General features: G+C 71.3%; 60 protein-coding genes, 1 tRNA gene and 3 pseudogenes (1 of these 64 running past the window's edge). 38 read left to right on the top strand and 26 right to left on the bottom strand.

The window, feature by feature from the left end; all coding sequences use genetic code 11:
• Positions 1-451: the start of an accessory Sec system translocase SecA2 gene (gene secA2 / locus AB0G50_RS16280; protein ID WP_360108303.1), read on the bottom strand. 1,868 nt of this gene lie to the left of the window's left edge; the window shows 451 of its 2,319 coding nt (coding positions 1-451); it begins with the start codon at positions 449-451; its stop codon lies beyond the left edge, outside the window.
• 252 nt (positions 452-703) lie between these two features.
• Between secA2 and AB0G50_RS16275 the strand changes: the two genes are divergently transcribed.
• The 3 genes from AB0G50_RS16275 (at position 704) to AB0G50_RS16265 (ending at position 3,656) form a co-directional block, all read left to right on the top strand.
• Positions 704-1,669, top strand: a complete 966-nt coding sequence (locus AB0G50_RS16275; RefSeq protein ID WP_360108362.1) for a sporulation protein — start codon at positions 704-706, stop codon at positions 1,667-1,669.
• Between the two features lie 14 nt (positions 1,670-1,683).
• Positions 1,684-1,956: a GlsB/YeaQ/YmgE family stress response membrane protein gene (locus AB0G50_RS16270; RefSeq protein WP_360108300.1), complete on the top strand. Its 273-nt coding sequence runs from the start codon at positions 1,684-1,686 to the stop codon at positions 1,954-1,956.
• A 413-nt stretch (positions 1,957-2,369) separates the two neighbouring features.
• Positions 2,370-3,656: a cytochrome P450 gene (locus AB0G50_RS16265; protein ID WP_360108297.1), complete on the top strand. Its 1,287-nt coding sequence runs from the start codon at positions 2,370-2,372 to the stop codon at positions 3,654-3,656.
• A gap of 7 nt (positions 3,657-3,663) precedes the next feature.
• Here the strand turns inward: AB0G50_RS16265 and AB0G50_RS16260 are convergent, their stop codons facing one another.
• Positions 3,664-5,952 (bottom strand): LuxR C-terminal-related transcriptional regulator, encoded by a 2,289-nt coding sequence (locus AB0G50_RS16260; protein WP_360108294.1) that lies wholly within the window; start codon positions 5,950-5,952, stop codon positions 3,664-3,666.
• A 21-nt stretch (positions 5,953-5,973) separates the two neighbouring features.
• Positions 5,974-6,603, bottom strand: coding sequence for a TetR/AcrR family transcriptional regulator (locus AB0G50_RS16255; protein WP_360108291.1), 630 nt, complete (start codon positions 6,601-6,603; stop codon positions 5,974-5,976).
• 85 nt (positions 6,604-6,688) lie between these two features.
• Here AB0G50_RS16255 and AB0G50_RS16250 point away from each other — a divergent pair, with 85 nt between their 5' ends.
• The 6 genes from AB0G50_RS16250 (at position 6,689) to AB0G50_RS16225 (ending at position 12,654) form a co-directional block, all read left to right on the top strand.
• Complete coding sequence (locus tag AB0G50_RS16250; protein ID WP_360108288.1) at positions 6,689-7,834, top strand: acyl-CoA dehydrogenase family protein; 1,146 nt, start codon at positions 6,689-6,691, stop codon at positions 7,832-7,834.
• Between the two features lie 27 nt (positions 7,835-7,861).
• The gene (locus tag AB0G50_RS16245; protein WP_360108285.1) at positions 7,862-8,623 is read left to right on the top strand and encodes an SDR family oxidoreductase; all 762 of its coding nucleotides are present in this window, start codon (positions 7,862-7,864) and stop codon (positions 8,621-8,623) included.
• Between the two features lie 72 nt (positions 8,624-8,695).
• Positions 8,696-9,904 (top strand): hypothetical protein, encoded by a 1,209-nt coding sequence (locus tag AB0G50_RS16240; RefSeq protein ID WP_360108282.1) that lies wholly within the window; start codon positions 8,696-8,698, stop codon positions 9,902-9,904.
• Positions 9,901-11,313 (top strand): VWA domain-containing protein, encoded by a 1,413-nt coding sequence (locus AB0G50_RS16235; RefSeq protein ID WP_360108279.1) that lies wholly within the window; start codon positions 9,901-9,903, stop codon positions 11,311-11,313. The genes AB0G50_RS16240 and AB0G50_RS16235 overlap by 4 nt, the downstream gene beginning before the upstream one ends.
• Positions 11,300-12,055, top strand: coding sequence for a hypothetical protein (locus AB0G50_RS16230; protein WP_360108276.1), 756 nt, complete (start codon positions 11,300-11,302; stop codon positions 12,053-12,055). Before AB0G50_RS16235 ends, AB0G50_RS16230 begins: the two co-directional genes overlap by 14 nt.
• A 29-nt stretch (positions 12,056-12,084) precedes the next feature.
• A complete protein-coding gene (locus AB0G50_RS16225; protein WP_360108273.1) occupies positions 12,085-12,654 on the top strand; it encodes a TetR/AcrR family transcriptional regulator in 570 nt (189 codons plus the stop codon).
• Here the strand turns inward: AB0G50_RS16225 and AB0G50_RS16220 are convergent.
• Positions 12,651-13,103 carry a MaoC family dehydratase gene (locus tag AB0G50_RS16220; RefSeq protein WP_360108270.1) on the bottom strand — a complete coding sequence of 151 codons (453 nt, stop codon included), beginning with the start codon at positions 13,101-13,103 and terminating at the stop codon, positions 12,651-12,653. The genes AB0G50_RS16225 and AB0G50_RS16220 overlap by 4 nt on opposite strands.
• Before the next feature lie 2 nt (positions 13,104-13,105).
• A complete protein-coding gene (locus AB0G50_RS16215; protein ID WP_360108267.1) occupies positions 13,106-13,867 on the bottom strand; it encodes an SDR family oxidoreductase in 762 nt (253 codons plus the stop codon).
• Positions 13,868-13,995: 128 nt separating this feature from the next.
• Here AB0G50_RS16215 and AB0G50_RS16210 point away from each other — a divergent pair, with 128 nt between their 5' ends.
• Both AB0G50_RS16210 and AB0G50_RS16205 read left to right on the top strand, forming a co-directional pair.
• Positions 13,996-14,769 (top strand): SDR family NAD(P)-dependent oxidoreductase, encoded by a 774-nt coding sequence (locus AB0G50_RS16210; protein WP_360108264.1) that lies wholly within the window; start codon positions 13,996-13,998, stop codon positions 14,767-14,769.
• A gap of 175 nt (positions 14,770-14,944) precedes the next feature.
• On the top strand, positions 14,945-15,907 hold the full coding sequence (locus tag AB0G50_RS16205; RefSeq protein ID WP_360108261.1) for an NADPH:quinone oxidoreductase family protein: 963 nt from the start codon (positions 14,945-14,947) through the stop codon (positions 15,905-15,907).
• 56 nt (positions 15,908-15,963) lie between these two features.
• Here AB0G50_RS16205 and AB0G50_RS16200 read toward each other — a convergent pair whose 3' ends face one another.
• From AB0G50_RS16200 to AB0G50_RS16180, 5 genes are all read right to left on the bottom strand, one after another.
• Positions 15,964-16,392 (bottom strand): DUF6319 family protein, encoded by a 429-nt coding sequence (locus AB0G50_RS16200; protein WP_360108258.1) that lies wholly within the window; start codon positions 16,390-16,392, stop codon positions 15,964-15,966.
• A 113-nt stretch (positions 16,393-16,505) separates the two neighbouring features.
• The gene (locus AB0G50_RS16195; RefSeq protein ID WP_360108255.1) at positions 16,506-16,712 is read right to left on the bottom strand and encodes a hypothetical protein; all 207 of its coding nucleotides are present in this window, start codon (positions 16,710-16,712) and stop codon (positions 16,506-16,508) included.
• Positions 16,713-16,726: 14 nt separating this feature from the next.
• Positions 16,727-17,902, bottom strand: coding sequence for a S8 family serine peptidase (locus AB0G50_RS16190; RefSeq protein WP_360108252.1), 1,176 nt, complete (start codon positions 17,900-17,902; stop codon positions 16,727-16,729).
• Between the two features lie 79 nt (positions 17,903-17,981).
• The gene (locus AB0G50_RS16185) at positions 17,982-19,163 is read right to left on the bottom strand and encodes a cation:proton antiporter (RefSeq protein WP_360108249.1); all 1,182 of its coding nucleotides are present in this window, start codon (positions 19,161-19,163) and stop codon (positions 17,982-17,984) included.
• A 5-nt stretch (positions 19,164-19,168) separates the two neighbouring features.
• Positions 19,169-19,651, bottom strand: a complete 483-nt coding sequence (locus AB0G50_RS16180; RefSeq protein WP_360108246.1) for a cation:proton antiporter regulatory subunit — start codon at positions 19,649-19,651, stop codon at positions 19,169-19,171.
• 19 nt (positions 19,652-19,670) lie between these two features.
• On the opposite strand from AB0G50_RS16180, the gene AB0G50_RS16175 reads away from it, so the two are divergent.
• The 9 genes from AB0G50_RS16175 (at position 19,671) to AB0G50_RS16135 (ending at position 27,293) form a co-directional block, all read left to right on the top strand.
• Positions 19,671-20,798, top strand: coding sequence for a DUF1015 family protein (locus tag AB0G50_RS16175; RefSeq protein WP_360108242.1), 1,128 nt, complete (start codon positions 19,671-19,673; stop codon positions 20,796-20,798).
• Positions 20,799-20,813: 15 nt separating this feature from the next.
• Positions 20,814-21,176 carry a chorismate mutase gene (gene aroH, locus AB0G50_RS16170; protein WP_360108239.1) on the top strand — a complete coding sequence of 121 codons (363 nt, stop codon included), beginning with the start codon at positions 20,814-20,816 and terminating at the stop codon, positions 21,174-21,176.
• Between the two features lie 87 nt (positions 21,177-21,263).
• On the top strand, positions 21,264-21,989 hold the full coding sequence (gene cmk, locus AB0G50_RS16165) for a (d)CMP kinase (protein ID WP_360108236.1): 726 nt from the start codon (positions 21,264-21,266) through the stop codon (positions 21,987-21,989).
• Positions 21,986-22,639 (top strand): lysophospholipid acyltransferase family protein, encoded by a 654-nt coding sequence (locus AB0G50_RS16160; protein WP_360108233.1) that lies wholly within the window; start codon positions 21,986-21,988, stop codon positions 22,637-22,639. Before cmk ends, AB0G50_RS16160 begins: the two co-directional genes overlap by 4 nt.
• Positions 22,636-24,045, top strand: coding sequence for a ribosome biogenesis GTPase Der (gene der, locus AB0G50_RS16155; RefSeq protein ID WP_360108230.1), 1,410 nt, complete (start codon positions 22,636-22,638; stop codon positions 24,043-24,045). The genes AB0G50_RS16160 and der overlap by 4 nt, the downstream gene beginning before the upstream one ends.
• Before the next feature lie 42 nt (positions 24,046-24,087).
• The gene (locus tag AB0G50_RS16150) at positions 24,088-24,729 is read left to right on the top strand and encodes a response regulator transcription factor (RefSeq protein WP_360108227.1); all 642 of its coding nucleotides are present in this window, start codon (positions 24,088-24,090) and stop codon (positions 24,727-24,729) included.
• A complete protein-coding gene (locus tag AB0G50_RS16145; protein WP_360108224.1) occupies positions 24,723-25,790 on the top strand; it encodes a histidine kinase in 1,068 nt (355 codons plus the stop codon). Before AB0G50_RS16150 ends, AB0G50_RS16145 begins: the two co-directional genes overlap by 7 nt.
• Positions 25,791-25,976: 186 nt before the next feature.
• A tRNA-Pro gene (locus AB0G50_RS16140) sits at positions 25,977-26,050 on the top strand.
• A gap of 295 nt (positions 26,051-26,345) precedes the next feature.
• Positions 26,346-27,293 carry a hypothetical protein gene (locus AB0G50_RS16135; protein ID WP_360108221.1) on the top strand — a complete coding sequence of 316 codons (948 nt, stop codon included), beginning with the start codon at positions 26,346-26,348 and terminating at the stop codon, positions 27,291-27,293.
• Positions 27,294-27,643: 350 nt separating this feature from the next.
• Here AB0G50_RS16135 and AB0G50_RS16130 read toward each other — a convergent pair whose 3' ends face one another.
• Positions 27,644-28,456: a transposase gene (locus AB0G50_RS16130; RefSeq protein WP_360108218.1), complete on the bottom strand. Its 813-nt coding sequence runs from the start codon at positions 28,454-28,456 to the stop codon at positions 27,644-27,646.
• A gap of 653 nt (positions 28,457-29,109) precedes the next feature.
• Between AB0G50_RS16130 and AB0G50_RS16125 the strand changes: the two genes are divergently transcribed.
• From AB0G50_RS16125 to AB0G50_RS16105, 5 genes are all read left to right on the top strand, one after another.
• The gene (locus AB0G50_RS16125; RefSeq protein WP_360108215.1) at positions 29,110-29,694 is read left to right on the top strand and encodes a hypothetical protein; all 585 of its coding nucleotides are present in this window, start codon (positions 29,110-29,112) and stop codon (positions 29,692-29,694) included.
• Positions 29,695-29,701: 7 nt separating this feature from the next.
• On the top strand, positions 29,702-30,262 hold the full coding sequence (locus AB0G50_RS16120; protein WP_360108212.1) for a hypothetical protein: 561 nt from the start codon (positions 29,702-29,704) through the stop codon (positions 30,260-30,262).
• A gap of 238 nt (positions 30,263-30,500) precedes the next feature.
• Positions 30,501-30,974, top strand: coding sequence for a hypothetical protein (locus AB0G50_RS16115; protein ID WP_360108209.1), 474 nt, complete (start codon positions 30,501-30,503; stop codon positions 30,972-30,974).
• Between the two features lie 382 nt (positions 30,975-31,356).
• A complete protein-coding gene (locus AB0G50_RS16110; protein WP_360108206.1) occupies positions 31,357-33,405 on the top strand; it encodes an IPT/TIG domain-containing protein in 2,049 nt (682 codons plus the stop codon).
• Between the two features lie 511 nt (positions 33,406-33,916).
• On the top strand, positions 33,917-34,396 hold the full coding sequence (locus AB0G50_RS16105; RefSeq protein ID WP_360108204.1) for a hypothetical protein: 480 nt from the start codon (positions 33,917-33,919) through the stop codon (positions 34,394-34,396).
• Between the two features lie 337 nt (positions 34,397-34,733).
• On the opposite strand, the gene AB0G50_RS16100 is transcribed toward AB0G50_RS16105, so the two are convergent.
• On the bottom strand, positions 34,734-35,102 hold the full coding sequence (locus tag AB0G50_RS16100; protein WP_360108202.1) for a replication initiator: 369 nt from the start codon (positions 35,100-35,102) through the stop codon (positions 34,734-34,736).
• A gap of 385 nt (positions 35,103-35,487) precedes the next feature.
• Complete coding sequence (locus AB0G50_RS16095) at positions 35,488-35,790, bottom strand: hypothetical protein (protein ID WP_360108199.1); 303 nt, start codon at positions 35,788-35,790, stop codon at positions 35,488-35,490.
• Positions 35,791-35,903: 113 nt separating this feature from the next.
• Between AB0G50_RS16095 and AB0G50_RS16090 the strand changes: the two genes are divergently transcribed.
• The 3 genes from AB0G50_RS16090 to AB0G50_RS16080 all read left to right on the top strand — a co-directional run bounded on the left by AB0G50_RS16090 (position 35,904) and on the right by AB0G50_RS16080 (position 37,437).
• Positions 35,904-36,302 (top strand): hypothetical protein, encoded by a 399-nt coding sequence (locus AB0G50_RS16090; RefSeq protein ID WP_360108196.1) that lies wholly within the window; start codon positions 35,904-35,906, stop codon positions 36,300-36,302.
• 27 nt (positions 36,303-36,329) lie between these two features.
• Positions 36,330-36,563 carry a hypothetical protein gene (locus AB0G50_RS16085; RefSeq protein ID WP_360108193.1) on the top strand — a complete coding sequence of 78 codons (234 nt, stop codon included), beginning with the start codon at positions 36,330-36,332 and terminating at the stop codon, positions 36,561-36,563.
• 571 nt (positions 36,564-37,134) lie between these two features.
• Positions 37,135-37,437, top strand: a complete 303-nt coding sequence (locus AB0G50_RS16080; RefSeq protein ID WP_360108368.1) for an SH3 domain-containing protein — start codon at positions 37,135-37,137, stop codon at positions 37,435-37,437.
• 333 nt (positions 37,438-37,770) lie between these two features.
• On the opposite strand, the pseudogene AB0G50_RS16075 reads toward AB0G50_RS16080, so the two are convergent.
• Positions 37,771-38,101: pseudogene (locus AB0G50_RS16075) on the bottom strand (replication-relaxation family protein); the annotation flags it as partial.
• A gap of 180 nt (positions 38,102-38,281) precedes the next feature.
• Positions 38,282-38,753 (bottom strand): annotated as a pseudogene (locus tag AB0G50_RS16070) (type VI secretion protein); the annotation flags it as partial.
• Between the two features lie 75 nt (positions 38,754-38,828).
• Between AB0G50_RS16070 and AB0G50_RS16065 the strand changes: the two are divergent.
• From AB0G50_RS16065 to AB0G50_RS16055, 3 genes are all read left to right on the top strand, one after another.
• Positions 38,829-39,158, top strand: coding sequence for a hypothetical protein (locus tag AB0G50_RS16065; protein WP_360108365.1), 330 nt, complete (start codon positions 38,829-38,831; stop codon positions 39,156-39,158).
• Between the two features lie 22 nt (positions 39,159-39,180).
• Positions 39,181-39,579, top strand: coding sequence for a hypothetical protein (locus AB0G50_RS16060; protein ID WP_360108190.1), 399 nt, complete (start codon positions 39,181-39,183; stop codon positions 39,577-39,579).
• A gap of 91 nt (positions 39,580-39,670) precedes the next feature.
• Positions 39,671-39,811 (top strand): hypothetical protein, encoded by a 141-nt coding sequence (locus AB0G50_RS16055; protein WP_360108187.1) that lies wholly within the window; start codon positions 39,671-39,673, stop codon positions 39,809-39,811.
• Between the two features lie 71 nt (positions 39,812-39,882).
• Here AB0G50_RS16055 and AB0G50_RS16050 read toward each other — a convergent pair whose 3' ends face one another.
• Positions 39,883-40,338 (bottom strand): hypothetical protein, encoded by a 456-nt coding sequence (locus tag AB0G50_RS16050; protein ID WP_360108184.1) that lies wholly within the window; start codon positions 40,336-40,338, stop codon positions 39,883-39,885.
• A gap of 232 nt (positions 40,339-40,570) precedes the next feature.
• Here AB0G50_RS16050 and AB0G50_RS16045 point away from each other — a divergent pair, with 232 nt between their 5' ends.
• Positions 40,571-41,530 carry an alpha/beta hydrolase gene (locus AB0G50_RS16045; RefSeq protein ID WP_360108181.1) on the top strand — a complete coding sequence of 320 codons (960 nt, stop codon included), beginning with the start codon at positions 40,571-40,573 and terminating at the stop codon, positions 41,528-41,530.
• Positions 41,531-41,664: 134 nt separating this feature from the next.
• Here the strand turns inward: AB0G50_RS16045 and AB0G50_RS16040 are convergent, their stop codons facing one another.
• The gene (locus AB0G50_RS16040) at positions 41,665-41,937 is read right to left on the bottom strand and encodes a GlsB/YeaQ/YmgE family stress response membrane protein (RefSeq protein ID WP_360108178.1); all 273 of its coding nucleotides are present in this window, start codon (positions 41,935-41,937) and stop codon (positions 41,665-41,667) included.
• Between the two features lie 417 nt (positions 41,938-42,354).
• Here AB0G50_RS16040 and AB0G50_RS16035 point away from each other — a divergent pair, with 417 nt between their 5' ends.
• From AB0G50_RS16035 to AB0G50_RS16015, 5 genes are all read left to right on the top strand, one after another.
• Entirely contained in the window at positions 42,355-43,416 is a 1,062-nt protein-coding gene (locus AB0G50_RS16035) for a glycosyltransferase family 4 protein (RefSeq protein WP_360108175.1), read from the top strand.
• 189 nt (positions 43,417-43,605) lie between these two features.
• Positions 43,606-44,046 carry an ATP-binding protein gene (locus AB0G50_RS16030; protein ID WP_360108172.1) on the top strand — a complete coding sequence of 147 codons (441 nt, stop codon included), beginning with the start codon at positions 43,606-43,608 and terminating at the stop codon, positions 44,044-44,046.
• A 114-nt stretch (positions 44,047-44,160) separates the two neighbouring features.
• Positions 44,161-44,535, top strand: coding sequence for an STAS domain-containing protein (locus tag AB0G50_RS16025; protein WP_360108170.1), 375 nt, complete (start codon positions 44,161-44,163; stop codon positions 44,533-44,535).
• 109 nt (positions 44,536-44,644) lie between these two features.
• The gene (locus AB0G50_RS16020; protein ID WP_360108167.1) at positions 44,645-46,222 is read left to right on the top strand and encodes an ATP-binding protein; all 1,578 of its coding nucleotides are present in this window, start codon (positions 44,645-44,647) and stop codon (positions 46,220-46,222) included.
• A complete protein-coding gene (locus tag AB0G50_RS16015) occupies positions 46,222-46,659 on the top strand; it encodes a response regulator (RefSeq protein ID WP_360108359.1) in 438 nt (145 codons plus the stop codon). The genes AB0G50_RS16020 and AB0G50_RS16015 overlap by 1 nt, the downstream gene beginning before the upstream one ends.
• A gap of 14 nt (positions 46,660-46,673) precedes the next feature.
• On the opposite strand, the gene AB0G50_RS16010 is transcribed toward AB0G50_RS16015, so the two are convergent.
• Genes AB0G50_RS16010 through AB0G50_RS16000 form a run of 3 tightly spaced genes read right to left on the bottom strand, consistent with a single transcriptional unit; the run spans position 46,674 to position 48,628 of the window.
• Positions 46,674-47,027: a plastocyanin/azurin family copper-binding protein gene (locus AB0G50_RS16010; protein WP_360108164.1), complete on the bottom strand. Its 354-nt coding sequence runs from the start codon at positions 47,025-47,027 to the stop codon at positions 46,674-46,676.
• Positions 47,028-47,822, bottom strand: coding sequence for a ferritin-like domain-containing protein (locus tag AB0G50_RS16005; RefSeq protein WP_360108161.1), 795 nt, complete (start codon positions 47,820-47,822; stop codon positions 47,028-47,030).
• Positions 47,819-48,628: a ferritin-like domain-containing protein gene (locus AB0G50_RS16000; protein WP_360108158.1), complete on the bottom strand. Its 810-nt coding sequence runs from the start codon at positions 48,626-48,628 to the stop codon at positions 47,819-47,821. Before AB0G50_RS16000 ends, AB0G50_RS16005 begins: the two co-directional genes overlap by 4 nt.
• A 486-nt stretch (positions 48,629-49,114) precedes the next feature.
• Between AB0G50_RS16000 and AB0G50_RS15995 the strand changes: the two genes are divergently transcribed.
• A complete protein-coding gene (locus tag AB0G50_RS15995; RefSeq protein ID WP_360108155.1) occupies positions 49,115-49,564 on the top strand; it encodes an ATP-binding protein in 450 nt (149 codons plus the stop codon).
• A 261-nt stretch (positions 49,565-49,825) separates the two neighbouring features.
• Here the strand turns inward: AB0G50_RS15995 and AB0G50_RS15990 are convergent, their stop codons facing one another.
• The 6 genes and pseudogenes from AB0G50_RS15990 to AB0G50_RS15965 form a co-directional block, all read right to left on the bottom strand.
• Positions 49,826-50,248 carry a hypothetical protein gene (locus AB0G50_RS15990; RefSeq protein ID WP_360108152.1) on the bottom strand — a complete coding sequence of 141 codons (423 nt, stop codon included), beginning with the start codon at positions 50,246-50,248 and terminating at the stop codon, positions 49,826-49,828.
• Positions 50,249-50,306: 58 nt separating this feature from the next.
• Complete coding sequence (locus AB0G50_RS15985; protein WP_360108357.1) at positions 50,307-50,969, bottom strand: RHS domain-containing protein; 663 nt, start codon at positions 50,967-50,969, stop codon at positions 50,307-50,309.
• Positions 50,960-53,131 (bottom strand): annotated as a pseudogene (locus AB0G50_RS15980) (DUF6531 domain-containing protein); the annotation flags it as partial. The pseudogene AB0G50_RS15980 and the gene AB0G50_RS15985, both read right to left, overlap by 10 nt.
• A gap of 1,028 nt (positions 53,132-54,159) precedes the next feature.
• Positions 54,160-54,465 (bottom strand): type VII secretion target, encoded by a 306-nt coding sequence (locus tag AB0G50_RS15975; protein WP_360108149.1) that lies wholly within the window; start codon positions 54,463-54,465, stop codon positions 54,160-54,162.
• Complete coding sequence (locus AB0G50_RS15970) at positions 54,462-54,884, bottom strand: YbaB/EbfC family nucleoid-associated protein (RefSeq protein ID WP_360108146.1); 423 nt, start codon at positions 54,882-54,884, stop codon at positions 54,462-54,464. Before AB0G50_RS15970 ends, AB0G50_RS15975 begins: the two co-directional genes overlap by 4 nt.
• A gap of 1,109 nt (positions 54,885-55,993) precedes the next feature.
• Positions 55,994-56,284 carry a DUF4342 domain-containing protein gene (locus AB0G50_RS15965; protein ID WP_360108143.1) on the bottom strand — a complete coding sequence of 97 codons (291 nt, stop codon included), beginning with the start codon at positions 56,282-56,284 and terminating at the stop codon, positions 55,994-55,996.
• Positions 56,285-56,446: the final 162 nt, after the last annotated feature.

Here is a 56,446-nt window from a genome sequence, read left to right as displayed (position 1 = left end):
TGTACAGCGGACCCATCCAGTCCGCGTCGCGCTGGGCGAGGTAGTCGTTGACCGAGACCACGTGCACCCGGTCGCCGCGCAGCGCGAAACCGGCGGCGGCGATCGCGCCGGAGAGCGTCTTGCCCTCACCGGTGGCCATTTCGACCACGTGGCCCTCCAGGAGGCCGAGCGCGCCGAGGACCTGCACGTCGAACGGGCGCAGGCCGAGGGCGCGGTCCGCGGCCTCGCGGCCCAGCGCGCACACCTCCACCAGCTGCTCGCGGCCGAAGTCGGATTTCTCGCGCAGCCTCGCCGCCGCTTCGGTCAGCTCCTCGTCGGTGAGCGCGCCGATCCGCTCGGCGCGTTCGTTCACCTCGGTGAGCAGCCTGCGGTACGGCGTGAGGTCCGCGGAGCCCGGCTTCTGCGCGAACCGCCGGAGCCGCTGCTTGAACCGTCCCAGGAGAGTGGTCACGGTCGGGCAACGTACGGCACGGCGTCAACGTTCCGCACGTCACCCGGTTGACCGTTCACGCCCGACCGGCCGTTCCGGGCAGACCGGACACCGGTCGCGGACCGCGACCGGGTGGCACCGCCACCGTGCCGAGTGTGACCTGCATCTCATACGCTCGGCGCAGCTTAGCGTTGCGCCGGAGGGAACCGATCCACCCATCGAGGCGTCCTTGGGACAATTCCCGAGGCCAGTCGTCCAGGAGGACCAACCGTGGTGTTCAAGAGGATGTTGCGCGCGTTCGGAGTCGGTGGTCCCTCCGTCGACACCGTGCTGACCAACCCCAACGTCCGCCCAGGCGAGCTGTTGACCGGAGAGGTGCGCATCGCGGGCGGTGACCACCCGGCCGACATCGACCAGGTGAAGCTGTCCCTGGTGACCAGGGTCGAGGTGGAGAGCGGCGACGAGGAGCACAACCGCAACCTCGAGTTCGCGCGGATCGTCGTCGGCCAGCGGATCGGTGTCGGTCCCGGCCAGCACCTCGCGCTGCCGTTCCAGTTCCCGGTGCCGCTGGAGACCCCGCTGACCGTCGTGCACGGCACCCACCTGCACGGCATGACGATGGGCCTGCGCACCGAGCTGGAGGTGCGCGGCGCCGTCGACCCGGGCGACCTCGACCCGTTCGCGGTGCACCCGATCCGCTCGCAGGAGGCCGTGCTCGGCGCGTTCCACGCGCTCGGCTTCCGCTTCCAGCGCGCGGACAACGAGCAGGGCCGCATCCACGGCGTGCCGCAGCAGCTGCCGTTCTACCAGGAGATCGAGTTCCTGCCGCCGCACCAGTTCCTGTCCAAGGTGAGCCAGGTCGAGCTGACCTTCGTGACCGACCCGCACCACCTGTACGTGGTGCTGGAGGCGGACCGCCGCGGCGGGCTGTTCCGGCAGGGCGGCGACACGTTCGGGCACTTCCACCTGTCCCACGACGACGCGTTGCGCACCGACTGGACCTCGCTGCTGCACCAGTGGATGGACCAGGTGGCCGGTCGCCGGGGCGGGCACGGCGGCCACGGCGGTTACGGAGTGCACGGCGGCGGTCACGGTGGCGGGCACTACGGCGACCACCACGGCGGTCACCACGGCGTCGGAATGGGCGGAGTCGTCGCCGGTGCTGCGGCCGGCGTGTTCGGTGGGATGATTATCGGGGAAGCCCTCGACGAGATCGGGGACTTCTTCGAAGGCGACTAGTCGCGGGAGGCATCATGGGCATCGGCGGTGTGATCAGCGCCGTAATCGTGGGTCTCGTCATCGGGTACCTCGGGAAACTCGTGGCACCCGGCAGGCAGAACATCCCCGTGTGGCTGACGCTCGTGGTCGGCATCGTCGCGGCGTTCATCGGCACCTTCGTGGCGCGGGCGATCGGCGTGGCCGACACCAAGGGGATCGACTGGATCGAGATCATCATCCAGGTCGTGATCGCGGCCATCGGCGTGAGCCTGGCCGCCGGTTTCTACGGCAAGAGGTCCGTCCGCTAGAAACGGTGTGGTGAAAGGGGTCCTTCCGCGGGGAGGACCCCTTCCACCTACCCAGCCCGGGTGTCACTGGCCACGCGGGCTGCCCGTCCCCGGCCCTCCACCACGGCCGGTCGAGTCGGGGACGACGTCGGTTCGCGTCGTCACGGTCCACCACCAGGTCCATCCCCTGACCCGTGGTGCCGTGCTGGAGCCCGGCGTTGCGGCCAGGCGGATCCGCGCGCTCACGGGTGACACCTTGTCGTCGGACGGGCACCCCGCGCGTCCGGAGATCCCCGTACATCGCTCCGTATTCCGAGTCCGCCGCGCTCCGTACGGACCGCGCGAACCTACGGAGATCCCCGGACGCGGGGAACCGCTCCCACCGGTCACAGTTGGCGGCGCAGGTCACCCCCTTCGGACACCGGGAGTCAGCAGTGCAGTCAGCCGGGCCGGCCCATGCGGGCGCCTTCGTGCCGGACGCCCAGGTCATGGTCGCGGGCACACCGAGGTACGGGTGGGAGCACCACCGGCACGAGGACGCGCTGGCGGAGGCGGCGCCGGCGCACCGGGCCGTGCTGCCCAACGGGTTGGACGTGTGGGTGACCACGCTCGGGCTCGACCGCACGCGGACCCTGCTGGCCAACCAGCGCGCGCTGGTCAAGGACCACGCGCTGCTCGGCGGCGCGATGCGCGAGCAGTTGGAGCGCAAGGGCCTGGACGCGAACCTGTCCCGGATCGTCGGACCGGGCGTGCTCAACAGCGACGAGCCCGACCACCGGCGCGTGCACCGGCTGATCGCGCCCGCGTTCTCGGCGGAGCGGATCGCGGCGCTGCGGCCGGAGATCGCCCGGCTCATCGACTCGCTGCTGGACGCGCTGCCCACCGACGGCCCGGCCGACCTCCAGGCGTCGTTGGCCGACGCGCTGCCGCTGGCCGTGATCGCGTCCGTGCTCGGCGTGCCGGCGGAGGACGCGGGCCGGCTGCGGGCGTGGACCACGGCGATGATGACCGAACGGCCGGAGGTGATGATCCCGGCGTCCGAGGAGATGGCCGGGTACCTCGCCGGGCACATCCAGGACCACGAGGCGCTGCCGGCGGACTCGGTGCTCCGCGTGCTGGCGACCAGCCGGGACGCCGACGGCCGCGGGTTGGCCTTCGAGGAGTTGGTGGCCAACGCGATCCTGCTCGTCGTCGCGGGTCACGACACCACGTCGGCGTTGCTGGGCAACACGATGGCCGCGCTGCTCGCCACGCCCGGCGCCTGGGGGACGCTCGCGCGGCGACCGGAGGCCGTGCCGAACGCGATCGAGGAGGCGGCCCGCTGGGACGCGCCGGTCGCGCTGACCCCGCACTACCTGGTCCGCTCGCCGCTGGACCTCGGCGACGGCGTCGTGGTGCCCGAGGGCGACATCATCATGGTGGGCCTGGGCGCGGCCGGCCGCGACCGCTCCGTGCACGGCCCCGAGGCCGACGCGTTCCAGCCGTTCCGGCACTCGGACGCCGCCGCCACCAACGCGGCGCGCGACCACGCCGCCTTCGGCCACGGCCCCCACTACTGCCTCGGCAACCTCCTGGCCCGCCTGGAGGCCACCGCGGCGCTGACCGCCATCACCGCCCGCTGGCCCGCCGCGACCCTGGACGTGCCGCCGGACACCCTGCCGCGCAGCGACAAGGTGGTCACCAACTCCCTGACCGCCCTGCCGGTGACCCTGGCACCGTGACCCGCCGTCAGGTCAGGGAGGCCAGCCGGGTGGCCAACTGGTGCCGGCCGTCGATCTGGAGCTTGCGGTAGACGCGGGTCAGGTGGGTGTAGACGGTCTTGGGCGAGACGACCAGGCGGTCGGCGACCTGCTGGTTGGTCAGGCCCTCGGCGACCAGCTTGGCCACCTCCCACTCCGTGGGGGTCAGGTCGGCCGGGCGGCGCGGCGCCTCGTCGGGCACGTCGGTGTCGTCGAGCACGAGTTCGATGGCGTGCTCGACGCTGTCCGTCGCGTTGGCGTAGGCCTTCGCGTACTCGTCGGCGCTCAGGGCCGCCCGCGCCTCGCCCACCGCGATCGTGCGGGCGTCGGCGAACGCGGTCAGCCGGCTGATGTGGATGCCCAGGACACCCTGGAGCGTCTCCGCCAGGCCCAGCATCCGGGCCGCCTGACGCGGGTGCGACGCGCGCGCCCACGCCCAGCCCAGCGCCTCGACGGTCCACACCGGGGTCCAGCGGTCCCGGATCGCCTGCTGGATGCGCAACCCCGCGGTCAGCACCTCGACCGCGCGCTCCGCGTCGCCGAACCGGACCTCCACGACGCCCGAGCACCAGTGCGCCCAGCTCAGACCCCATTGCGCGCCAAGGCGTTCGCAGTGCGCGAAGAACGCGGCCGCCGCCGCGCGGGCCGGGACCTCGTCGTCCAGCAGCACCGCGCCCACGGTCAGCAGGATGTCCGCCAGGTGCCGGTCGACCGCGAAGTCCGGACCCAGCGCGTCGAACCCGTCGCGACCGGCGCGCAGTTCCGGCACGCCCTCCAGGTCGCTCAGCGCCAGCACCCGGAACGCGCCGCGCACGAACGTCACCGCGGGCACCGGTCCGCCGAACGCCTCGGCGATCGCGGACGCCTCCTCGACCCGGCGCGCGACCTCGTCGTGCTCGACGCCCAGGCACATCGCGATCCACGCGTCCAACGCGATCGCGCTGGCCCGCAAGGGATCCGCGGACGCGGGCGCCGCGGCCAGCGCCCGGCGCAGCCACAGCATCTCCTCGGGCAACCGGCCCGCGTAGGTGTACCAGCGGGTCCGGGCCAGGTCGACGGCCGTCTGCAACCCGGTGTGCGGCGCGGACGAGATCAGGTCGGCCAGCACCACCCGGTAGTCGGCCACGTCCGCCTCGACCGCGGCCAGGATCGCCGCCTCGTTGCGGCCCCGGAACGTCGCGGCCAACCGCGCGGCCTCCGACCGGTAGTACTCGCGGTGCAGCTCCCGGACCGCGTCCTCCTCGGTCGATAATCGGAGCCGGGCGGCGCCGTGCTGGCGCAGCGGCTCCAGCAGGTGGTAGCGGCTGCGGTCCTCGGTGGCCAGCACGATGGACTTGTCGATCAACCCCAGCAGCACGTCGGCGACCGGCAGGCCGCCGGCGGCGCACACCGCCTCGGCGGCGGGCAGGCCGAACCCGCCCTCGAACACCGACAGCCGCGCCCACAGCAGCCGTTCGGCGGGCGAGCACAGGTCGTGGTCCCACTCGATCAGCGCCGCCATCGTGCGGTGGTGCTCCAGCGCGACGTTGTCGTTGGCGGTCAGCTCGCGCATCAGGTCGTCCAGCCGGTCCGCGAGCAGCCCGACGGGCATCACCCGCATCCGCACCGCGACCATCTCCACGCCCAGCGGGATGCCCGACACCCGGCGCACGACGCGCACCACGTCCGGCCAGATCTCCTCGGTGACCCGCCACCCCGGGATGCCCGCCTGCGCCCGGTCCACCAGCAGTTGCACGGCCTCGCACCGCTGCTCGGGCCGCGCGTCCTCGGCGGGCACCTCCAGCGGCGGCACGGCCACCAGCACCTCGCCCGGCACCCGCAGCCGCTCCCGGCTGGTCGCCACCACGCGCACGCCCGGCGCCGCGCCCAGCACCTCCTGCACCAGCGTGGCGACCGGCTCCACGAGGTGCTCGCAGTTGTCCAGCACCAGCAGCACCCGGCGCGGGCGCAGGTAGGCCACGAGGGCGTCGAGCGGCGCGGTGGTCGACTGGTCCGGCACGCCGACCGCGCTCAGCACCACCTGCGCGAGCAGTTCGGGGTCACCGCCGCGCGCCGAGGCGAGCTGCGCGACCCGCACGCCGTCCTCGAACGCGCGCGACACCTGCCGGGCCAGCTCCAGGGCCAGCCGGGTCTTGCCGCCGCCGCCCACACCGGTCAGGGTGATCAGCGGCGCCGCGCCCAGCCGCCGGCGCAGGTCGGTCAGCAGGCGTTCCCGGCCGACGAACGAGTTCAGCGCGCGTGGCACGTGGTCGGCGGTGGCTGCGTCCCGCTGGTTCACCCCGCCACCGTACGGCAGTGATCATCGCGCCTGCGGCGTTTCGGCGTGCAGCATCCGAAGCACCAGATCGGCGTAGAGCGCGCCGATGTCCTCCGGCGTGCGCCGACCGCCCGGTTGGTACCAGCGCGCCACGTCGATGCACAGCGACAGCACGGCGAGCGTCGCGCCCGGCACGTCCGGCGCCTCGAACACGCCCGCACGCACGCCGTCGAGCACCATCCGCCGCAGCACGCCCTCGATCCGCCGGCGCAGCACCCGCACCTGCTCCAGGTGCGGCCCGGTGAGCGCGGCCAGTTCGTACTGCACCACCCGCGCGGTGGTGTGGTGCTCGGCGTGCCACCGGGCGAACGCCGCGACCGCGGTCGCGAGCCGGGTCACCGGGTCCGCGTCGGGCACCCCGGTCAGCACCGCCAGCGAGGTGGTGTGGCCGATGCGGCTGATCTGGAACAGCAGGTCTTCCTTGGTGCGGTAGTGGATGTACACCGCGGCCGGCGACATGCCCGCCAGCGCGGCGATGTCGCGGGTCGTCGTGGCGTGGTAGCCCTTGCCCGCGAACGCCGCCGCCGCGGCGATCAGCATCCGGCGCGCGGCCGGCGGCGAGACCTCGGCCCAGGCGCTGTCCAGCAGCTCGAACTCGCGGGTCGTGGTCATGCGCCCTCCTTGACAGGGACCGGACGATACCGCAGGCTAAGCACACGCTTAGTTCTAAGCAACCGCTTAGTATGGAGGCACACCGGTGCGCCGCACGCTGTTCACCGAGGACCACGACGCGTTCCGCGAGTCCGCGCGCGCGTTCGTGGAGCGCACGATCCGGCCGGGTTACGAGAAGTTCGTGGCGCAGCGGCACATCGACCGCGACGTGTGGCTGGAGGCGGGCCGCCAGGGCATGCTCGGCCTGGAGGTGCCCGAGGAGCACGGCGGTGGCGGCGCGAACGACTACCGGTTCAACGCGGTCCTGGGCGAGGAGCTGGCCAAGGTCAGCGCGGGCGTCGCGTCGTGCCTGGGCATCCACGCCGACGTCGTCGCGCCCTACCTGGTCGACCTGTGCACCGAGGAGCAGAAGCGCCGGTGGCTGCCGCGGTTCTGCTCGGGCGAGCTGACCACCGGCATCGCGATGACCGAGCCGTCCGGCGGCTCCGACCTCGCCGCGCTGAGGTCGACCGCCGTGCGGGACGGGTCGGACTGGGTGCTCAACGGCTCGAAGACGTTCATCACCAACGGTTTCTCCGCCGACCTGGTCGTGGTGGCGGCGCGCACCAGTCCGGAGCGCAAGGCCAAGGGCATCACGCTGTTCGCGGTGGAGACCGGGATGCCGGGCTTCGAGCGCGGGCGCAAGCTCGACAAGGTCGGCCAGCCCGAGTCCGACACCGCCGAGCTGTTCTTCACCGACGTGCGGATCCCGGCGGACAACGTGATCGGCGAGGTCGACCGCGGCTTCGTGCACATGATGGAGCGGCTGCCGCAGGAACGGCTCGGCGCGGCGATCTCGAACCTGGCGCACGCGCGGCAGATCCTCACCGAGACGATCGAGTACGCCAAGGAGCGCAAGGCGTTCGGGCAGGCCGTCGGGTCGTTCCAGCACAACAAGTTCGTGCTCGCCGAACTCGTCACCAAGGTCGACGTGACCCAGGCGTTCGTCGACCAGGCCACCGAGGCGCACACCCGGCGCGAGCTGACCGCCGTGGACGCGGCGAAGGCCAAGTACTGGAGCGCGGACGTGCAGAACGAGATCCTCGACGCGTGCGTGCAGCTGCACGGCGGTTACGGCTACATGACCGAGTACCGGGTGGCGCGCGCGTGGATGGACGCCCGGGTGACCCGGATCTGGGCCGGCTCCAACGAGATCATGAAGGAACTCATCGGCCGGGACCTCGGTCTGTGAGCTGAATACCGGAAAGGCTTGGCGCACATGGGAATCCTCGACCGGTTCCGGCTGGACGACCAGGTCGCGATCGTGACCGGCGCGTCGTCCGGGCTGGGTGTCGCGTTCGCGAGGGGGCTGGCCGAGGCCGGCGCCGACGTGGTGCTGGCGGCCCGCCGCGTGGACCGGCTCGCGGAAACCGCCGCGCTGGTCGAGCGGGCCGGTCGACGCGCGCTCGTGGTGCGGGCGGACGTGTCGCGGCCCGAGGACTGCCAGGAGGTGGCCCGGCTCGCGGCCGGGTTCGGCGCCGTGCGGGTGCTGGTGAACAACGCGGGCGTGGCCTCCGCGGTGCCCGCGTCCCGGGAGACGCCCGAGCAGTTCCGCGCCGTGGTGGACGTGAACCTCAACGGCGCGTACTGGATGGCGCAGGCGGCGGCCGCGGTGATGACCGGCGGCGGCTCGATCGTCAACGTCTCCAGCGTGCTCGGCCTGGTCTCCGGCGGGTTGCCCCAGGCGGCCTACTCGGCGTCCAAGGCCGCGCTGATCGGCCTGACCCGCGACCTCGCGCAGCAGTGGACCGGGCGCAAGGGCATCCGGGTCAACGCGGTCGCGCCCGGCTACTTCGCCTCCGAGATGACCGACCAGTACCCCGAGGGCTACCTGGACTCGCACATCGCGCGGCTGCCGATCGGCCGGGTCGGCGACCCCGAGGAACTGGCCGCGGCCGTGGTGTTCCTCGCTTCGGCGGCGGGCGGCTACACCACCGGGGCGACGTTCGTCGTGGACGGCGGAGCAACCGTCGGGGGCTGACGCCGTTGTAACCCGGAACGGGTGACCGTCGACATACCCTGTGTGCACCCGGGCGCACTCAGGGGAGAGTCCGTGACCGCGAACCGCACCGTCGTCGAGGAACCGCGCTTCACCGTCCGGAACCCGCCGCGGACCCCGTTCCGCCGCAAGCGCTTCCTGCTCCCGTTCGGCATCTCCGCCGGTGTCGCGCTGGCGGGCGCGATCGCGCTGTTCGCGGGCGGCGTGGTGACGCTGCCGGCGCAGGGGATCACGGTGGTGCGCGGGATGCTCGCCTCCAAGCGCGACTTCTTCGAGGACGCCGAGGTCAAGCGCGTCCTGATGGCGCACGGGTTCCAGGTCGACCTGACCCCCGTCGGCTCGCGGGAGATCGCGGACAAGGACGACCTCGACAGCTACGACTTCGTGTTCCCGTCCGGCCAGGCCACCGCCGACCGGGTGCGCGACCGGCGCAAGGGCAAGCACCTGGTGTCGAAGAAGCCGTTCTTCAGCCCGCTCGTGCTCGGCACCTACCGCGAGTACGCGGACGCGCTGCTGACGGCGGGCGTGATCAAGCCGCAGGGCGGTGATCCGGCGCTGTACTACAACCTCGACGTGCCGGCCTTCGTGAAGCTGATGGACGGCACCCTGACCGCCGGGCCGGACGAGGAGTACTGGAAGCACTACCCGCCGCTGCGCAACGGGAACCGGATCGTCGCGCAGACCTCCGACCCGTGCCGCACCTACTCGGGGTCCACCTGGCTCGCGCTGGTCGCGTTCGCCGCCAACGGCAACGAGACGCCGCACGACGAGTCCGCCGCGCTGGCCGTCGCCCGGCGGATCAAGCCGCTGTTCGACATCGAGGGTCAGCACGGCGACGACCTGGCGCAGCAGTTCTTCGCGCCCGAGGGCCGCACGTTCGCGCCGATCGTGGCGATCTACGAGCACCAGTTCCTGGCCAACCAGTTCCGCGCCCTGGAGGGCGCCGGGCGGCCGGACACCGAGCACGTGCTGCTCTACCCCGAGGCGCAGCACGAGACGGTGCCGGAGTTCCTGTCGTTCACCGACGCGGGCGACCGGCTCGGCCGGCTCGTGGAGGGCAACCAGGCGCTGCGGGAACGCGCGGTGCGACTGGGTTTCCACGTGTTCGGCGCCGGCGGCACGTACGCGGACAGCGAGTTGGCCGCCGAGCTCACCGCGCGCGGGCTGCCCACGCCGCGCAGCGGGGTCGGCGACACCGAGACGTGGCTGCCCGACCTGCCACTGCTGGAGCGGATGGTCACCGAGGTCGGTGGCTGCCGGTGACCAGGTCCGCGCTGCTCCTGGTGGTGCTGCTGGTGGGCGCGGCGTGCACCGCGACCCCGGCGCCGCGCGAGTCGCTGACCGTGCTGGCGGACGAGGAGTTGCGGGTCCTCGAGCCGCTGTGGGCGGACCTGACCCGGGACACCGGCGTGGAACTGCGGTTCGACTACCGCGGCACGGTCGCCGCGTCCGCCGACGCCTCCGACGGGCACGACCTCGTGTGGCCCTCGACCGACCGGTTCCTGGCGCTGCGCCGGGCGCAGCCGCCGCTGTCGACCAGCATCATGCTGTCCCCGCTCGTGCTGGGCGTGCGACCGGGGGTGGCCGCGCGGTTCGGCGCGCAGCCGTCGTGGGCGGAACTGGCGTCGGCGGCCGGTCGCGGCGAGCTGCGCTACGGCATGACCGACCCGCGCCGCTCCGGGTCCGGGCTCATCGCGCTGGTCGGGGTGGCCACCGCGGCCGCGGGCACCGGCGCCGCGCTGACGCCGGCCGACGTGCGGTGCGACAAGCTCCAGTCCTTCCTGGCCGGACGCGCGTTCACCGCGCCCGACCTCGACGCGCTGCGCGGTCGTCTGTCCGAAGTGGACGGTGTCGCGGTGTCCGAGGCCGTTGCCGCGCAAGCAGGTCTGGACGTGGTGTACCCGCGCGACGGCATCGTGCTGGCCGACTTCCCGCTGATGCTGCGCAAGGCCGAGCGCCGGTCCGGCTACGACCGGGTGGTGGCGTGGTTGCGCGGGCCGGGCCCGCAGCGGCGGATCATGGAGACCGGGCACTACCGGCCGGTGAACCCGGACGTGCCGCGGACCGGCGCGCTGGCGGGCGGCGTGGGCACCGCGCTGTACTTCCCCGGCGCGCAGGAGGTGCTGGACGCGCTGCTCGCCGCCTACGACCGGGCCGGCACGCCGTCGCGCGTGGTGTTCGTGCTGGACCACTCGCGGTCGATGGCGGGGGAGCGGCTCGACGCGCTGCACCGGGCGTTCGACGTGCTGGCGCACTCGGGCGGCTTCGACCAGTTCCACCTCGGCGAGACGATCACCGTGGTGCGGTTCGCGGGGCAGGTGCTCGACGAGCGCAGCACCACGATCACCAGCCGGGCCGACCTGGACGCGGTGACCTCGGGCTCGGCCGACCTGGCCGACCACACGGCCGTCTACTCGGCGCTGGACCACGCCTACCGGACCTACCCGGGCGCGACCGTGGTGCTGCTGACCGACGGCGAGAACAACGCGGGCCTGGACCGGGAGGCGTTCCGCGCCGCGTGGCCGATCCCGCCGCGCACGTACGCGATCCGGCTGGGCGACGCGGACCCGGCGGAGCTCGCCGAGCTGACCCGCGCGTCCGGCGGCCGGGTCGTGGACGCGACGCCGGGTTCCCTCGGTGAGGCGGTGGAGGAGATCCGTGGATGTCGATAGGGCGCTGTGGTGGTCGGTCTGGTGGGTGTGGGCCGTCGTCTGGCTGGTGACCGCGCTCGCGATCGCGGTGTCGGTCGCGCTGGTGGTGCTCGCCTGGCGGCAACGTCGTCGGCGGGGCGCCGCGGACCTGCCCGGGTTGACCATCTACCTGGACGAGAAGGCCGTCATGGACCTCTACCAGGTCGGCGGCTACGGCGACGCCATGACCAAGGAGGTCGTGGACCGGGTCGGCGTGAACAAGGACGGCAAGATCGCCCTGAAGGGTCTCGACGTCGGCCTGGAGGGCGCGCGGTCGTCCGGGCGCGAGGTGGTCAAGACCTACATCGAGAACCACGACGGCATCACGGTCATCGGCGCGGTGCTCGCCGCGCTGGAGTCCGCGCACGGCGTGGTGCACGCCGACCTGCGCGACCTGACGATGGTGCGCAACGTGGCGCTGGACAAGCACCTCGACGGCGACCAGCGCACCGCGCGGCTGCGCAAGGTCGACTCGTACGTGTCGGTGAAGGGCTGGTTCCGGGTGGCCGGTGAAGCGGGCGGCACCACCACGTTCCTCGCGCCGTTCGGCGATCCGGACGACCACGAGGAGGGCGCGCAGGTGCGCGTCGACTGCCACGGCCAGGGTCTGCGCGACGAGGTGGTGCCCGACGGCCGGTTCCAGGCGCGGTGCCTGGGCAAGGTGCAGAGCTGGCGCGCGACGACGGGTGAGCTGGTGATCCGGCCGATCGCCATGTTCCAGTGAGGACCGGGCGCCCGTGCGATGCTGTCCTCATGAGAACGGTTCCCGAGCGGTTGATCGCGGCGGCCACCAGGCTGTTCGCGGAGAAGGGGTACGACCGGGTCGCGGTGCAGGAGATCGTGGACCTCGCCGGGGTCACCAAAGGGGCCATGTACCACTACTTCGGGTCGAAGGACGACCTGCTGCACGAGATCTACGGCAGCCTGCTGCGGGTGCAGACGACGCGGCTGGAGGAGATCGCGGCCGGCGCCGGGCCGATCGCGGAGCGGCTGCACGCGGCGGCGGTGGACGTGATCGTGACGAGCGTGCGGAACTTCGACCAGGCCAAGGTCTACTTCCGCTCGGCCGACCACCTCGCCGACGACAAGCGCGCCGAGATGCGCGGGGAACGCCGCCGCTACCACGAGCGGTTCCGCCGGCTGGTCGAGGAGGGGCAGGCCGACGGCACGTTCGCCGGCACCACGCCCGCCGACCTCGTCGTGCACTTCTTCTTCGGCGGCGTGCACCACCTGGACAGCTGGTACCACCCCGACGGCGAGCTGACCGCCGAGCAGGTCGGCGCGCACTACGCCGACCTGCTGCTCGCGTCGTTGCGCCCCTAGGGCACCAGCAGCACCACGGTTTCCGCCACGCACGCGGGTTTCGGCGCGCCGTCGATCTCCACCACGACCTTGACCACGCCCTGCTTGCCGGGCGGCAGGTCGGTCAGCGACAGCAGTTCCGCGCCCGCCCGCACCGCCGAGCCGACCACGACCGGGTGCGGGAAGCGGACCTTGTTCAACCCGTAGTTCACGCCCATCGACAACCCGTCGACGGCGTAGACCTCCCGCACCAGCAAGGGGATCAGCGACAGCGTCAGGTAGCCGTGCGCGACCGTGGCGCCGAACGGGCCCGCCGCCGCGCGCTCCGGGTCGACGTGGATCCACTGGTGGTCGCCGGTCGCGTCGGCGAACAGGTCGATCTCCCGCTGGGTGATCTCGTGCCACGGCCCGAAACCCAGGTGCGTGCCGACCGCGCCCGCCAGTTCGTCCAGTGAGGCGAAGGTGCGCACGCTCAGTCCTTCGGTCCGCCGGCGACGTAGACCACCTGACCGGACACGAACCCGGCCCCTTCGCTCACCAGGAACGACGCGGTGTGCGCGATGTCCTCGGGCGTGCCGACGCGGTTCACCGGGATCGCCGCGGCCGCGCCCTTCTTGAAGTCCTCGAAGTCGATGCCGACGCGGGCCGCGGTGGCGGCGGTCATGTCGGTGGCGATGAAACCCGGCGCGATCGCGTTGACCGTGACGCCGAACCGCCCGAGTTCGATCGCGAGGGTTTTGGTGAAGCCCTGCAACCCGGCCTTGGCCGCCGCGTAGTTGGCCTGGCCCCGGTTGCCCAGCGCGGACGTGCTCGACAGGTTCACGATCCGGCCCCAGCCCGCCTCGGTCTGGTGCCGCTGCACGGCGCGGCTCATCAGGAACGCGCCGCGCAGGTGCACGGTCATCACCGCGTCCCAGTCGTCGTCGGTCATCTTGAACAGCAGGTTGTCCCGCAGGATCCCCGCGTTGTTCACCAGCACGGTCGGCGCGCCCAGCCCGTCGACCACCCGGGCCACGGCCGCCTCCACCGCGGCGCTGTCGCCCACGTCGACGCCGACCGCGAGCGCCCGCCCGCCGGCCGCCTCGATCTCCGCCACGCCCGGCGCGCAGGACTCCTCGACCAGGTCGAGCAGCGCGACGGCGAGCCCGTCGGCCGCGAGCCGTCGCGCGACGGCGGCCCCGATCCCGCGTGCGGCGCCGGTGACGATGGCGACGCGTGCGTCGTTGTCGGCCACGGTCGGTCCTCCTCGTTGTGCAGGCCTAAGCAACCGCTTAGTAACCTAGTGCGTGCCCGGCCTTGACGCCAGAGCGACGCGGGGGTGACCATACCGACTGGTCGGAATCCTCCGGCGAGGAGGCGCGCGTGGAGTTCGACGGCAAGGTCGTGCTGGTCACCGGCGCCGCGGGCGGCATCGGCGAGGGGCTGGTCCGGCGGTGGGCGGGCCGCGGCGCGCACGTCGTGGTGGCCGACGTCGACGAGCGCGGCGCGGAGGTCGCGGCCGACGTGGACGGTGTGTTCGTCCGGTGTGACGTGCGCGATCCCGCGGCGAGCGAACGGGCCGTCGCCACCGCCGTCGACCGGTTCGGCGGCCTGGACGTCGCGGTGCTCAACGCGGGCATCGCGACCGGGTTCGGCCTCGGCGAGGACTTCGACGTCGACCGCTACCGCGCCGTCATGGGCGTCAACCTGGACGGCGTGGTCTACGGCGTCCACGCGGCGATCCCGGCGCTGCGGGCGCGCGGCGGCGGCCACCTGCTGGCCACCGCGAGCATGGCCGGCCTGATGCCGATGCCGATGGACCCGTTGTACGGCGCGAACAAGGCGGCCGTCGTGGCGCTGGTGCGCGCGCTCGGCCCGGTGCTCGAGGGCGAGCGCATCGCGGTGAACGCGGTGTGCCCCTCGTTCGCCGACACCGGCATCATCACCGGCGTGAAGGACGCGCTCGAGTCGGCCGGCATGCCGATCCTGACCGTGGAGGCGGTGGTCGACGCGTTCGACCGGGCCGTCGACTCCGGCCGCACGGGGGAGTGCTGGTGGGTCCAGTCCGGCCGCCCGAGCGAACCCTTCGCGTTCCGCAACCCTCCCGGACCCCGGTCGCCGGACGGCGGCAGGTTGTCCGTCGAGCCCCTGGACTGAAAGCGTTGCGCGCCAACCGGAATCCCCCGTCCACCGGGCTCTCGGGAGACGATTGCCCGGTGCGCCGACCGGAACCCTCCGCCACCGGACGATCGTCCCTGGGGCGATCGCCGCGCGTCACCCGGAACCACCCGGCGGGTTGTCCCGCCGCACCCCTCGAGGAAGGCTGAAAGCGTTGCGCGCCATCCAGATCACCGAGTTCGGCGGTCCCGAAACCCTGGTCGAGGTCGACCTGCCCGACCCCGAGCCCGGGCCGGGCGAGCTGCTGGTCGAGGTCGACCGCGCCGGGCTCAACTACGCCGACACGCACCAGGTCGAGAACTCCTACCTCGCCCGCATGGAGCTGCCCCTGGTGCCCGGCGGTGAGGTCGTCGGGCGCACGCCGGAGGGGCGACGCGTCGTCGTGCTCACCACCGACGGCGCGGGCGGGTACGCGCAGAAGGCCGTGGGGCCCGAGGCGACCGCGTTCGACGTGCCCGACGGCGTGGACGACCTGACCGCGCTGAGCATGGTCGTGCAGGGCGCGACCGCGTGGTTGTTGTTGCGCCGCAGCACGCACCTGGAGCCGGGGGAGACCGTCGTCGTGCACGCCGCCGCGGGCGGTGTCGGCACGCTCGCCGTGCAGCTGGCCCGGAGGTGGGGCGCGGGTCGGATCATCGCGACCGCGAGCACCGAGGAGAAGCGCGCGCTCGCGGTGGAACTCGGCGCGGACGTCGCGGTCGACTCGGCCGCCGAGGACATCACCGCCGCGCTGCGCGAGGCCAACGGCGGCCGGCGGGTCGACGTGGTGCTGGACATGACCGGCGGCGTGGTGACCGACCAGAGCCTCGCGGCGCTGGCGCCGTTCGGCCGGCTCGCGTTCTACGGCATGGCGAGCCGCGAGCAACCCACCCCGATCGCGCCCGCCGCGCTGCTCTCGCACACCACCACCGTGACCGGGATGTGGCTGCCGCACGCGTTCGGGCTGCCCGGCCGGGTCGTGCACCGGGCGATGGCCGAGCTGTTCGACCTGGTGCTGCGCGGCGAGCTGCGGGCGGTGCCGGGCGGCGAGTACGGCCTGTCCGAGGCCCGGCGCGCGCACGAGGACCTCCGCGCCCGGCGCACCACCGGCAAGCTGCTGCTCGACCCGTCCCGCTGACGGCGGAGGGCCGCACCCCCGGTTCAGGGGTGCGGCCCTCCGCGTCGGACCCGAGGTCAGTCGCTCAGCTCGGCCAGCGCGGCCTTCACCTTGGCGAGCTCGGCCTCCAGCTCCTCCATGCGGGTGCGGTGCTGGGACCGGGCCGCCTCGATGACCTCGTCGATGCCGCCGGCGATGTCCTCGTGCAACTCCTTGGCCGCCCGGGACACCGCGGCGGCCGCGACGGACAGGCCGGTGACGACGCGCTTGGTGCCGTGCACCAGGTCGGCCTGCCACTCGCCGTCGGCGGTGCCGGTGACGGTCAGCGTCAGCTCGACCGTCCGGGTCTTCTTCACCGTGCTCTTGGCCCGCTTGGCGGCGGGCTTGGCCTCCGGCTCGGGCTTCACCGCGGGTTCGGCCGCGACCTCGGGCTTCTCGTCCTGCACGGGTGCGGCGGGCGCCTCGGCGTCCACCTGGTCGTCCTGCTCCACGAGCGTGTCCGCCACGTTGTCGTTTCCTCTCGGCTCAACCTGCTCGACCCGCCGGCATTCTAGAACACCTGTTCGACGGAGGGTCGATTGCCCCGCACAGCGTAGGGCGTCGGCCGATCGGACGCGGATCACACCTCGGGCGGCAGCCGGACCACCCGCTGCGGTTCGACCGCGGCCACCCCGGGCACCGACCGCAGCGCGTCGACCCCGTCCGCCGCGACCGCGCCGGTGACCAGGCCCAGCGGCTCGAGCACCTGCTCCACCACGAGCCCCGCGCCGCGCAGCGCCTCGACCACGCGGGCCAGGTCGCCGAGGCTGCCCCCGGCGACCGACACCACGACCGCGGTGCTCAGGGCGCCTGCACCAACCCGGTGCCCACGTCCGTCGACGGCAGCCCGAGCCGGCGGCCCGACTGCGCCAGCCGCGCCCACAGCTCCCACCCGCGCGCCTGGTGGTGCTGGGCCAGCAGCGCGGCCACGCCCGCCACGTGCGGCGTCGCCATGCTCGTGCCCTGGAGCCGGCGGTGCCAGCTGTCCGGGCTGTTCCACGCCGAGTACACGTCCACGCCCGGCGCCACCACGTCGACCTGGCCGACGGTGTCGACGGTGCCGCAGGAGAACGGCGCGAGCGCGCGCTTCTCGTCGATCGCGCCGACGGAGAGGATCGACGGGCAGTTGGCCGGGTGCCCGACCGGCGCGACGGTGCCCGGCCGGCGGCTCTCGTTGCCCGCCGCGGCGACGATCAGCGTGCCCTTGGCGAGCGCGCGTTGCGCGGCCTGCTCGAAGACCTGCGAGTACGCCGCGCCCGGCCGCACCGCCGCGCCGAGCGACATGGAGATCACCGCGACCCCGTTGGCCACCGCCCACGCGATGCCCGCGAGGATGCCGCCGTCCGAGCCGAAACCCGCGTTGGACAACACCTTCCCGGCGTAGACCTCGGCCTCGTAGGCGACGCCGTAGCCCGGCCCGCCGCTCGCGGGCTTGCGCGGACCGGTGGACGTGCCGATGCAGTGCGTGCCGTGACCGTGCGCGTCCTCCGCCGACTCGCCGGTGATGAACGAGTTCGTGAGCACGGTGCGACCGGCGAAGTCCGGGTGCGCGGTGGTGAAACCGGTGTCCAGCACGGCGACCCGGACTCCCGCGCCGGTGGCCGTGCTGACCGTCGCGCCGACGGCCTGAAGGCCCCAGGTGAAGACGCTCTCGTCGGCGGCCACGGCGTCCTCGGTCGACGCGGTGTAGGCCTGCACGACCCGTTCGGCCTCGACCACGGCGATCGGGCCCGCACCCTCGGCGGCCCGCGTCAACCTGGTGACCTGGTCCGGTTCCGCGGTGACGACGGCGACGCCGAGTTCGTGCAGGATGATCCCGTCGGTGGCGGCCAGCTGCTCGCTGGTGACGGTGTCGGCCGTGGTGGTGGCGGCGATTCCGGCCACCCGGCTCAGCTCGTGCGCGCCCGCGGCGATCGCGCCGTCTTCCAATAACACGAGGTAGCGGCCGGTGGTCTCGGCTCCGGAAGGCTCAGACATGACGGCCCCCTTCCAGGGGTTGGGGAGGCTGTCTTTCCTATGCCCTCCCCGGGGAATCGTCAGTCCGTCCGCACCGGGTTCACGCGGTCGCCGGCTCGGTTCCACGCTTTCGGACTAGTTTGGCCAGCGGTTCCACCACTCGCGCGGCGACCGGGCCCAGCACCGCCATCAACAGGACGTACGCGGTCGCCAGCGCGGCGAGCCTGCCGTCCACCGCGCCGGAGGCCACGGTGAGGCTCGCGATGACGATCGAGAACTCGCCGCGCGCCACCAGCGCGGCGCCCGCGCGGGCCCGGCCGAGCTTGCCGATGTGCTGTCTTTTCGCGGCCCACCAACCGGTTGCGACCTTCGTCGCGGTCGTCACGACGGCCAGCGCGACGGCCAAGCCCAGCACGGGTGGAATCGACGCCGGGTCGGTGTTCAACCCGAACACCACGAAGAACATCGCGGCGAACAGGTCCCGCAACGGCTCCAGCATCCGGGTGGCGTTCTCCGCCGTGGAGCCGGAAATGGCGATGCCCAACAGGAACGCGCCCACCGCCGCCGAGACCTGCAACTGCGAGGCGAGGCCCGCGACGAGCAGCGCCGAGCCCAACACCTTGAGCAGGAACACCTCCGCGTCGGGACTGTCCACCACGGCCGACACGTACTTGCCGTACTTCAGCGCGATCACCAGCACGACGGTGATCGCCAGAAGCGAGATCCCGACCGCGGTCAACCCGCCGAGGAAGCTCACGCCCGCCAGCACGGCGGTGAGGATCGGCAGGTACACGGCCATCGCCAGGTCCTCGAACACCAGCACCGACAGCACCACCGGCGTCTCGCGGTTGCCGAGCCGGCCGAGGTCGCCCAGCACCTTCGCGATGATCCCGGACGACGAGATGTAGGTGACGCCCGCCATCGCGAGCGCGCCCACCGGACCCCAGCCGAGCACCAGCGCGGCCAGCGCGCCCGGCGTCGCGTTCAGCACGATGTCGACCACACCCGCCATCCACGACCGCTTCAACCCGGTCATGAGCTCCGCCGCGGAGTACTCCAACCCCAGCAGCAGGAGCAGCAGGATCACGCCGATCTCGCTGGCGATGTGGGTGAACTCCTCGATGCCGGTCAACGGGATCAGGCCGCCGTGGCCGAACGCGAGACCGCCGAGCAGGTACAGCGGGATGGGCGAGATGCCGATCCGCCAGGCCAACCTGCCGAGCAGGCCGAGCCCGAAGAACACCGCGCCGAGCTGGATGAGGGCGATTGCCGTGGTGTGCAAGGCGCTCAGCCACCACCCAGGATGTCGGCCGCCTGGCCGAGCCCGTCGGCCGTCCCGACCACCACCACGAGGTCACCGCCCGCGAACACGAAGTCCGGTCGCGGCGAGGGCGACACGGCGCCCGCGCGCACCACGGCCACGATCGACGCGCCGGTGCGGGTCCGCAGCTCGGTCTCGCCGAGCGTGCGCCCGTCGAAGTCCGAGCCCGGCACGATCGGGAACTGCTTGGTCGAGATGCCCGTGATGTCCGAGTGCTGGTCCCTCAGGTGCGCCACCAGTTGCGGCGCGCCGAGCAGACCCGCCAACGTGCCGGCCTCGGTCGGGGTGAGCGGTATCGACGCGGAGCAGTCGTCCGGGTCGTCCTTGCTCGAGACGATCAGCTCGAACTTGCCGTCGCGATAGGTGATCACCCCGATCCGGCGACCCGCGCGGATCATGAAGTCCTGGCGGGTGCCGATCCCGGGCAACGGCGTGACCTCGACGTTCATGTCCGCGATCATAGGCGACATGGCTGAACGGGTGCGTGCGCTGCGTAGCGGGTGGGTGGTCAGGGACCGGGTGCCCGGACCGGACGTCGACGAGTTCGCCGAGCCGGAGCGGATCGTCGGCGCGCTGGCCGGCGCCCGGAACGGCACGCTGCTCGCCGTGCAGCACCCGCACCGCACACCGCGGGCGTTAGCCGCCGGGTTGACCCTACGGGAAGCGCTCCCGCAGGCCGTCGCGACCCTCGGCGAACTGCGCGGGTTGCACTACCGCCACGTGCACGACGTGGTCGCGCCCTACCGCGTCGACGGACCGGACGGCACCGCCTACGGCCTGCTGTGCCTGGCCGACCCGGCGGCCGTCGGCCACACCGAGGAGGTCTACCCCGACGTGGTCGCCGAGCGGGCCGGCGTGCTGACCGCCCTGGCCTGCGTGACCAGCGCCGCCCTGCTGGTGCCGGTGCCCGCGGGCCCGCCGGAGACGACCGGGTCGCCGCGGTCCGACCTCACGTCGCTGGTCGCGGCGGTCACCGACGAGCCGGCCGTGTCCATGGTCGACCCCGGCGGGCGCCGGCACTGGCTGTGGCTGGTCGGACCGGGCCACCACCAGGACGCCCTGCTCGCCGCCGCCGGCGCGCACCCGCTGATGGTCGCGGACGGCAACCACCGCGTGGCGGCGGCCGCGGCGGCGGGTCTGTCCGGGTTGTTGGCGCTGGTCACGGCCGGTCCGGACCTGCGCGTCGGACCGATCCACCGGGCCATCACCGGCACCGGGCTGACCTTGGCGGAGGCCGTCGCGGCCTGGCGCGCCGTGGGCCTGGACGTGCGACCGGTCGGCGACGTGCGCCCCTCGCCCGGCCACGTGATCGCGCGGTCCGGCGCGGACGCGGTGCAGGTGACGCTGCCGGCGCACGGCGTCGACCACGCGCTGGTCGAGTCCGTGCTGCTGGAACGGGCGCTCGGGCTCGACCCGGAGAGCCCGCACGTGCGCCCGACCACGACCGCGCTGGACGCGGACGTGATGCTCTACCTCGCGCCGGTCCCGTTGCCCGACGTGCTGCGGGTGCACGCGGAGGGCGGTCGGATGCCGCGCAAGAGCACCTACTTCACGCCCAAGCCGCGCAGCGGTCTCCTGCTGGCCGACCTCGACTGACCTAGGGTCGGACGCATGGCGGTGCGAGCGATTCGAGGCGCGACCCAGGTCGACGCCGACGAGCGGGACCAGGTGTTGGAGGCCACGGCCGAACTCGTGCGCGAGGTGCTGACCCGCAACGACCTGGCCCCGGACGACCTCATCAGCGCGGTGCTCACGGCCACGCCCGACCTGGTGTCGGAGTTCCCGGCGTACGCGGCGCGCATCGCGGGTCTGGCCGACGTGCCGCTGCTGTCCGCCACCGAGATCGCGGTGCCCGGCGCGATGCCGCGGGTGATCCGGTTGCTCGCCCACGTGGAGACCGACCTGCCCCGCGGGTCGGTCCGCCACGTGTACCTGCGCGGCGCGGCCGGTCTGCGCACCGACCTCAACCACTGAAGCACTGACCACCGGATTCGGCGTGACCGGCGGCACCAGGCACAATAGGAGGTTGACGACCGCCGTCGCCTTGAGGAGGAAACACCCGTGGGACACGGTGAGCTGCGTGGCGTGGTGGCCCTGGACGGGCCGTCCGGCACCGGCAAGTCCTCCGCCGCCCGCCGGTTGGCCGCCGCGCTGGGCGCCCGCTACCTGGACACCGGCGCGATGTACCGCGCCGTGACGCTGGCCGTGCTGCGCGCGGGCGTCGACCCGGCCGACGCGGACCGCGTGGCCGAGGTGGTGCACGCGGCGCGCGTCGAGCAGGGCGTCGACCCGGAGCACTCGACCACCGCGCTCGACGGCGAGGACGTCGGCGTGGAGATCCGCGGCCCGGAGGTGACGTCGGCGGTGTCGGCGGTGTCCGCCGAACCGCGGGTGCGCGCGCTCGTCGTGGCGCAGCAGCAGGCGATCATCGCCGACGCGCTCGACGGTGTGGGCGGCGTCGTCGTGGAGGGTCGCGACATCGGCACCGTCGTCGCGCCCGACGCGCCGCTGAAGGTCTACCTGACCGCCGACCCGCAGGCGCGCGCGCAGCGCCGGGCCAAGCAGGACAGCGCTTCCGGCCGGGTGTCCACTGTGGACGCCACCCTCGTCGACGTGCAGCGGCGCGACGCCCTCGACTCGTCGCGCGCGGTGTCGCCGCTGCGGCCGGCCGAGGACGCCGTGCGGCTGGACACCACCGAACTCGACCTGGCCGGCGTGCTGGCCGCGTTGCTGCGCCTGGTGGACGAGCGCGGTCTGGTCGCGGAACCGAGCGGACGGGTGCGGTGACGGCTCAACTACCCGACGGCAACGTGCCCTGGCTGCACGACGTCGGTCGGTGGATCTCGCGCGTGCCGCTGCGGTCGTGCTACCGGTACCGGGTGCACCACGCCGACCGGGTGCCCCTGGAGGGCCCGGTCGTGATCGTGGCCAACCACAGCTCGATGGTGGACGGGCCGCTCCTGCTCGGCACGTTCCGCAGGCGGGTCGCGTTCTGGATCAAGCAGGAGATGTTCAAGGGGCTCGCGGGCAAGGGCCTGCGGGCGATGGGGCAGATCCCGGTGCGCCGGGGCGAGCCGGACCGCACGCCGTTGATCACCGGGCAGCAGGTGCTGCGCGCGGGCGGCGTGGTCGGCGTGTTCCCCGAGGGGACCCGCGGCGCGGGCGACGTGTCGCAGGCCCAGCAGGGCGCGGCCTGGTTGGCGCGGTCGACGGGCGCGCTCGTGGTGCCCGTGGCGTGCCGCGGCACCCGACGCCCGGAGGGCTCCGGCAGGCGGTTCCGCCCCGTCGTGGACGTGCTGGTGGGCGAACCCTTCGCGCTGCCGCCCGACAAGGGCAGGCAGGCGCTGGTCGACGCCACCGAGCGCGTTCGCGACCGCTTGGCCACGCTGGTGGCCGAGCTCGACAGTCAGCGAAGCGTGAGTGGAGAAGCACGATGACGGACCTGGACGGCACCTGGGCGGACGAGTCCGACTGGGCCGCGTTCGACGAAGCCGGGTTCGACGGTGAGGACTCGGGCGCGCCCCCGCAGCCCGTGCTGGCCGTGGTCGGCCGGCCGAACGTGGGCAAGTCGACGTTGGTCAACCGCATCATCGGCCGCCGCGAGGCGGTCGTGCAGGACGTGCCGGGCGTGACCCGGGACCGGGTCGCCTACGACGCGCTGTGGAACGGCCGCAAGTTCACCGTGGTCGACACGGGCGGCTGGGAACCCGACGCCACCGGCATGATGGCGTCGGTCGCGCAGCAGGCCGAGCTGGCCATGAACACCGCGGACGCGATCGTGTTCGTAGTCGACGCCTCGGTCGGCGCGACCACCACCGAGGAGGCCGCGGTGAAGGTGCTGCGGCGCTCGAAGCGGCCCGTGGTGCTGGTGGCGAACAAGGTCGACGACGAGCGGCTGATGGGCGAGGTCGCGTCGCTGTGGTCGCTCGGGCTCGGCGAGCCGGTGCCGGTCAGCGGTCTGCACGGGCGCGGGTCGGGCGACCTGCTCGACAAGATCCTGGACGTGCTGCCGGAGACGCCGCGCGACACGTTCGCCTCCGGCGCGGGCGGTCCGCGGCGGGTCGCGCTCGTCGGCCGGCCGAACGTCGGCAAGTCCTCGCTGCTCAACCGGCTCACCGGCGAGCAGCGCGCGGTGGTCGACTCGGTCGCCGGCACCACCGTCGACCCGGTCGACTCGCTGGTCGAGCTGGACGACGAGGTGTGGCGGTTCGTGGACACCGCCGGGTTGCGCAAGCGGGTGAACTTCGCCTCCGGCGCGGAGTACTACGCGTCGCTGCGCACCAAGGCCGCGATCGAGTCGGCCGAGGTGGCGATCGTGCTGCTGGACGCGTCCGACCCGATCAGCGAGCAGGACCTGCGGGTGCTCAGCATGGTGGTCGACTCGGGTCGGGCGTGCGTGCTGGCGTTCAACAAGTGGGACCTCGTGGACGAGGACCGGCGCCTCGCGATGGTGCGCGAGCTGGAGCGCGGGCTGGTGCGGGTGCCGTGGGCCGAGCGGGTCAACATCTCGGCGCTGACCGGTCGCTCGGTGCGCAAGCTCGCGCCCGCCCTGCGCACCGCGTTGAACTCGTGGGACACCCGCGTGCCGACCGGCAGGCTCAACGCGTGGTTGACCGACCTGATCGCCGCGACCCCGCCGCCGGTGCGCGGCGGCAAGCAGCCCAAGGTGCTGTTCGCCACCCAGGCGGGCACCCGGCCGCCGACGTTCGTGCTGTTCACGAGCGGTTTCCTGGAGGCGGGCTACCGCCGGTTCATCGAGCGCAGGTTGCGCGAGGAGTTCGGCTTCGAGGGCAGCCCGGTGCGCGTCTCGGTGCGGGTGAGGGAGAAGCGCCCGAAGAAGTGACGCGGGTTGCCCCGCCCACCGGGGTGCGGTTGCCTGGGTCGCGTGCCGGTGCGATTGGTCCTGGCGGACGACGAGCCCCTGCTGCGTCGGGGGCTCCGCGTACTGCTGGAGGCGGGCGGCGCGGTCGAGGTCGTGGCCGAGGCGTCGGACGGCGCCGAGCTGCTGGACGTGACGCGGCGGTTCTCGCCCGACGTCGCGCTGGTGGACGTGCAGATGCCGCGGATGGACGGGTTGGCGGCGCTGCGGGCGATGCTGGCGTGGACGTCGCCGCCCGCGGTGGCCGTGCTGACGACGTTCGACCTGGACGACTACGTGGCGACGGCGCTGGACCTGGGCGCCCAGGGCTTCCTGCTGAAGGACGCCGAACCCGACGCGCTGGAGCGCGCGGTGCTCGACCTGGCCGCGGGCGGCGCGGTCCTGGACCCCCGGATCGCCGCCCGCCTGCTGCCCAAGCTCCGCCTCGCGGGCCGGTTCCGGACCCGGCCGCCGGTCACCGGGCTGAGCGCGCGTGAGCAGCAGGTGCTGGAGCTCCTGGCGGCGGGCAACCCGAACAGCGCCATCGCCGCGTCGCTCGGGCTGACCGAGGCCACGGTCAAGAGCTACGTGTCGACGGTGCTGACGAAACTCGGCGTGGAGAACCGCGTGCAGGCCGCGCTCGTCGCCCACCGGGTGCCGCTGTGGTGATCGAGCTGCTGGTGGTCCTGGCACCCGCCGCGATGGTCCTGCTCGCCGACTACGTGCCGTTCGCCTGGTCCCCGTGGGCCGCGCTGGCCGCGTGCGCCCTGCTGCCCGTGCGCCGGCACCGCCCGTGGCTCGCCGCCGTCCTGTGCCTCCCGGGCCTGATCGGCGGCTTGGGCTGGCCCCCGATGGTGGTCGCCCTGTACCGGATCGGCCGAACGTCGTCACGCGTCGTGGTCATGGTCGCCTGGGCCCTGCTGGCCGCCGTGCTGGCGTCGTCGGTGGTGGTGATCGACCTGAGGTGGAACGGCGCGATCCTGACCTACGCCTTCGGCCTGTTCATGTCCGGCGCCCCGACCGCGTTGGGCGCGCTCATCACCACCCGACAACGCCTGACCGCGAGCCTGGCCGAGGAGTCGAGGGCCAGGGGAGCGGAGCTGGAGGCTCGGGAGTCGGCCGCCCGCGCGTCGGAACGAGCCCGCATCGCCCGCGAGATCCACGACGCCGTGGGCCACCACGTGACCCTGATGGCCGTGGAGTCGGCGGCGTTGGCGGCAACATCGGACGACCCCCGAACGAGGCAAACGGCAACCCGCCTGCGATCGTCGGCGAAGGAGGCCCTGGCCGAAATGCGCACCGCCCTGGGCCTGCTCGACTCACCGCCCCCGGTCGAAACCCTGCACACCCTGGTGGACCGCGCTCGGGCCGCCGGCCTGTCGGTAACCCTGGACGACCGTTCCCCCACCCCGCCCCCACCGACGGCCCGCGCGGCGTACCGAGTGGTCCAGGAAGCCCTGACCAACGTGACGAAACACGCCCCCGGCTCAACCGTCCGCGTGCGACTGTCCTCAGTGGACGGCTGCCTGCACGTGACGGTGATCAACACCCCACCCCCATCCGCCCCGTCCCCTTCTTCGGAGGGAGGCACCGGCCTACACGGCCTGCGGGAACGAGTGCGTCAAGCGGGAGGCACCCTGACCACGGGCCGCACCCCGGACGGAGGCTGGACGGTGAAAGCGAACCTACCTTCGGGTCCGTCGAAAGTTGACAAGAACAACTCGACTTAAGGTGGTAGCCCCGGCCCCCGGCCACCCCGCATAGTCGACACCGTCGATCGCGGGGGAGCGCAGGTCGACCGAGGGGATGCAGGGGCTCGCGGGGGCGGGCCCCTGCCACCTCGCGACCCCCGGTTGAACGGGGTTGGATCAGATGCGCTAAGCTATCGCAGCACCCCTTGAGAGAGGGGCTGTGGCCGGGACGTGGCGCAGTTTGGTAGCGCACTTGACTGGGGGTCAAGGGGTCGCAGGTTCAAATCCTGTCGTCCCGACGGTCTGAAGAAGCCCGCTGGATCTGGAGAATAACACCAGGTCAGCGGGCTTTTTCGTGCGTTCGGAACGATCTTGAAACTGGTCACGAGACGGCAACGAAACGATCTTCGTGGGTGCTGTGAAGGAGCGGATCGGGAGCGACTGGCTCCTGATTTTTGACCAGCGCCAAATGGGGTCGCCACCCTAACGGGTGATTCTGTCGAACCTGCCCGGACCTGGCCCGACGTGCGCGGACCGATGTCAACCGACCCGAAGCGGAAGCCTGTCGAGTGGTGCTGGTCGTAGGGTCGTCGGGTGGCCGAGAGTGATGTGGTGCGGCGTCGTTTCAGGGTGACCGTCGAGGTGTTGGTCGAGGTGGTCGACGAGGTGGCGTTGGAGCGGGCCGCGCTGCGGTCGATCGCCGAGTCGGACCATGTGGTCGAGGACGGCTCGGGGCTGAGCGTGGAGCAGGTCCGCGAGGAGGAGTCCGAGGGCGTGCGGGGTGATCCGGTAGTGGCGTTGGAGACCGTGCTCGACCCGTACGCGATCGTCGACTGCGACGGTGTCGAGGTCGACGGCGCGGAGTACTCGGCCGCCGAGACGGACGAGCACTGGCACGCCTTGCCGGAGTGGCCGGATTTCGCGGGTCTGTTCCCGGGGTGCGGGTGCGGGGACGAGTCGTGCGACGTGTGCGCGGCGGCCATGGTGACGCCGCGGACGGCAGCGGTGTTGTGGTCGGCGGCGGAGTTCCTGGCCGATTTGGCCTACGACGACGTGGTCGAGTTCGGCGACGATCCGGTCGACCCGGCCGACGGGGGTTGGTCGGTGTTCGACGAGTTCCCGCGGATCACCTGGCGTCAGGACGCGGTGTGGCGACGCCAGGCCGCCCGCTGTTTCGACGACCTGGCCGCCGACCTGGCGGCGGGGGAGTGGCCCCGGCCGCGGTGCGCGGCGGAGGAGATGGCGCTGCACCTGGTCCTGCGGTACGCGGAGTCGGCGGTGGACGACGGCTGGTCCGGTCTGGACACCCACTTCGCGGGCCTGCCCGAACGGGAGGACGATCTGGACTGGATGCTGCTGTCGGACGTGCTGTTCAAGGACCACGACATCCTGGAACTGTTCGACCCCGGCTCGGACGGCATCGAGGACCCCGACGACGACCACAACCGCCATCTGAACATGGGCGACTACCGGCCCCGGGCCTGGTTCGCCACCTTCGACTACGTGACACCACGCGACCCCAGGCGCCCCTTCCGCCGGTGAAACCCCGGACCGTCCACGACCAAGCTCCGAACGAAACGTGCGCGGGTTCGAGCCCTGGGGAGGGCACCAACCTGCGCGAGACCCGTTCTGCGGAGGGCCGGACCTTGGGGAGGGCGCCAAAGGATGGGAACAGTGCTGACCAGCGGATTCGTGCCGGCAGCCTGGTAGTCGAGGCGCGATTCACGCTGTGACGTGCCATTGCGCGGCCGGGGACGGGTTCCGGGGCTGCGTGAGGGCCCGCCGTGCCCCGAACATCGCTTCTGGCTCCCCTCTATGTCAAGGGGTGGTCGTGGATGCTGCTGTGGCATCGTTGACAAGTTGTTTGTAGACGGTGTCGGAAAGTCGGCGTTTCAGGCAGCGGATCGCTTCCGTGGGTGACTTGCCCGCAGCGAGTTTGCGTCGGTAGTAGGCCCGCCCTGGAATGTCGTTGCGGAGTTGGACGATGGCCATAGAACCCGGTTGATGCGACGGTTGCCCGCACTGGAGAGCCTGTGGCGGTGGTGGTCACCGCTGGAGGCGTCGATCGGTGCGGTCCCGTTCCACGTGGCGAACCTGCCCCGGTTGGGGAAGCGGCGACGTCGCCGGCATCTCCGAGAAGTCGCGCGGCGCCGGAAGGCCCGATGCCGTACAGATCGCGCAACCGGGTGCCGGTCGCGTCGAGCTGCTTGTCCGCGGTCTTCATCCTGCGATCCAGCCTGACGAGTTCGGTGACCGGCGAGCAGGTCGCGGGCCTGGGCGGTCGGGAGGAACTTCTTGGCGCCACCCGGAATCGGCTCGGCCACTAGCTTGTGGAGGCGGTCGACCGTGTCGGTGCGGGCCCGACCGGGTTCGTCCCGACGGTCGACGAGCAGCCGCGGGGCGACGGTGCGGTGGTCCCCGACGACCCGGTTGAGCCCTTCGGTGCGCAGCGCGACCAAGGCGACCGAGCGGGCGTCGGTGGCGTCGGTCCTGCGCCCGTGGCCGGTGGAGAACACCCGTATCCCGGCCGACAGCTTCGCCGGGACGTCCACGACCCTCTCGCCGGCAGCCACCAGCCGCTGCGACAGGTGTTCGCCTACACCGCCGCAGCCCTCGACGGCCCAGACCCGCTGCGGCCAGGCGGCGACGTCGGTGAGCAGGGCCTGGTAGCCGACGTCGTCCGTGTCGAATCGGCCCCGCCGCATCGGACGGTCCGCCGCTCGGCGGTTGGCAGTAGTCGTTCTTCCGTTAGTCCCGTGCGACCCTGCGGGGAACGGCCGACCGGATTGCAGGGTGGACGCCGGGCCGGCGGGAGGCCGTCGCGCACCTGTGTGCCGACCATTGAAGCCAGGATGTGGCAATTGCACGATCGGGTGGTAACAGGTCACGGACTGTCCGCGACTTCTCTGGCGGCTGCGGATTCGATGCATGGTCCGCGGGCCGGGCGGTTTCCGAGCATCGGACACATTGATGTTCATTGACGGGAAATGGAAATCGCCAGCGGCAGTCGGGGTCACCTTATGTTTCCGTTCGGCTTCGACGAATGCAGGAGGTTCGATCATGACGAAGCAGATCCTGGGCGGATGAACGTGTGCTGCCGGCACCAGCGGCAACGGCCTGGTCCACAACCACCGACCGGCCACCCTCACCCTCACCGACGGCACCACCCACTCAGCACACTTCCGGTTCCCCTGACCCGGCGGTCGGGTTCGGGCGATCTGCACGAGGACGGTGCCGTCCCGCGGAGGTCACCCCATGCCCCCACCGGGGTGTGCGCCGTCTTCGACCCGCCGCTGTGCCCGACGACCGGCAACACCACCACGAAGAACCGGGAAGCACCACCTCGGAGAGGACCTTGATGAACACCACCGCCTGCCCCGGCCCGCAGCGGCGCTCCGCCGAGACCCGATCCTGGCGCCGGGCGGGCGCGGTCGTGCTGTCGATCGCGCTGTACGCCCTGCTCCCGGCACCCGCCGCGCACGCCGCGCCCGGCTCGGCCACCTGCACCGGGAGCACCCACGCCACCTACACCCCCGGCCTCACCTTCACCCCGCAGACCACCACGGTGAACGAGACCACCACCGTCCCGTCCTGCACCTCCACCGACACCACCCTCACCGGCGTCATCACCGGACCCACGATCACCTACCCCGTCCCGGACGCCTCCTGCCTCGCCTTCCAGCTCAACCCCGGCGGCGGCAGCCTCGTCGTCCACTGGAACAACGGCCGGACCTCCACCCTCACCGGCCTGGTCGGCGAACTGACCTCCACCGGGAGCCTCCTGCAGAACACCGCCACCGGCACCGTCGCCGCGGGCGAGTTCACCGGAGCCGCGGCCGTCATCACCTGGACCTACCTCACCCCGAACCCGCTGCAATGCCTGCTGCCCGGAGGCGTCTCCACCCAGGACGGCACCATCCTCGTCCAGATCACCGGAGTGTGACCCGACCATGACCACGCCACACCCCCGCACCCGGCCGCGATCCGGACGTGTCCCACGTCTGCACCGGCTCGCCGCCGCGCTGCTGCTCGCCCTCGCCGCCACCGCTTTCCCGACCACCACCGCCTCCGCCGCGGGCGTCGACGTCCACTGCGTCGGCACCTTCACCCGCACGTTCAGCCCCCCGGTCACCTCCACCCCCCAACCGGTCACCGTGACCGGCGCCTACGCCTACGGCACCTGCGCCGTCGGCTCCACCGCGACCGGCCTCGACACCGACACCCTGACCCTGGGCTGCGTCCCCGCCACCGCCGGAACACCCGCCACCGAAACCCTCACCTGGACCGACCCGACCGGCGGCACCAGCACCGTCGCCTGGACCGCCGTCACCGCCGTCGGCCAAACCGTCGTGTTCACCGGAACCGTCACCGCCGGACGGCACGTCGGCGACAACGCCACCAAAGTCACCTCCGGGATCAGCTACCTCGGCAGCGTCCTCGGCTGCCTCCTCGGCACCGCCCCCATCTCCTCCTCCACCGGCCTCGTCGACAGCCTCCTGCTCACCCACTGACGGCCCCACCGCGGACGTCACACCAACGAAGACCGCATGTGACCCACCGCGCCGTCACGCGGTGGGTCACACAGCCCAGGGCGGTCGACGTCCATGACCGTGGCGGCTTTGAGCCTGCGTGCCCAGGTCGGGTCGACCATGAGAACGCGGGTGTCCTTCATGCGGTGGGGCAAGGGAATGCGTCGCCGTCGAGGCGGGCCGTGCCGAAGGAGGTTCAGGTCTTCCGTTCGATCGCGTCGTGGGGCAGTTCCCCGAACCGGGTGATGAGCGGTCGGTCCGGCACCCGGAGTTGCACGTCGACCAGCGGATGCCGGTCGGCACACCTCATCCCGGGACCGGATCGGCGACGAAAACCCTGTGGTGGAACGACAACACAACCAGCAACTGGGCTTGGACCAGTAACCCCGCCCAGGCCGACGGCGCACTGGTCGTGATCACCACCGGTCCGGTCACCGCCGGCACCCTCGCCGGAGCCACCGTCACCCAGCAACTCGTCGTCACCGCCGAAACCCTCGGCGCCTGCACCCGACCCGACGGATCTCACCCACCTCCGGTGCCCGTCCACCTGGCAGTTCACCCGCCTGTGACCACGACCGCAGCGCAGAACACTCTCGTGCTGATCGGTTTCCCGAGTGGGTTGATCACCGGTATCCCGCCGAGACCACCCCGATTGGTGAAAGTGGTGTGGTTTCGACGCGATCGCGGCGGGTGATCGTATTTCCGGACCGGGCACGCGAAGTGCCACCGCTTGCGCCGCCGGACAAGGCGAGGGTGCGACGCTGCGTCAAGGCCGAGGTCCGTCAAGTCGATGGATTCTCGCTTTGGTGTCAAAGTATCCGTCACTCCTCTGCCGCCAGGATCACTCCTTTGCGCTCCCGGGTGCGCCTTGACCCGCGTATCAGGCCTGTTCATGATGAACCGCGCAGAAAACGCGTCACCCGCCGCGCAGTCGGATCGACACGAATATCCGCAGTCGTTTCCCGCTCGTCGTCGATCCGATACCGGGCCGTCGGAAAGGATGCCCGCACGTGACTGTCGAATTCATGCCGAAAACGCGCCGCAGATCCGGGTGGCGGCGAGGACTGGCCGCCGCCGTGAGCGCTCTGGTGACCTCGGCCGGACTGCTCGCCGTCACCGCGCAGCCCGCCGCGGCGGCCGTCACCCACCTGTTCGCCTACGTCGCCAACAGCGGCGGCAACACGGTGACCGTGTACGACGCCGTGACCGGCTCCGCGCTCTCGGACATCGTGGTCGGCGCCTCACCCCTCGAACTCGTCGCGACGCCGGACGGCGCGCGCGTCTACGTGACCAGGTTCGGCGGCGGTGTCGCGGTGATCGACACGGCCACCGCGACCACCGGGTCGGCCATCGCGGTGGGCGCGAACCCCAGCGGGATCGCGATCACGCCGGACGGGACGCGGGTCCTGGTCGCCAACGGCGGGTCGAGCTCGGTCTCGGTGATCGACACCGGCACGAACGCGGTGACCGCGACCGTCGCGGTCGGGTCGAGCCCGCAAACCATTGCCGTCGCCCCGAACGGCGCCACCGCCTACGTGACCAACAACGTCTCGGGAACCGTGTCGGTGATCGACGTCGCCACCGCCGCGGTCACCGCCACGATCACCACCGGCCAGACCCGGCCGACGGGCCAGGCCGTCACCCCGGACGGGACCCGTCTCTACGTCGCGCACCGCGGCGGCGTCGTGACCGTGGTCGACACCGCGACCAACACCGTGACGGGCACCGTCAACCTCGGCACCAACCCCACTTCCTCGGGTGTGGTCGCCTCGCCCGACGGCAGCCGCGTGTACGTGGCCAACCTGGGTCCCGACACGGTCTCGGTGATCTCCACCGCCACCAACACCGTGACCGCGACCATCCCGGTCGGCAGCAACCCCAGCCGCCTCGCGATCACCGCCGACGGCGCCACGGTCTACGCCACGAACAACGGCGCCTCGTCCGTGGCCGCGATCGCCACCGCGACGAACACCGTGACCGCGACCATCCCAGTGGGCTCGGGCCCGTTCGGCGTGATCACGACCCAGACGGTTCAGCCACAGGTCACCGCGATCAGCCCCACGAGCGGCCCGACCACCGGCGGCACGACCGTCACCATCACCGGCTCCGACCTCGCCGCCGCGACCGCCGTCCGGTTCGGCACGACCGCCGCGACCTCGTTCACCGTCGTGAACGCCACCACCGTCACCGCCACCGCGCCGCCGGGCACGGGCACCGTGGACGTCACCGTCACCACGCCGACCGGCACCAGCGCCACCTCCGCCGCCGACCGGTTCACCTACGTCGACGCCGACCTCTCGGTCACGGTCGCGGACTCCGCCGACCCGGTGGCGCTGGGCGGCGACCCGTACACCTACACGATCACCGCGGCCAACGCCGGCCCGACCGGCGCGACCGGGGTGTCGGTGTCCACCACCCTCACCGGACCCGCGACGATCAACTCCGCCACGTCGTCCCAGGGCTCGTGCTCGGTCACCGCGTTGACGGTGTCCTGCGCCCTCGGCGCGATCGCCCCGTCCGGCTCGGCGACCGCCACCATCGCGGTGACCCCGTCGGCCACCGGCACCATCACCGCGACCGCCACCGTCTCGGGCACCGAACCCGACTCCGTGCCGGGCAACAACACCACCGTTCAGTCCACCACCGTGAACAACGCGCTCGGCTGCACCATCACCGGCACCCCCGGCAACGACACCCTCAACGGCACCAACGGTTCCGACGTCATCTGCGGCCTCGGCGGCAACGACACCATCGACGGCGGCAACGGCAACGACGTCATCTACGCCGGCGACGGCGACGACGTCGTGGTCGGCGGCAACGGCAACGACACCATCCACGCGGGCGCGGGCAACGACTCCAGCTTCGGCGAGTGCCTCCTCGACGCCCTCCTGCACCTGTTCGACAACGGCACCGACACGATCTACGGCGGCCCGGGCAACGACACCCTCGACGGCCAGAACGGCAACGACACCCTCGTCGACCACGACGGCACCGACATCATGAGCGGCGGCCTGGGCAACGACACCATCGACGTCAAGGACAACACCGGCGGCGACACCGCCAACGGCGGCCTCGGCTCCGACACCTGCACCACCGACACCGGCGACACCCGGATCGGCTGCTGACCCTCTGCCATACGGCTTCACCGTCCAAGGGGGCGGGCTTCGGTATCGGGCACACGGTCACCGGAGTCCGCCCTGTCGGGCCTCGTAGTGGGACTGTGGCGCCTTCGGGCTCGAAGATTTCCGATCCGGCCGGAAATGCTTCACGGGGCAATTGACCGGCTTCCTGAAGTGGATATGTGTTGATGGTCCTCTGGCGCTGCGCCAGCTCGTCTGTCGCGAGCATCCGGCACATGAAGTCGCAATCCTCGCGAGCCCCGGAGGCTCGCATCCGTGCCGGTGCGTAGACGGTCCACGTGAGTTCCCGAGTCGCGCCGTGTCCGCCTCGCGTCACGAACGGCGCCCCGTTCCCGAGGGTGCGATCAGCGCCTTCTCGATGTCCGATCCACCTGATCGAGGGACTCGGCGCGATCGTCCGGCGATCCGCGGGCTCGTCCGGTAGGAATTCCGTCGAGGGAAAAACCTGTGCCGACCAGCAGCGCCGGCGCTGCGCGATCCACGGAGGTTGATCTCGTTGTCGACGATGTCCGCGAAGGCCCGTGCGGCTTTCCACCCGACCGTCCTGGCTGTGCTCCTGACGGCGGTCGGCGCACCCGCCGCCGTCGCCGCTCCCGCCGATGTGGAGCCGGGGTCCGCTCCGTTCAGCTCCTACGTGCGAAAGGATGACGATCACGACGGAAGGGTCTCCGGAACCGTGTCCTGGGACGGCCGGGGCGGGTACACCATTGATGGCACCGCTTCGGCGAGTTGCGCCCGCTCCTTCGTCGGCGTGAGGTACACCGCGTGGCTGGAGTACGGCGGGACGAGCCAGTCGTGGAAGAAGTCGTCCACCGAAGGAGAGTGCAGCGACACCTACGAAACCGGGACCGCGCCGGTGCACGCGGAAGGGACCTTGGCGAAGGGCGAGAAGCTCGAAATCCGGGTGAGCTCCTGGATCAGCTGGTCCATCAACCCGTACGCCGCCGGTCCGAGGCAGGTCTTCACCATCTCCTGACACTCGCACCGCCTACCGGGACGGCACTGTCACACTCAAGGCATCCGGTCAGGCGGAGATCGAGCCGTCGAGCTGACACCGCTGGGTGGCTATCGCCTGTTGCGGCACCGGATGGACCACCTGATTGACACCGTCGTCGACCTGCTCGGCGCACGGACGGCCGCGTCGGCCACGAGCGCGCTTGCCGCACTGGAGACAGCTCCAGGTTCAACGCCCTGGAAGCCACGATCCTGGGCCGTCTCGCGCTTGACGACCGGGATGGCACCCCGCAAGTGCGCCAGGCGTGGAACCGGTTGCGGTGCGGCCACGGCCGTACCGCGATCGACACCCTGGCCGGTCACGTCGGCTGGTCTCGCGCCCACCTGACGCGCAGGTTCCGCGAACAGATCGAGGTGATCCGGCGTTGCGGCTCCACGGTCCCGAAATGCTGGGCGTCGAAGCCCACGACGCGGCGCAGGTTCTGCCACCACCTGTCGACCAGGGAGGCGAAGTGCACGGCATCGCGGGCAGCCCGCCGGTAGTCGTAGGTGTCGGGGTCGACGGGAGCACCGTCCGACCGGACCCTGCCGGAGGTGGCGAGGGTGAGCGTGACGAACGTCGACGGCCGGTAGCGACCAGCGAACTCCCGGCCCACCGTGCGCTTGTTGACCTTGCGACGAGGCAGGTCCGGTGCGTCCTGACGACGCCGGGTCGACCTCGCGGCCATCTTCAGGTTCGGCCGTTCGACGGCAGGGAGGTCGCCCCGGACCCCTTCGCCGCGCAAGTCGACGTCCGCGTCCCGGATGCCTTCCCTCAGGTCCTCGACCTGATCTTCCGCCCCTTTCGGCCTGCGCGCGCCGGTACTCCGCGGTCAGGTCCGATCGGTAGGTCACCAGGGCAACCTGATCGGCGGTGGGCACGTGCCGTTCCGCCACGGGTTCGTGGTCGAGGTGCCAGCCTTCCCGGCACTGCGCCATCCGCGACCGGCGGTTCCGCCGCTGCCTTGACCACGTCCAGGCTCAACGGCAACCGAGCCCGCTCCGCCGAGGTCATACCCGCCACGTCCAGCGGCACCGCCGGCACCACACCGGAGGGCTCCACAGTGGACTCGTTCACGCCGCAGCACCTCCGGCCGTGTCGTCGGGTCGATGGGGGAAGGTGTGCACGGTGGCGTCGCCCGCGGCCAGGAACGCGCCCAGCTCGACCAAGTCGGCATCGGTGACGTGGAACGCGCGGACCTGTTCGGACTGTCCGCGACCGTCGTCCTTCACCCACGCCACGCCCGACGTCTGCTCGCTGATCTCGTGCGCGGCGGCACCGCGGGCGCGCGCGCCGTCACCCAGGACCATGTCGACCTGCGCGGTCTCGTCCAGCCTCAGCGCCACGCGGGTTCCGAACAGGTGCCGAAATCCCACGACCTCCTTGCGCGGGTCTGGGACCAGTCCGACGACGCAGAACCCCGGAGCAGGTCATCCGAAGACGACGCGCTGCAACTACCTGCCTGCCCCCCGCCCAGTTCGCCCGCTACTTGGCCGAGCACCTTCCCGACCCCGAGTCCGACGAGGCGGCGGAGGACCCGGGCTCGGTCGGCCGGGCGCACGTCGAGCATTTCCAGGCGTGGATGGTCGAAACGCGGTCGGGGGCGACGGCGTTGAACAAGCACAAGGGTTTGCAGCAGTTCTTCCGGTGGCTGCGCGACGACGAGGAGGACATCGGGCACTCGCCGATGGACCGCGTGAAGAAGTCCAGGACGACGAAGAAGCTGATCCCGGTGATCCGTGACGACGACACGGTCGTACCACCCGACTTGGATGCCTGGTTCTCGGCGAAGGGTCTTCTCATGTCGTTCGGCCTGCCCGCGGAAGCTGGCGCCGAGGCTCTCGACTCCTACCTGCGCCAATATCGGGTCAAGGTCCAGCGGGCATAGGAGATGAGGAAGGTCAACGGACGCTTGATGGGTACGATCGTGGAGACCCTCGTCCCACTGGCGGTCAAGCTCGGCGTGGACGACAGGGAAGCGGCGGCGTCCCCACGGGTCAACCGTGGTTGCATCAACTGGGCCGCCACTTCGGTTTCGAGCAGCGTCTCGGTCGAGGTCGGACCGAGGTGTTCCTACATCACCGTCCGTGTGCTGAACGAGGACGCTGAGGCAATCGCTACCGCGCTCGCCTCCGTGGTCGACGGTTGAGCCTCGACCAATCCTCGCCGTGGTCGGAGCACGACCGGAAGCTCCACCGGACGACCGAGGTCGATCTCGAACCCATACCGTGCGACCGTCCACATGACACGAAACTCGTCGTGGTCGACTGTTCGCCATCCGTGCCCAACCCCTGGAACCTCGCCACGCTCGGGGTGACTGCGATGCCATCCCTTGGTGCTCCTGCCCAGGGGTGCAAACGGAGTCGATCACGTCCCGCCGGCAGATGGGTGAGGGCCGGTACCCGAATTTCGGGCCGGTCGCGTTTATGTCCGGCCGCTCTGGAATTTATCGATTTCCCGTAATAATGTGGCCTGCTCTCCAGTGACAGGCTGTGGCGAGCGCGATCCGCGAGTGCTCCGAACGATTAGGGCAGGCGGCCCGTCCGGGTGGCGCGGCCTATATCGCACGCCGGTGGGGGTGTCGTTTGCGTAGTCGGCACTACTCCGTTCTCGGTGATTATCCAACATGGCCTTGAGTCGGTTCGATATTCACCTAGGGTGGAGGCATCGGGTCGGAAATCACCGACTGGATACCGTTTTTTCGACAAGGAGACATTCCTGTGAAGACCGTTCTGCGCGGCGCGATCGTCGCCGCCACCGCAGCATTGTGCCTGGCCGGCGGAGTCTCCGCCGCTTCCGCCGGACCCGCACCGGCCACGGACTCCGGCCCGCACGTGCTGTTCTCGCGCAAGGTTTGCGCCCGGGAGATCACCGTTCGGAACATTCCTACCGAAGGCAGCAGCCCGGTCGCGACCTTGGTCGGGGGAACCACTGTCGAGGTGGACGACACCTACAACGGAGTGTGGTTCCACATCTACTCGCCGGCGAACGGGTGGGTGCTGGCGCAGTACCTCTGTTCCTGATTTTCGTACCACTCCGGGTGGGCGGGGGCGACGGGTCCCGCCCACCCGGTATTCCCTCCCGCCGAGATCGCCACGAGGGACTGAGGACAAGGGTCCCTGGGTTTGAGGGATGGAACCTGGTCCCGTTTCCTTTGCGGGTTTCGAAGGTGATCTCGGCGAGGGCTCATTTCGTATCCTGCGAGCTCGGGCTGTGAGGTGCCGTGGCGGGTGGCATCGGTGAAGGTGGTGCGGGTGTCGGGTGTGGCGAGTCGGGCACCTGCGCGGTGCTTTCGCGGGTGTCGATCGTGAGCGAGACGTGTGACCAGGCGTCGGGTAGCCGGGACAGCGCGCGGCGAGGTCGGCGTAGCCGGTCAGTTTCCGGCGAGTTTGTTCAGGGCCTCGGTGCCGAAGTCGTATTCCAGGAACCACTCGACCTGCGCGGTCGACCAGGGCGGTGAACCACTCGGCCACGTCGACCGTGTGGGCCAGGCGGAGGCTGTGGGCGATGCCGAAGGCGCGGTCGTGCCGGTAGCCCAGCTCCTTGACGTCGAGGCCGTCCTCGGCGGCGAGCACGGTCGCGCCTGCGGGTGCCGGTACGTAGTGCATCGGGGTGGTGTTGAGGGTGATGAAGGGCGGGAAGCGGTCGAGGATCCCCTCAGGTCAGGACCCTGTGCTCCTACAGCATCCGTGCGAGTCACTTGTCGCGCGGGGTCAGCCGCCATGCCGGCGCGGCTTGGTGTTCGGCGGTGTTGGCGGCGCGCGGGTCGGTGCTGCGCCGGCGTGCGCCGGGCGCGGTCCGAGACGAACCCGATGGCGTGCCGGTCGACCCGGACCCGGCGGTGCCGGGTCCGTTGGCGGTGGCGGGTGGGAGGGGTTGGGTGATCATGGTGAACGGTTGGGCCTGTTCGCCGCCCAGCACGAGGCGTGCGACGGCGTGGTAGGAGCCGAGGTGGGCGAGGTCGTGATCGGACAACCGCGACCCGGAACCCGCGGGCCTCGGCGAGCATGTCCTCGAGCGGGTAGGGCAGGTTGAGGAAGTTGTGGCACTCGTCGACGACCAGGCTCGCGTCGCGGCGTTGTCGTTGTGGGGTAAGGGCTCGGCCGGTGGTGGCCTGCCAGGTGCGGGCGACCACCAGTGAGCCGATCAACCGGGTGGTCTCCTCGCCGAGCGAGCCCTTGGGGATGCGCACCAGGCAGATCCCGCCGTCGAGAACCGCGTTCAGGTCTACTGTGGATCTTCCGCCGGCGATCGCGTCGCGGACGAAGGGGCGCAACAGGAACGCGCGGAGCTCGTTCATCAGCGGGCTGATGACCTGGGAGCGGGACGAGTCGGTGACAACAACGATCCGCAGCAGCTCAACGGCTACGCGTACGCGAACAACAACCCGATCACGTTCTCGGATCCGATCGGCATGATCGTGAACTGCGGTCCGGACGGTGTGGCGTGCGGCCTGCACGCGGCGTCGAGTCCGTTGGTTCCGCCGGGGTCGCCGAGTTACGAGGATCCGGCGCAGTGGAACGCGGAGCGTTCCTACTACGTGGCGGTGAACCGTCAGGCGGCGATGCAGTCGATCTACGTGCGCGAGGAGCGTGCGCGGATCCTGGCCGAGGCGGGGATCTCGGAGGCGGATTACGCGCGGGCGCAGGCGGATGCGCACAAGACGAAGTGGGATGTGATCAAGGAGGTCGCCTGGGAGATCCTGAAGGACATCTCGGGCTGGTGCAGTGTCTTGGGCAGGTAAGAAGTTCACTCACTACATCGAGGTGGACGTCACCGAACTGGACGTAGTCAAAGCGTCGGGCAGGTCGGGTGTCTACCTGATGCCGAACAGTGGTCTACTCGATCTTGCGGGCCGGGTCGTCAGCTCCGGGAGGAATTGGCAGGTGAAGTACGTCGAGGTTCGCTGGCTGCACTCATCGGAAGAATACCCCGTTGTGTATCTAAGTGAACTGGGGGACGACGACTACGAAGTCAGGAAGGTGCAGATATTTCGTGACGGTCGATCGGAATGGGCGGACGAATTTCGTGAAACTGAGAGCGTGGGACTCTCGGAGATACCTTTTCCTTCCCTGGGGGAAATCTCTGGTCAGCGTGATTTCACGGCGGAAGAAATAACCGGGGCAGAGTTCGAACGTGCCTGGGTTGCGGCGCGGGAGGGTTGATAGCGGGTTCGGTGTCATCGCGACATGTTCGGTCTGCTGGTGCTAGTGCGGGAGGCGGTGGGCACTTGCGATCAACTCGCAGTGGCGGGTCGTGGAAGTGTTCTCCAGTCACTACCTCGAACCCCGGGTGATGACCGTCGGTGGCGCCGCCTACGTGGCATCGCACTCTGCCCCGGCGTGGGTCGATGAATTCAAGGTCCGGCGCATCGTGAAGGTCCTGGTCGACGGTTGAACCCATGATGCGCGTGGGGTAGGGGTGGAGCTCTGGCCTGGCGTGCGGTCGACGTGCCGCGACCGCTCGGGTCAGGGCTCCACCTCGTGTTCGAGCCTGGTGGGGTGGTCCAGGTAGCGCAGGACGGCGAGGACTCGGCGGTGGTCTTCGTCGGAGTCGGCGAGGCCGGGTTTGGCCAGGATTGAGCCGACGTGGGTTTCGACGGTGCGGGCGGTGAGGCGGAGGCGGCGGGAGATGACGTCGGGGTCCAGGGCCGAGCCGCCGGCGGCTACGCGGTGCGGGGCGTCGAGGAAGTCCTCGACGCCGAACGCGCGGTCCTTGAGGTGGTAGCCGAAGCGGCCGGAGGTGACCAGGTCGACGGAGTGGCTGGTTTCGGTGTGCTGGGAGAGCAGGACGATGCCCAGGCGGGGGTGGTGGCGGATGTGGCGGGCGGCTCGGGCGGCCCTCGTCTGCCTTGCCGTGCCCCAGGCGACGAGTGCGATCAGGCGCCGAACGGCACGACCGTGAGGTTCTACCTGGGCATCCACCAACCGGGCGGTGCGTAGACCGCGCCGGCGCACGGCAGCGGTCGGCAGGCGGCGGTGATCACCTGGGTGCGTCCTCCACGGTGAACGCCTGGAGTCGGGTGCGGACCGTTCGCTACGCTCCGGACGGCCGCCGCACCCGCCCGACTCGGCACGTGATCACCGATGCGCCGGTGGTTCGGCTTCTCGGCACGTCCGGCACGTCGGCGGAACCGGTCACCCGAGATGAGGTCACATGGGCAACGCCGAGGCCGACCCGAACCCGTCGCTTCCGATATCCCGCCGGACCCTGTTACAGGGAACCGGGCTCGCCCTCGGCGGCGCGGCCCTGGTCGACGGGACCGCCGACGCGCACCCGCCGGGCGTCCCGGGCCCCGGCAGCCCGGTGCGCCCTATCCCGGTGCCCGAGCAGGTTCCGGCGACCCAGGGCTTGTTCCAGGTGCCCGGGGCGCGGTTGTGGTACTGGGACACCGGCGGGCGCGGTGAGCCGGTGGTTCTGCTGCACGCCCTGAGTGGCAGTGGTGAGAGCTGGCCGTACCAGCAGGCGTACCTCGCCCATGCGGGGTACCGGGTCATCGGCTACTCGCGTCGGGGGTACGCCAACTCGCCGGTGCAGGACCCGAACGACCCGCGGACCGGCATCGAGGACCTGCACGACCTCGTGGAGTTCCTGGGGATCGGGAAGTTCCACGTCGTCGGCGTCGCCGGTGGCGGCTGGTACGCGATGGACTACGCGCTCAACCACCCGGACCGGCTGCGCAGCCTGGTGATCGGCGCGTGCGTGCTCCAGGTCCGGGAGCAGGACTACCAGGACATGGTGGAGCGGTTGCGGGCGCCCGAGGTCGACGCGCTGCCCATCCACTTCCGGGAGTTGGGCCCGGCCTACCGCGCGATCGACCCGGACGGGGTCGCCAGGTGGTTGGACATCCATCACCGGGCCGGGCCCGACGGGATCATCCAGCCCAGGGCGACCGCGCTGAGCTGGGCCGTGATCGAACGGCTCACCGTGCCCACCCTGCTGCTGTGGGGGGACGCCGACCCGCACACCTCACCGCCGGTGCAGCGTCTGCTGGCCGGGCACTTCCGCAGGGTGAGCACGGTGGTGGCCAACGAGTGCGGGCACAACGTCCACTGGGAGCGGTCGGACGTGGTCAACCCCGTGCTGCTGGACTTCTTCCGGGCCAACCGGCACTGACCACCCGGACCACGGCCGGCTTGCGCCGGTGTGCGCGGGCGCAGAGTGCGGGCGGGTGGTGTCGAGGTAACACCAGGGCGGTGACGACGAGGTGGGCCGGTCCCCTCGGGGACCGGCCCACCGGTGGGTGTGGGTCAGTGGTGCGCCCTGCGGCTGCGGCCGGTGGCGAGGTGGTAGACGCCGAGCACGATGAGCGAGCCGAGGATGGCCAGCAGCCAGGTGCTGAGGTCGAAGAAGCCCTCGACGCCGGTGCCGAACAGGGCGCTGCCGATGAAGCCGCCGATCACGGCGCCGACGATGCCGAGCACCATGGTGATGAGGATGCCGCCCGGGTCGCGGCCGGGCATGATGGCCTTCGCGATGGCGCCGGCGATCAGGCCCAGGACGATCCAACCGAGAATTCCCACTGATTCGACTCCTTGTGTCGACGCCGCGGCTGTCGGGGGTGTTGTGGCGGCGTGCTCGTCTGGTGGGAGGGTGCCCCCGGCGGCAGTGGTCTACACCTATTCGGGGTGACGGGATTTCGTCGTGCGTCCACAGTGGATGTATTGGTGATGGGGTCCACTGAGGACTTCGGGCCGCGTTGTCCGACCGGTGAGGTGGGCGGCCACCAAGTCCGGAAAACGGGACGTGTGCGCTGGTCACGGTGTGGGTACCACTCGTGCGGGCGGCAGGGTGGAAAAGGGGCCTGTCGTCGTCTGGAGCCTGGTTCGTCGGTTCGACGAGCTCACCGGTGAGTCGCCCGGCGACACCCGGCGAGCACCGACCGGTCCTGTTCCGCCCGGCGCGCGCCGGGCGGTTCCTTCTTCGTGGGCGGAGATCTGATGGACAGCGCAGTGCCGACCGGTGGGTGGGATGTGGCCCTGGTTGCGTTCGGGGCTCCGGCGCGGGAGGCGTGGCTGCTCGCGGAGGCGTTGGCCGGTCTGGGGCACCGGGTTCGGCTGTACTCCTCCGGGGAGGCCGAGGAGGCGTGCCGCGGGGTCGAGCACGCCGTCTTCCGGGGTGCGCTCGACGCGGGGTTCGCCCAGTGGTGCGCGGCGGAGTGGGCCGTTCGTCGGCCGGAGGTCGTGCACACCCTTTCGCCCGTGGCGCGCGCGGCGATCGATCCGGTCCTCGGCACGCGGCCCACGCCCCTGGTGCACACCTGGCGCTCCCACGAGGGCACCCGGCTGTGGCCGGCGGACCGGTTCGTCGTCGGTGGGCAGGCCGAAGCGGCCGAACTGGTGTCGAAAGGGGTCGCCCGGTCCGCGGCGCAGGTCGTCGGCGACGGCGTCGACCCGCGGACCTGGACGGTGCACGGGCCCAGTGCGCCCCGCACCGGGCGTGCCCGGCTGGTGCACCGCACGGCCCTGAGACCGGGGGACGGCGTCGACACCGCCATCGCCGCCCTGCCCTGGGTGTCCGACGCCGAACTGCTCGTGCTCCGCGACGGCGATCCGGAACGTCCCGACTCGCCCCGGGAACTGCGCCGGTTGCTCGACGGGGCGAGTGCGCTCGGGGTGGCCGACCGCGTACACGTCGTGGAGGCGGAGGGGCTCGAGCACGTCGCTTCGGTCCTCAGGTCCGCCGACATCGCGTTGCACACACCGTGGTCGCCCGGGTCGGCGCAGCCGGTGGTGCAGGCCATGGCGTGCGGCGTGCCGACGATCGCGAGCGAGGTCGGATCGCTGCCCGAGATCGTGTTGCCCGGCATCACCGGAGACCTGGTTCCACCGCGTGATCCGAAGGCGTTGGGCAAGGTCGTCCGCCGGCTCCTCGGGCAGAAGGCCAGGCTGACCGCCTACTCGGAGGCCGCACTGGACCGGGTGCAGCTGCGGCACGGGTGGGACCAGGTCGCCACCGAGACGGCACGGGTGTACCGCCAGGTGATCAGCGCGCGGAAGTGAGCCGGTGTGGAGGCTCCGCGGCCGAACGCCACCATCGGCCGCGGAGGCGGGGGTTTCAGGTGCTTCCTCACGGGGTACGGGGCAGGACGTGCCATGTCACCGGGACGGGTCGCCGAAGAAGCGACCACAGCGCGGCGCGGTAGGACGTGTCCGCCGGGCTCCGCACCCGACCCGACGGATCCCCGAGGCATGACCCCGGTCGAGGACCCGGGGAGCCTCTCCGAAACCGCGGTGATGGAGGTCGAGGGTGTCGCGCTCGCGATGATCCGGGACTGGGTCCGGGCCCTGTTGACCGACGTGGCGGAGGACGACGTCGAGGACTGCCTGCTCGTGGTGACGGAGTTGGTGAGCAACGCCTTCGACCACGCCGAGAAACCACGCTGCCTCAGGATCGCGCAGGGGACGGACCTGATCCGGATCGAGGTGGACGACTCCACCCACGGCCTGCTCGTCGTCGGCCACTCCCGCCTGGGAGAACACCGCGGGCGCGGGCTGGTCATGGTCGGCAACCTCGCCGCCGCCTGGGGTGTCGAGCGCCACGAGCGGGGCAAGACGGTGTGGGCGCACGTGGTGATCACCGGCCGGGAAACCTCCGCCGAGTCGGGTTTGACCGTGCCACCCTGTGGGTAGTGGGGACGTGAAGCCTGTCCAGCCGACCGGAGGATCGACCCGAGTCCGATCTGCCCCTTCCCGCGCCGCGAGTCCGGGGAGTGGATCACTGGGGATGCGAAGGAGCACGTTCTGATGGACGTCCAGCCCGCCGGTACGAACATCGCCTCGACCCGCACCGCCGACGTGGCCGTCGTGAGGATCACCGGCGAGGTCGACATGGGCGTCTACGGCCGGACCAGGGAAGCGGTGTTCGACGCCTTCGACGGCTCCGCCGCCGGCCTGGTGGTCGACCTCACCGAGGTGACCTTCTTCGGCTCGGCCGGGATCTCGATCCTGGTGGAGGCGGCCAGGTACGCCGAGGAGCGGGGGCTCGGGTTCGCCGTCGCCACCGACGTGCGCGCGGTGGTGAGGCCGTTGACCGCGACCGGGCTGGACGGGGTGCTGCGCCTGCGACCCGACGTCACCCAGGCGACCGACGCCGTCCGCACCGCGACGACACGACTCTGAGGTGAGCGGGCGGTAAAACCCCGACAGGAACCCTTTTCCGCGTTCGGCTCTACACTCCGGCGGCTCGGTGGGTGCCGGGTGCGGTGCGGTCGGCGGGAAGGTGTTGGCGATGTCGGGCGCGTGGTCGTTGCGGCGGTGGACGTGGGTGGTGTCGGCGGTCGTGGTCGCCGTTCTGGTGGGGACCATCGCGTCGGTGTCGATCGCCATCGGTGACCTGAACGAGGCGCGGACGCGGTTGTTGGACGTGGTGGGTCCGGCGGTGGTGGGTTCGCAGCAGTTGGCGACGGCGTTGGTGGACCAGGAGACCGGGGTGCGGGGGTTCGCCTCGACCGGTGAGGCGGAGTTCCTCCAGCCCTACGAGGACGGGACGCGCCGCCAGGAGCAGGCGCACCGCGACATCGAGGCGGCGGTGGCGGCGTTGCCGGAGGTCTCGGGTGAGGTCGCCGCGGTCGACTCGGCGATCGCGGCGTGGCGCGCGGAGTACGCGGACCCGGTGATCACGGCGGTGCGGGCGGGTGCCGCGCCGCCGTCGATCGAATCGGGCAAACAGCGCTTCGACGCCGTCCGGACCGCGTTGTCGGACCTGGCGTCGCGGATCGGCGCGGTGCGGAACGGGAGCCGGACAGCGCTCAACGAGGCGTCCTCGCGGCTGGTGGCGACGTGCGTGGTGGCGATGGCGGTGCTGCTGGTCGCGATCGGCGCGGCGGTGGTGGTGATGCACCGGTTCGTGCTGCGGCCGTTGTCGGTGTTGCGGGTGCAGGTGGGCGAGGTCGCGGCCGGGCGGTTCGAGCACGCCGTCACGGCGTCCGGTCCGGTGGAGTTGGCGGAGTTGGGCCGGGACGTGGACTCGATGCGGCGGCGGATCGTGGCGGAATTGGCGGAGGCGCGGGAGCGCAACACGGTGCTGGACACGACGGCGGCCGACCTGCGGCGGTCCAACTCGGAGTTGGAGCAGTTCGCCTACGTGGCCTCGCACGACCTCCAGGAGCCGCTGCGCAAGGTCGCGAGCTTCTGCCAGTTGTTGCAGGCGCGCTACGCCGAGAGGCTGGACGGGCGGGCGAACCAGTACATCGACTTCGCGGTCGACGGCGCCAAGCGGATGCAGGTGCTGATCAACGACCTGCTGCGGTTCAGCCGGGTGGGCAGGCACTCGGACGACCACCGCGACGTCCGGGCCGCGGACCTGGTGCGGGCGGCGGTGGAGAACCTGGACGACCTGGTGCGCGAGTCCGGTGCCCGGATGGAGGTGGGCGAGTTGCCGGTGGTGCACGGCGACCCGACGTTGCTCGCCGCGGTGTTCCAGAACCTGGTGGGCAACGGGGTGAAGTTCCGCTCCGCCGCCGCGCCGGTCGTGTCGGTCACCGCCCGCCCGATCGACGACCGGTGGGAGTTCGTGGTGGCGGACAACGGCATCGGCATCGACGCGCAGTACGCGGAGCGGATCTTCGTGATCTTCCAGCGCCTGCACGACAAGACCAGCTACCCCGGCACCGGCATCGGCCTGGCCCTGTGCCGCAAGATCGTGGAGTTCCACGGCGGCCGGATCTGGCTCGACACCACCGCGGAACAGGGCACCACCATCCGGTTCACCCTGCCCGGTGCGCCTGTTCCGGCCGAACCCGAGACCGCGCGACAATCGCCTTCCCCCGATGCGGTCGACCACCGCGAAAGTCAGGTGACCCAGTGATCAGCTCTCCGGTGGAGACCGTCGACGTCCTGCTGGTGGAGGACGACGACGGCGACGCGTTGATGATCGAGGAGATCTTCGAGCAGCACCGCATCCCCAACCGGCTGCACCGCGTGCACGACGGCGTCGAGGCGATGGAGTTCCTGCGCCGCAGCGGGAACCACAGCGACGCGCCCAGACCCGCGCTCGTCCTGCTGGACCTCAACATGCCCAGGATGAACGGCCACGAGGTGCTCGACGCGGTCAAGCGGGACCAGGACCTCAAGCGCATCCCCGTCGTCGTGCTCACCACGTCGAACGCGGACGAGGACGTGGTGCGCAGCTACGACTCGATGGCCAACGCCTACGTCGCCAAACCCGCCGACTACGACGGCTTCGGCACCACCGTGCACACCATCGACCACTTCTTCTGCTCGGTCGCCCGCCGCCCGGCCTGACCCGGTCGCGGGCCTCACCGCACGGTGACGGTGCCGGTCATGTACTGGTGGATGGTGCAGAGGTAGGAGAAGTCGCCCGCCTTGTCGAAGGTGTGCCGGAACGTGGCGCCGCCGGCGAGGTCTCCGGAGGCGAAGGACCTGTCCGACGCGGTGACGTTGTGCTTCGCGGTGTCGGTGAACTTCCAGGTGACGGTGGTGCCGACGGCGACGGTGACCTGCCGCGGGGTGAAGGAGAAGTTCACGATCTCCACCGTGACGTCGCCGGTGGCGACTGACGGGGACGCCGCGGTCGACGTCGTCGGGGCCGTGGTGGTGGTCGCGGAGCACCCCGTGAGCAGGAGTGCCGCCGCGACCAGCGCGATCCGCATCTACCTGGCGGTCAGGGCGTCGGGTTTGACGGCGTTGGTGATCCCGATGAAGCTGTCGGGCACCGGGTACTCGCCGAGCACGAAGTGCAGGATCGCGGCGTGCATCGCCTCCACCGGTTGGATGGTGGCCGCGGTCATGATGCCGCCCGCGTCGGTGACGTTGGCGGCGGCGAAGGTGTAGGTCTCGGCGGCGGCCTGCTCCAGCGTGAGGGCCAGTTTCGCCACGTCCGGCACGGACTTCGCCGCGCCCAGCGCCTTGACCTGGTCGGCGGTGATCGTCAGCGGCGCGTCGGAGATGGTGGGCTTGCCCGCCTTGGTCAACACCGCGTTCCACGCCGAGGAGTGGTCCTGGTGCTGCTTCATCGCGGTCTGCACGAACACCCCGATGGCGGGCGGGACCGTGCCCAGGGTGCCCTTGCCCGCGGCGTCGAGCGCGCCGGTGTAGGCGGTGACGGCGAGGTTCTCCAGCGCCGCGGCGAGCGCGACGACCTTCAGGTCGCCGTCGTAGGTCGCGGACGCCGAGGTGGACAGCGCGGTCGAGGTGGCGGTGGAGGCGGAGTCGTCGGGGGAGCACGCCGCGGCGACGCCGAGGGTGGCGGCGCCGCCGACGCCCAGCAGGAAACCGCGCCGGCCGGTGGACCTGCCGCGGGTGATGTGCGCGAGGTTGGCGGAGAACTCGTCCAGCAGCTTGCGGACGCCGGGGAACGTCGACTCGTGCAGCTCGTCCAGGTCCCGGGTCATCGCGGTCAGCTCGCGTTCGCTGATCTGCATCTCGGGCCGCTCGTCGGTGCTCACTTGACCGCTCCTTCCTCGGCCGGGGACGCCTTCTCGGTGGGGAAGAACGCGTCGGGGAACCCGACGCTCCCGGCCGCGTCGGGCAGCTTCGCCGCGTCCGGCGGCAGTGCGATCAGCTCCGGCGCGCCGCCGTCGAGCAACGCCTTGACCGCCAACAGGATCGCCTTGTGCTGCGACTCGACCCCGGCCACGCTCGCGAACAGCTGCCGCAGTTCCGGGGTGGAGACCTGGCCGACGTTCTTGGTGTAGGTCTGCGCGGCCACGTCCTCCAGGCTGATCGCCAGCGCGACGACGTCGGCCGCGGTCTTGATCGTGGGCACGGCGGCCGTCACGACCGCGGCGTACTTGGCGTTGGTCCCGGTCTGGGTTTTGCCGCCGAGCTTGGTCACCGCGGCGTTGAACGCCTGCGCGTGCTCGGTGTGCTGGTCCATGGTCTTCGTCGCGAACGCCTTGACCACCGCGTTGGCGTCGGCGCCGCCGACGAACGCCAGCGTCAGCGCGGTCTTGTAGGTGCTCACCGCGAGGTTCTCCAGGCTGGCGGCGGTTTGCAGCACCTGCACGTCCAGCGCGGCGTCGGCCGCAGCCGGGGACGCCGCGAGCAGCACCCCCGCACCGGCCAACCCCATCGCGAGCCCGCGCCTGCTCCACCCCGTCCGGACACCACCGGAGACCGCGTCCCGAGCTTCCGTCGCGGCCTCGACGTAGTCGCCGAGATCCCGCCTGGCCGTGCGCATCGCGTCCGACTGGAGGTCGTCGGACTCGACCATCAGCTCCCGCAACCCACGTTCGTCGATGTGGCGGCCCACAGGCACTCCCTCGTTGCGCCGGAACACGACCGGCTCGGCGGATCCGGCTCGCTGCCGGCCCAGTCGATACGCGGGTGTCCGCACCCGCCAGTCGAGATTCCCGGCACCACACGATCGAGGACGGAGGACCAGGGTTCCCCGGTCGACGTGGAAAGTCTGATGTGGACAGTCGGATCCCGGGGCGGGATTGGAGGAACCGGCAGCCCCTGGAATCGCGCCGATCGACTCCTCGGCACGAGGCGACGCGAAGGGGAGCCGGTCGTGCTTCCCGACCCGCGGCACGGTGGTGCGACCGTGCTGCTGGTGGAGGACGACCCCGCCGACCGCCTGCTCATCGCCGCGGAGACGGCGTTCCGAACGTCATCGCCCGAACGGGAACGGGTGGAACCGAGACCGGCGGGTACCCCCCCTTGAGCGGCAGCGCCGAGCCGGCCCGGACCGGAACCCGGCGGCCGTTGCCTCCCAGGCGGAAGGTCGAGGTGTCCCGTGATCGAATGGCGCGCGGAGTTCTCGGTCGCGGTCGAGGGCGTGAGCTTGGCCGGGCTGCGGGAACGAGTCCGGCACGAGCTGGTCGACATGGACCGCGACGATCTGGACGACGTGCTGCTGGTCGTGAACGAACTGGTCGGCAACGCGGTCGACCACGCCGGTTCGACCGGCCGACTGCACGTGACCTGGCAGCACGGCGACGTCCTCCGGGTCGAGGTGGACGACGACTCCGCCCTCCGACTCCGCTACGGGCACTCGCGGATCGCCGAAACCCGGGGACGTGGGCTGATCATGGTCGACCACGTCGCCACCGGCTGGGGCGTGCACCACGGGACGCGGGGCAAGACGGTGTGGGCCACCCTGAGGGGGCGGCTGGGAAGACGCGCGCAGGGTCCTCGCCCGGGGTGTCGAACGGTCGGTGTGCCCCGACCTCGGTTCTCCGGCTGACGTCGGGCGTGGAGTGACCGGTGGCACCCGCAGGGCGATGTCGTCGTCGGCGCCCGCCGTGGTCGGGCACGGGTATGTCCACCGACGAGGCCCGTCGCGCCTACCGGTTCCCGTGCTTCACCCCGGCAAGACGGGCGCTCGGGGGAGGTTGTCCTCGAGACCGCGGAATGCAGGCGGTCCGGTTGAGCATGATCGACAGGCCGTCGACGTCCGTTTCGAACGGAGTCACCGCGATGCCGCCGACGTTTCCGACGGCGCGGGTCAGTTCTCGGCCGGTAGTGCCTTGTCCGGGTTGTCGAGGGGGAGGGTGATCGACAGACCGGAGGTCGAGGTCGCGGTCAGGGTTGTCGCCTCGACGGTGAGTTCGCCGAACGGGTTGGACTCGGACAGGTAGCAGACCCAGATCAGTGAGCGGTCCTCGTCCAGTCGGGCGAAGAAGCCCTCGGAGCCGTGCGAGCCCTCGCCCGCGCACGCGTAGCCACCGGGAACTCGGATTTCCCTGGTGATGTCGATGGAGGTCAGCCACTCGGGGTCTTCGGCCAGCAGTTCACCCAGGTCGAAGGATTCGACGAGGCGCAGGCCGCGCTCGTCGGCCTCGACGGCGTAGGAGCGGCCGTCGGCGAAGTAGAGGCCGTCCTCGACGGGCAGGCGGCCCGAGGACCACAGGGTGGTGATGTCGCTCATCTGCGTCTCCTGCGCCGTCCTCCGCCGCAGCCCGGAGGCAGCGCGGTCGGTCGCTCGTTCAGACCGGTGTTGGGAACCTGCTCGCCGTTGAGCCTGTTACGCGGGTCGCGGAAGCGTTCCTGGAACTTCTCGGCCCAGGTCTTGCCGGTTGGTCGACTCGGGGTGCGGGCAGACCCCACAGCGTCGATTGCTGCCGCCAGGCGGGGATCCCGTGTTCGTCGACCAGTTCCGTGGGCGTACCCACGATGTCGGTGACGATGGCGTAGAAGCGCTGGTCGACCCAGTCCTGGCCGGTGAGGGCACGTTCTGTCTGGGTGAGCGGCCGGAAGCTGTCCGGGGCGAACTCCCATGTCGTGGCTTGTCCGGCCGAGTGGGTCTGCTCGGCCAGGACCGAGCCGTCCCACGCGAAGTCGACGCGTTCGACCACCGATCCGGTGGGGGCGAGGCGCGGCTTGGCGATGCGGCGGCCCAGCGGGTCGTACCGGTAGGACCACCTCGTGCCGTCCGGTGTGGTGACCCCGACCAGGCGGTCGTCGGCGTCCCACCGGTAGTGCCAGGTGTCGGGTTTGCGGACAGTCGCTTGCGCTGTCGCAGCACGACGCGGCCCTGCCCGTCGTGCTCGTAACGCGCGTCGCCCGAAGTGCGCACCAGGGTGCCCGTGTGGGTGGTGTCGGACGCGGTGACGTTGCCCGCGGCGTCGTAGGCGTACTGCTCGCGCCATCCGGGCCCGTCGACACCGGTGACCCGCCCGAGGGCGTCGACGCGGTAGTTCCGCGACGGGCCGGACGAGTCGTGGACCGCGACGAGGTTGTCGTCGGCCTGGTAGTGGTACCGGCGGTGCGCCACTTCCCGGCCCCCGGCCGGCAGCGCCTGCCCGGTCAGCCGGTGGTTGGCGTCCCACGACTGGCCGAGCACCAGGTCGCCGGTCGAGCGGCTGATCTCGTGACCTGCCGCGTCGTAGTCGAACGCCACGACACGAGCGCCCGCGGTGAGCCGGATGGGCCGAAAGGCGGCGTCGTACTCCCAGGAGGTGGCGGCACCGGTCGGGGTGTGCCTGCGTACACGCCTGCCGAGCGCGTCGTACGCGGAGGCGACGGAGCGCCCGTTGATCGTCTCGGCGAGCACGCGGCCCAACAGGTCGCGGGTGTAGGCCAGCTCCGCGTCGGCGTTGCGGGCCCGGGTGACCCGACCGAGCTCGTCGTACTCGATGGTGGTCAGCGCGTCGCCGCAACGCCGCTCGACGATGTTGCCCAAGGGGTCGCGGGTGAACGCGGCGGTCTGGCCCACGCCGTTGACCCGTTCGACGAGCCTGCCCGCCGCGTCGTGCCGGTAGGTCAGCACGCGGCCGTTGAAGTCGGTCTCCCGGACCAGGTTGCCCGCCGGGTCGTACTCGTAGCGCCAGACCAGGCCCTGGGCGTTGGTGACAGCGGTCAGCCGCAGCGTCCGGTCGTAGTCGAACCCGATCCGGCTTCCGTCGGGCCGGATTTCGGCCGCGGGCAGGTTGAAGTGGGTGGTGACGACCCTGCGTGCCAGACCCAAGGGGTCGACGTGTTCGACTTCGTTGCCCTCGGCGTCGTAGCGCCACCGCTCCGTGGCCCCGTCCGGGCGGGTGCGACTCAGCGGTTTGCCCTCGACGGTCCAGGTGTGCTCGGTTCGTCCTCCGAGCGGGTCGATCACCGCGGTGGCACGGCCGAACGCGTCGCGGATGTACCGGGTTGTCGCGCCCGCCGCGTCGGTGACCGCGATCGGGATGCCCGCGCCGTTGGTCCTGATCCGCCGCACCCCGCCGAGGGCGTCGGTGACGGCGCGTCGGTGGCCGCGGTCGTCGTAGGAGTAACTGGTCACCGCGCCTGCCGGGTCGGTCTCGGCGAGCAGGTTGCCGCGCTCGTCGAAGACCTGCCGCCACACCCCGCCGTCGGGTGCGATGAACGTGGTGACCGTGCCGTGCTCGTCGTACTCGGCGATGGCCTGGGTGCCGTCGGGACGGGTGGTGGTGACCAGGTTGCCCGCTTCGTCGTAGGTGAAGCGGGTGGTGTGCCCGAGCTCGTCCACGCGGGCGACCAACCGGTCGGACTCGTCCCACTCCTGGGTCACGGTGTTGCCCAGCGGGTCGGTTCTGGCGGTCAGGCGCCGCCGGGCGTCGAACCGGTAGGTCGTGGTCGCGCCGAGTGCGTCGGTGAACCGGGTCGTGCCCTCGCCGTACTCGAACGTGCCGTCGAGGAACCCGCCTGACCCCTCGTTGCCGACGCACCGGCCGTGCGCGTCGTAGCGGTAGCGGTACCACTCGCCGTTGCGGTCGGTCCACTGCGTGATCCGGCCCGCGTGGTCGTAGTCGAACCGCATCGGTCGGCCGGAGGAGTTGACGACCTCGATCAGCCGGGTGTCGTCGTAGCCGAACCGGACGACGCTGACGTCGGCGCCGCGCAGCCGCAGTTCGGTCACCAAACCCCGGTCGCTGTCCACGTCGACGTGGTAGCCGCCGCTGTGCCGCACCGCGGTGACCGTTCCCGCCGTGTCGCGGTCGAAGTCGATCCGGTTGCCGTTGCGGTCGGTCACCGCCGCGAGCGGGCCGTCGGCGCCGAACCACAGCGTGCGCCCGGTGTCCCGCTGGGTGATCGAGTATCCGTCGTCGACTCGTGCCGGCGGCCACCGCGGTCCCACCTCGGGCAGTACGGGGTGCCCGGCGGGCTCCGGGTAGACCAGCACCATGCCGTCTTCCGCGAGGAACAACGCACCGCGTGCGTCGAACTCCAACCGCTGGTCCAGTGTGGACGCCCAGGACCGCCCGAACGAACGGCCCGCGCGGTAGGACGACACGTGGGTCCGGCCCAGCGCCGGCGCCGGCACGCCCGGCAGGTCGAGGTCGGTGTGGGCGAGGATCATCTCGCCGCTGACGACGTCGATCGGATCGTTCTCGCAGACGCGGTCGGGCTCCGGGGTCCTGGTGTCGTTCGGGTCGGCGGGACGGTGGGGGCTGGTATCGGTCGAGGTTCCGCTCGGGGATGTCGTGCCGGAGGGCGATGGGGTGCCTGACGGGGACGTGACGTCGGTGGAGGCGCTCGACGGCGTGGTGGGGGAATCGACGTCACCGATCTTCGGGGCATCGGTCCCGGGGGTGTGGGGAGCGCTGGACGGGCTGGTGGTGCCGGGACTGCCGGGGCCGTCGGCTTTGCGGCCGAGTTTGCCCAGCTTCGCCATGATCTCGCCGAGTTTGTCGAGGACCTTGCGGATGCGCGGGGTGACGTTGCCGATGGTCTTGACGAGCTTGCGGACGAGGTCGGCGATGCGGTTGCAGACGCGGGCGATGGTGGAGGTGGCCTGGGCGACGATGAGCGGGGTGGCCAGGCCGAGGGTGGCGACGGCTTCCAGGGCCCAGGTGATGAGTTTGCCGACGACCTCGGCGACCAGGTCGCGGATGAGTTCGCGGACGGCGGCGACGACCTCGCCCATGATCATGACGCCGGTGCCGATGCCGTCGGCCAGGGTGCCCGCGCCGGCGATGGCGTCGGCGGTCTGCGCGGCGTGCCCGCGGTAGCCGTCGGCGGCGGCGCCCTGCCAGCCCGGCGCGTCCTGGGTGCCCAGTTCCTCGGCGATGCGGGCGACCTCGGCGGCGACGTTGGACCAGGTCTCGCTGAACGCGCGGATCACCGGCGGATCGCCCGCGAACCAGTCGAGCGCCTCCTTCAACGGCTGCACGTGCTCGATCAGCCACGACACGCCGTAGGAGGCGACGGTGCCGACGGGGTCGATCACCATCGACAGCACTTCCAGGCCGACGCCGACGCCGCCGAGCCCGGCCGCGACCCAGCTGCCGTCGGAGACGCCCTGCGCCAGGTCGCCGGCCGACTCGGCGATACCGATGCCGGTGACGGCCGTCGTGTCGCTCTTCGCCGTGGCGACCAGTGGCTGGTTCACGTGTCCATCCCGTCGAAGCGCGCCGATTCGCCGGTCTCCTGGGCGTCGTAGGCGCGGGAGGTCTCGCGCAGCCTCGCCGCGTTGTCCGACACCGTCTCCGCCGCCTTGGTCAACGCCTCCACGCCCATGTCCTCGAAGGGCTGGAGCAGCATCGCGAACGGTTGGCACACCACGCCGTAGGCGGAGTCGTTCATCGCCACCGTGCGCGCCGCGTCCGCCGCCGCGCGCAGCCGGTCCGCCAGACCCTCCACCCGACCGGCCAACGCGCCGATCTCACCGGTGACGGCCTCGTACCCCGTCACCTCAGGTAGCTGTCGTCGTCGAAGTCGCCGTCATCGCCGGGCGGGCGGGTCGGTGACGGGGGCCGGACGTCGGGCTCCGGCCGGGGGAAGTTCTGCTCGGCCACGGCCACGATGTGCCGCCCCGAGGGGGTTTGGCCCACCGTCTCCCCGACGATCCGCGCCAGCTCGGCCGGATAGCCCGCCTGCGCCTTGCCCATCGCCTCCATCACGGCCGCGGCGATCTGCTCCGGCCGCAACCGTGACACCCCCTCGGTCATGGTCACCGCACCGGGAATGCCGTTGGGCCCCACGGTCACGCTCACCGCGCCACCGGCGGCGGAGGCGGTGATGGAGATCCGCTCGACCTCCTGCCGCATCGACTCGTACCGGGCGGCCTTCTCCTCGGCGTCGCGCTCCCAGTCGTCCACCAAGCGCTGCACACCGTGCCGATTCACCCACAAGATGACTGGTTCGGTCCAAAACGCTCGACCCAACCGCCGGTGCCGCCCGCAAGATCCTCCGTCTCGGGTGGGCGGACGTCGACGCATGGGCGCGGACCTCGATCACCTGATTCACGCACAGGCGTCCGACGTCGTGGGAGGACGATGGGAGGAAATCGGGAGAAGTCGACGTGTGGCAACAGGGTCGAGTTGTTCGTCATTTCTGGCTGGATCTTGCCGACTGAGTGACCACGGCCTCGGTTCGCGGTCGGAAATGTGGTCCATCGTCGTGGCGCCGGCGGACGAACCTCCCCGGGTGCGTCCGTCCGGCTGATCGTGCCGGGCCGTGGCCGATCCGGTTCTTTCTCGTTCCGGTATGGACAATTCCACTATTCGGGGCGACTGGGCATGGTGTGGGGGCGCAGGAGGCGCGGCGGACACATCACCCCGCACATGGCACTCGAACGGCTGACGGTCGCGCCGGGTGGGCCGGGGTACCCTGGCGATTGAATCGCCAGTTCCAGCCTTGTGTGAATTCCGTCGAATCCACTGGTTCACGCCAGAATGCGAGGGCAATTTCGTGCTGGTCAAATCGATTGCGGTCGTGGGTGCGGTAGCGGCGCTCCTCGCGGCCGGAGCTGTGCCGGCCACCGCGCTCACCGAACCCACTTGCCGGCCGGCCTGGTCGGCTGCCACCAAATACGTGCCCGGGGACGAAGTGCAGTGGGAGTCGAAGAACTGGCACTCCAACTGGTACAACGACGACTACTACCCCAGGGATTGGGGGCCCGGAGTGTGGAGCTACTTGGGCCCGTGTTCGATTTGGTGAGGTAGCCGCGGTCGCCTCGAGCTCATCGCGTGCTCCCGAGGACCCGACTCTCTCGAACCTCGCTGCCCGGTCGTTGCGCAGATCGTCGCACGGCCGGGCACGCCATGTCGGGAAACCCGTGCAGGTCGACGAACGGTTGCCCGACGGGAACCCTTCGGTCGGCGGCGTGCTCCGGCGGAACGGTGCCGACCGCGGTGCCTGGTGAGCACGCCGGCCGACAGCCGAACGCGCGGTGACGTCGGCTCACCGGGCACGTGGATGTAGTGGTGGGTCCTGGGGGTCAGGCCTGATCGGTGTCGGTCGTCGTTGCGGGGGTGGTGGCGGGCCGGTTGCGGGTTTCCAGTTTGATGCCGCACTTGCTCGCCAGGGCGATTCCGGCGCCGATCGTGGTGGCTACCGGGGCGGCCAGTACGGCGACCACGCCCAGGGCCACCGGCACTTCCAGCAGTACGTCGTTCTTGCTGTCGCGCACGACCACGCGGCGGTTGATGCCCTCGTTGACCACACCGCGGACCGCGTCCACCACGGCGTCGACGGCGGCGCGGGGGGACTCGGGCTGGAACTCGCTCATGACTCTCCTCGGACTGCGGATTTCCTCGACGTCTCCAGAGTGCCGGCAGTCGGACCCGGTGCCATCAGGGATTCCCCTGATCCCGGCTGAGTCGACCCTGACCGACTGCTGCCGCGTGGGCGGGAAGTGGCGGGGCGCAACGGTGGATCGGGCGATTCGCCT

Origin of the sequence: Actinosynnema sp. NPDC020468 (assembly GCF_040642015.1) — a bacterium.
Lineage (GTDB): Bacteria > Actinomycetota > Actinomycetes > Mycobacteriales > Pseudonocardiaceae > Actinosynnema.
Note: the sequence above shows the minus strand (reverse complement) of the source record. Positions and strands in the feature narration are given on the sequence as shown.

Coding starts and splice junctions, on each gene's coding strand:
- AB0G50_RS16100 (WP_360108202.1), bottom strand. CDS start 35,102: ATGGCCGCGAGGTCGACCCGGCGTCGTCAGGACGCACCGGACCTGCCT.
- AB0G50_RS15965 (WP_360108143.1), bottom strand. CDS start 56,284: ATGAGCGAGTTCCAGCCCGAGTCCCCCCGCGCCGCCGTCGACGCCGTG.
- AB0G50_RS16180 (WP_360108246.1), bottom strand. CDS start 19,651: ATGAACGTCGAGGTCACGCCGTTGCCCGGGATCGGCACCCGCCAGGAC.
- AB0G50_RS16020 (WP_360108167.1), top strand. CDS start 44,645: ATGTCGGGCGCGTGGTCGTTGCGGCGGTGGACGTGGGTGGTGTCGGCG.
- AB0G50_RS16175 (WP_360108242.1), top strand. CDS start 19,671: ATGGCTGAACGGGTGCGTGCGCTGCGTAGCGGGTGGGTGGTCAGGGAC.
- AB0G50_RS16225 (WP_360108273.1), top strand. CDS start 12,085: ATGAGAACGGTTCCCGAGCGGTTGATCGCGGCGGCCACCAGGCTGTTC.
- AB0G50_RS16010 (WP_360108164.1), bottom strand. CDS start 47,027: ATGCGGATCGCGCTGGTCGCGGCGGCACTCCTGCTCACGGGGTGCTCC.
- AB0G50_RS16125 (WP_360108215.1), top strand. CDS start 29,110: ATGAACACCACCGCCTGCCCCGGCCCGCAGCGGCGCTCCGCCGAGACC.
- AB0G50_RS16120 (WP_360108212.1), top strand. CDS start 29,702: ATGACCACGCCACACCCCCGCACCCGGCCGCGATCCGGACGTGTCCCA.
- AB0G50_RS15985 (WP_360108357.1), bottom strand. CDS start 50,969: ATGGCGCGAGCAGTACGCCTACGACGCCGCGGGCAACGTCACCGCGTC.
- AB0G50_RS16190 (WP_360108252.1), bottom strand. CDS start 17,902: ATGTCTGAGCCTTCCGGAGCCGAGACCACCGGCCGCTACCTCGTGTTA.
- AB0G50_RS16270 (WP_360108300.1), top strand. CDS start 1,684: ATGGGCATCGGCGGTGTGATCAGCGCCGTAATCGTGGGTCTCGTCATC.
- AB0G50_RS16035 (WP_360108175.1), top strand. CDS start 42,355: ATGGACAGCGCAGTGCCGACCGGTGGGTGGGATGTGGCCCTGGTTGCG.
- AB0G50_RS16030 (WP_360108172.1), top strand. CDS start 43,606: ATGACCCCGGTCGAGGACCCGGGGAGCCTCTCCGAAACCGCGGTGATG.
- AB0G50_RS16255 (WP_360108291.1), bottom strand. CDS start 6,603: ATGACCACGACCCGCGAGTTCGAGCTGCTGGACAGCGCCTGGGCCGAG.
- AB0G50_RS15990 (WP_360108152.1), bottom strand. CDS start 50,248: ATGAGCGACATCACCACCCTGTGGTCCTCGGGCCGCCTGCCCGTCGAG.
- AB0G50_RS16045 (WP_360108181.1), top strand. CDS start 40,571: ATGGGCAACGCCGAGGCCGACCCGAACCCGTCGCTTCCGATATCCCGC.
- der (WP_360108230.1), top strand. CDS start 22,636: ATGACGGACCTGGACGGCACCTGGGCGGACGAGTCCGACTGGGCCGCG.
- AB0G50_RS16025 (WP_360108170.1), top strand. CDS start 44,161: ATGGACGTCCAGCCCGCCGGTACGAACATCGCCTCGACCCGCACCGCC.
- AB0G50_RS16065 (WP_360108365.1), top strand. CDS start 38,829: ATGATCGTGAACTGCGGTCCGGACGGTGTGGCGTGCGGCCTGCACGCG.
- aroH (WP_360108239.1), top strand. CDS start 20,814: ATGGCGGTGCGAGCGATTCGAGGCGCGACCCAGGTCGACGCCGACGAG.
- AB0G50_RS16245 (WP_360108285.1), top strand. CDS start 7,862: ATGGGAATCCTCGACCGGTTCCGGCTGGACGACCAGGTCGCGATCGTG.
- AB0G50_RS16085 (WP_360108193.1), top strand. CDS start 36,330: ATGGGTACGATCGTGGAGACCCTCGTCCCACTGGCGGTCAAGCTCGGC.
- AB0G50_RS16130 (WP_360108218.1), bottom strand. CDS start 28,456: ATGCGGCGGGGCCGATTCGACACGGACGACGTCGGCTACCAGGCCCTG.